The sequence below is a fragment of the Marinomonas foliarum genome (genome assembly GCF_003337275.1).
GTDB lineage: Bacteria > Pseudomonadota > Gammaproteobacteria > Pseudomonadales > Marinomonadaceae > Marinomonas > Marinomonas foliarum.
On the sequence record NZ_QPJQ01000001.1, the window covers coordinates 1 to 57,671 of the forward strand.

52 protein-coding genes (1 of these 52 running past the window's edge) are annotated in these 57,671 nt (G+C 42.3%); 23 read left to right on the top strand and 29 right to left on the bottom strand.

Going from position 1 to position 57,671, the window contains the following annotated elements; all coding sequences use genetic code 11:
* Positions 1-232 precede the first annotated feature (232 nt).
* From DFP77_RS00005 to DFP77_RS00025, 5 genes are all read left to right on the top strand, one after another.
* Positions 233-889: a Bax inhibitor-1/YccA family protein gene (locus DFP77_RS00005; protein ID WP_114410251.1), complete on the top strand. Its 657-nt coding sequence runs from the start codon at positions 233-235 to the stop codon at positions 887-889.
* Between the two features lie 85 nt (positions 890-974).
* Complete coding sequence (gene tusD / locus DFP77_RS00010; protein ID WP_114410252.1) at positions 975-1,367, top strand: sulfurtransferase complex subunit TusD; 393 nt, start codon at positions 975-977, stop codon at positions 1,365-1,367.
* 4 nt (positions 1,368-1,371) lie between these two features.
* On the top strand, positions 1,372-1,719 hold the full coding sequence (locus tag DFP77_RS00015) for a DsrE family protein (protein ID WP_114410253.1): 348 nt from the start codon (positions 1,372-1,374) through the stop codon (positions 1,717-1,719).
* Positions 1,720-1,721: 2 nt separating this feature from the next.
* Complete coding sequence (locus DFP77_RS00020; RefSeq protein WP_114410254.1) at positions 1,722-2,009, top strand: DsrH/TusB family sulfur metabolism protein; 288 nt, start codon at positions 1,722-1,724, stop codon at positions 2,007-2,009.
* Between the two features lie 5 nt (positions 2,010-2,014).
* A complete protein-coding gene (locus DFP77_RS00025; protein WP_114410255.1) occupies positions 2,015-2,335 on the top strand; it encodes a TusE/DsrC/DsvC family sulfur relay protein in 321 nt (106 codons plus the stop codon).
* Positions 2,336-2,412: 77 nt separating this feature from the next.
* On the opposite strand, the gene cobA is transcribed toward DFP77_RS00025, so the two are convergent.
* The 7 genes from cobA to DFP77_RS00060 all read right to left on the bottom strand — a co-directional run bounded on the left by cobA (position 2,413) and on the right by DFP77_RS00060 (position 10,818).
* Positions 2,413-3,156, bottom strand: coding sequence for a uroporphyrinogen-III C-methyltransferase (gene cobA, locus DFP77_RS00030; protein ID WP_114410256.1), 744 nt, complete (start codon positions 3,154-3,156; stop codon positions 2,413-2,415).
* A gap of 64 nt (positions 3,157-3,220) precedes the next feature.
* The gene (gene serS, locus DFP77_RS00035) at positions 3,221-4,522 is read right to left on the bottom strand and encodes a serine--tRNA ligase (RefSeq protein ID WP_114410257.1); all 1,302 of its coding nucleotides are present in this window, start codon (positions 4,520-4,522) and stop codon (positions 3,221-3,223) included.
* A 67-nt stretch (positions 4,523-4,589) separates the two neighbouring features.
* Positions 4,590-4,961 carry a fluoride efflux transporter CrcB gene (crcB, locus tag DFP77_RS00040; protein ID WP_114410258.1) on the bottom strand — a complete coding sequence of 124 codons (372 nt, stop codon included), beginning with the start codon at positions 4,959-4,961 and terminating at the stop codon, positions 4,590-4,592.
* Positions 4,958-6,319: a replication-associated recombination protein A gene (locus DFP77_RS00045; protein ID WP_114410259.1), complete on the bottom strand. Its 1,362-nt coding sequence runs from the start codon at positions 6,317-6,319 to the stop codon at positions 4,958-4,960. Before DFP77_RS00045 ends, crcB begins: the two co-directional genes overlap by 4 nt.
* A complete protein-coding gene (lolA, locus tag DFP77_RS00050) occupies positions 6,319-6,948 on the bottom strand; it encodes an outer membrane lipoprotein periplasmic chaperone LolA (RefSeq protein WP_258860897.1) in 630 nt (209 codons plus the stop codon). The genes DFP77_RS00045 and lolA overlap by 1 nt, the downstream gene beginning before the upstream one ends.
* A gap of 58 nt (positions 6,949-7,006) precedes the next feature.
* The gene (locus DFP77_RS00055) at positions 7,007-9,748 is read right to left on the bottom strand and encodes a DNA translocase FtsK (RefSeq protein ID WP_374058250.1); all 2,742 of its coding nucleotides are present in this window, start codon (positions 9,746-9,748) and stop codon (positions 7,007-7,009) included.
* 164 nt (positions 9,749-9,912) lie between these two features.
* The gene (locus tag DFP77_RS00060; protein ID WP_114410262.1) at positions 9,913-10,818 is read right to left on the bottom strand and encodes a hypothetical protein; all 906 of its coding nucleotides are present in this window, start codon (positions 10,816-10,818) and stop codon (positions 9,913-9,915) included.
* 539 nt (positions 10,819-11,357) lie between these two features.
* Between DFP77_RS00060 and aat the strand changes: the two genes are divergently transcribed.
* Both aat and infA read left to right on the top strand, forming a co-directional pair.
* The gene (gene aat, locus DFP77_RS00065) at positions 11,358-12,101 is read left to right on the top strand and encodes a leucyl/phenylalanyl-tRNA--protein transferase (RefSeq protein ID WP_114410263.1); all 744 of its coding nucleotides are present in this window, start codon (positions 11,358-11,360) and stop codon (positions 12,099-12,101) included.
* A gap of 228 nt (positions 12,102-12,329) precedes the next feature.
* Positions 12,330-12,548 carry a translation initiation factor IF-1 gene (gene infA / locus DFP77_RS00070; RefSeq protein ID WP_110571526.1) on the top strand — a complete coding sequence of 73 codons (219 nt, stop codon included), beginning with the start codon at positions 12,330-12,332 and terminating at the stop codon, positions 12,546-12,548.
* A gap of 133 nt (positions 12,549-12,681) precedes the next feature.
* Here infA and clpA read toward each other — a convergent pair whose 3' ends face one another.
* Positions 12,682-14,937, bottom strand: a complete 2,256-nt coding sequence (clpA, locus tag DFP77_RS00075) for an ATP-dependent Clp protease ATP-binding subunit ClpA (RefSeq protein WP_114410264.1) — start codon at positions 14,935-14,937, stop codon at positions 12,682-12,684.
* 20 nt (positions 14,938-14,957) lie between these two features.
* The gene (gene clpS / locus DFP77_RS00080) at positions 14,958-15,308 is read right to left on the bottom strand and encodes an ATP-dependent Clp protease adapter ClpS (RefSeq protein WP_114410265.1); all 351 of its coding nucleotides are present in this window, start codon (positions 15,306-15,308) and stop codon (positions 14,958-14,960) included.
* Positions 15,309-15,608: 300 nt separating this feature from the next.
* Between clpS and DFP77_RS00085 the strand changes: the two genes are divergently transcribed.
* The 6 genes from DFP77_RS00085 (at position 15,609) to DFP77_RS00110 (ending at position 21,364) form a co-directional block, all read left to right on the top strand.
* The gene (locus tag DFP77_RS00085) at positions 15,609-15,863 is read left to right on the top strand and encodes a cold shock domain-containing protein (protein ID WP_114410266.1); all 255 of its coding nucleotides are present in this window, start codon (positions 15,609-15,611) and stop codon (positions 15,861-15,863) included.
* Positions 15,864-15,984: 121 nt separating this feature from the next.
* Positions 15,985-16,713 carry a pseudouridine synthase gene (locus DFP77_RS00090; protein WP_114410267.1) on the top strand — a complete coding sequence of 243 codons (729 nt, stop codon included), beginning with the start codon at positions 15,985-15,987 and terminating at the stop codon, positions 16,711-16,713.
* Complete coding sequence (locus DFP77_RS00095; RefSeq protein ID WP_239543988.1) at positions 16,607-17,053, top strand: NUDIX hydrolase; 447 nt, start codon at positions 16,607-16,609, stop codon at positions 17,051-17,053. Before DFP77_RS00090 ends, DFP77_RS00095 begins: the two co-directional genes overlap by 107 nt.
* A gap of 77 nt (positions 17,054-17,130) precedes the next feature.
* On the top strand, positions 17,131-18,252 hold the full coding sequence (gene mnmA / locus DFP77_RS00100; RefSeq protein WP_114410443.1) for a tRNA 2-thiouridine(34) synthase MnmA: 1,122 nt from the start codon (positions 17,131-17,133) through the stop codon (positions 18,250-18,252).
* 17 nt (positions 18,253-18,269) lie between these two features.
* The gene (gene hflD / locus DFP77_RS00105) at positions 18,270-18,899 is read left to right on the top strand and encodes a high frequency lysogenization protein HflD (RefSeq protein ID WP_114410269.1); all 630 of its coding nucleotides are present in this window, start codon (positions 18,270-18,272) and stop codon (positions 18,897-18,899) included.
* Positions 18,900-19,141: 242 nt separating this feature from the next.
* Entirely contained in the window at positions 19,142-21,364 is a 2,223-nt protein-coding gene (locus DFP77_RS00110; protein ID WP_114410270.1) for an NADP-dependent isocitrate dehydrogenase, read from the top strand.
* 163 nt (positions 21,365-21,527) lie between these two features.
* Here DFP77_RS00110 and DFP77_RS00115 read toward each other — a convergent pair whose 3' ends face one another.
* A complete protein-coding gene (locus DFP77_RS00115; RefSeq protein ID WP_114410271.1) occupies positions 21,528-23,129 on the bottom strand; it encodes a methyl-accepting chemotaxis protein in 1,602 nt (533 codons plus the stop codon).
* 259 nt (positions 23,130-23,388) lie between these two features.
* Here DFP77_RS00115 and purB point away from each other — a divergent pair, with 259 nt between their 5' ends.
* From purB to DFP77_RS00130, 3 genes are all read left to right on the top strand, one after another.
* A complete protein-coding gene (gene purB / locus DFP77_RS00120; RefSeq protein ID WP_114410272.1) occupies positions 23,389-24,762 on the top strand; it encodes an adenylosuccinate lyase in 1,374 nt (457 codons plus the stop codon).
* Between the two features lie 113 nt (positions 24,763-24,875).
* Positions 24,876-26,078: a cupin domain-containing protein gene (locus DFP77_RS00125; RefSeq protein WP_114410273.1), complete on the top strand. Its 1,203-nt coding sequence runs from the start codon at positions 24,876-24,878 to the stop codon at positions 26,076-26,078.
* 29 nt (positions 26,079-26,107) lie between these two features.
* Positions 26,108-26,524, top strand: coding sequence for a GNAT family N-acetyltransferase (locus DFP77_RS00130; protein WP_114410274.1), 417 nt, complete (start codon positions 26,108-26,110; stop codon positions 26,522-26,524).
* A gap of 116 nt (positions 26,525-26,640) precedes the next feature.
* On the opposite strand, the gene bamJ is transcribed toward DFP77_RS00130, so the two are convergent.
* Positions 26,641-27,261, bottom strand: a complete 621-nt coding sequence (bamJ, locus tag DFP77_RS00135; RefSeq protein ID WP_114410275.1) for a BamJ family beta-barrel-assembly machinery protein — start codon at positions 27,259-27,261, stop codon at positions 26,641-26,643.
* 443 nt (positions 27,262-27,704) lie between these two features.
* Here bamJ and DFP77_RS00140 point away from each other — a divergent pair, with 443 nt between their 5' ends.
* The 3 genes from DFP77_RS00140 (at position 27,705) to DFP77_RS00150 (ending at position 31,326) form a co-directional block, all read left to right on the top strand.
* Positions 27,705-28,187: a universal stress protein gene (locus DFP77_RS00140; protein ID WP_114410276.1), complete on the top strand. Its 483-nt coding sequence runs from the start codon at positions 27,705-27,707 to the stop codon at positions 28,185-28,187.
* A gap of 113 nt (positions 28,188-28,300) precedes the next feature.
* Positions 28,301-29,245: an IS1595 family transposase gene (locus tag DFP77_RS00145; protein WP_114410277.1), complete on the top strand. Its 945-nt coding sequence runs from the start codon at positions 28,301-28,303 to the stop codon at positions 29,243-29,245.
* A gap of 65 nt (positions 29,246-29,310) precedes the next feature.
* Entirely contained in the window at positions 29,311-31,326 is a 2,016-nt protein-coding gene (locus DFP77_RS00150) for a DNA topoisomerase III (RefSeq protein ID WP_114410278.1), read from the top strand.
* Between the two features lie 31 nt (positions 31,327-31,357).
* Here the strand turns inward: DFP77_RS00150 and DFP77_RS00155 are convergent, their stop codons facing one another.
* From DFP77_RS00155 to exaC, 5 genes are all read right to left on the bottom strand, one after another.
* Entirely contained in the window at positions 31,358-31,978 is a 621-nt protein-coding gene (locus tag DFP77_RS00155; protein WP_181858466.1) for a LysE family translocator, read from the bottom strand.
* A 111-nt stretch (positions 31,979-32,089) separates the two neighbouring features.
* On the bottom strand, positions 32,090-32,872 hold the full coding sequence (locus tag DFP77_RS00160) for a hypothetical protein (RefSeq protein WP_114410280.1): 783 nt from the start codon (positions 32,870-32,872) through the stop codon (positions 32,090-32,092).
* 531 nt (positions 32,873-33,403) lie between these two features.
* On the bottom strand, positions 33,404-34,978 hold the full coding sequence (locus DFP77_RS00165; RefSeq protein ID WP_114410281.1) for an inorganic phosphate transporter: 1,575 nt from the start codon (positions 34,976-34,978) through the stop codon (positions 33,404-33,406).
* 303 nt (positions 34,979-35,281) lie between these two features.
* A complete protein-coding gene (locus DFP77_RS00170) occupies positions 35,282-36,664 on the bottom strand; it encodes an L-serine ammonia-lyase (RefSeq protein ID WP_114410282.1) in 1,383 nt (460 codons plus the stop codon).
* A gap of 321 nt (positions 36,665-36,985) precedes the next feature.
* Entirely contained in the window at positions 36,986-38,503 is a 1,518-nt protein-coding gene (gene exaC / locus DFP77_RS00175) for an acetaldehyde dehydrogenase ExaC (RefSeq protein ID WP_114410283.1), read from the bottom strand.
* A gap of 216 nt (positions 38,504-38,719) precedes the next feature.
* On the opposite strand from exaC, the gene DFP77_RS00180 reads away from it, so the two are divergent.
* Positions 38,720-39,643, top strand: coding sequence for an AraC family transcriptional regulator (locus tag DFP77_RS00180; RefSeq protein ID WP_114410284.1), 924 nt, complete (start codon positions 38,720-38,722; stop codon positions 39,641-39,643).
* 9 nt (positions 39,644-39,652) lie between these two features.
* Here the strand turns inward: DFP77_RS00180 and DFP77_RS00185 are convergent, their stop codons facing one another.
* On the bottom strand, positions 39,653-40,870 hold the full coding sequence (locus DFP77_RS00185; RefSeq protein ID WP_114410285.1) for an MFS transporter: 1,218 nt from the start codon (positions 40,868-40,870) through the stop codon (positions 39,653-39,655).
* A 288-nt stretch (positions 40,871-41,158) separates the two neighbouring features.
* Between DFP77_RS00185 and DFP77_RS00190 the strand changes: the two genes are divergently transcribed.
* Positions 41,159-42,370: an MFS transporter gene (locus tag DFP77_RS00190; RefSeq protein ID WP_114410286.1), complete on the top strand. Its 1,212-nt coding sequence runs from the start codon at positions 41,159-41,161 to the stop codon at positions 42,368-42,370.
* 68 nt (positions 42,371-42,438) lie between these two features.
* Here DFP77_RS00190 and DFP77_RS00195 read toward each other — a convergent pair whose 3' ends face one another.
* From DFP77_RS00195 to folM, 3 genes are all read right to left on the bottom strand, one after another.
* Positions 42,439-42,714, bottom strand: a complete 276-nt coding sequence (locus DFP77_RS00195; RefSeq protein ID WP_114410287.1) for a hypothetical protein — start codon at positions 42,712-42,714, stop codon at positions 42,439-42,441.
* Positions 42,715-42,834: 120 nt separating this feature from the next.
* Positions 42,835-43,518 carry a GTP cyclohydrolase I FolE gene (gene folE, locus DFP77_RS00200; RefSeq protein WP_114410288.1) on the bottom strand — a complete coding sequence of 228 codons (684 nt, stop codon included), beginning with the start codon at positions 43,516-43,518 and terminating at the stop codon, positions 42,835-42,837.
* Between the two features lie 73 nt (positions 43,519-43,591).
* Entirely contained in the window at positions 43,592-44,314 is a 723-nt protein-coding gene (folM, locus tag DFP77_RS00205) for a dihydromonapterin reductase (protein WP_114410289.1), read from the bottom strand.
* A gap of 225 nt (positions 44,315-44,539) precedes the next feature.
* On the opposite strand from folM, the gene DFP77_RS00210 reads away from it, so the two are divergent.
* Positions 44,540-45,463: a dienelactone hydrolase family protein gene (locus DFP77_RS00210; RefSeq protein WP_114410290.1), complete on the top strand. Its 924-nt coding sequence runs from the start codon at positions 44,540-44,542 to the stop codon at positions 45,461-45,463.
* Between the two features lie 44 nt (positions 45,464-45,507).
* Here the strand turns inward: DFP77_RS00210 and DFP77_RS00215 are convergent, their stop codons facing one another.
* From DFP77_RS00215 to DFP77_RS00255, 9 genes are all read right to left on the bottom strand, one after another.
* Positions 45,508-46,611 carry an MJ1255/VC2487 family glycosyltransferase gene (locus tag DFP77_RS00215; protein ID WP_114410291.1) on the bottom strand — a complete coding sequence of 368 codons (1,104 nt, stop codon included), beginning with the start codon at positions 46,609-46,611 and terminating at the stop codon, positions 45,508-45,510.
* The gene (locus DFP77_RS00220; protein ID WP_114410292.1) at positions 46,608-47,123 is read right to left on the bottom strand and encodes a phosphatase PAP2 family protein; all 516 of its coding nucleotides are present in this window, start codon (positions 47,121-47,123) and stop codon (positions 46,608-46,610) included. Before DFP77_RS00220 ends, DFP77_RS00215 begins: the two co-directional genes overlap by 4 nt.
* A gap of 270 nt (positions 47,124-47,393) precedes the next feature.
* Positions 47,394-48,380 (bottom strand): phospholipase A, encoded by a 987-nt coding sequence (locus DFP77_RS00225; protein ID WP_114410293.1) that lies wholly within the window; start codon positions 48,378-48,380, stop codon positions 47,394-47,396.
* Positions 48,381-48,414: 34 nt separating this feature from the next.
* Complete coding sequence (locus tag DFP77_RS00230) at positions 48,415-48,765, bottom strand: 5-carboxymethyl-2-hydroxymuconate Delta-isomerase (protein ID WP_114410294.1); 351 nt, start codon at positions 48,763-48,765, stop codon at positions 48,415-48,417.
* Between the two features lie 51 nt (positions 48,766-48,816).
* Positions 48,817-49,752, bottom strand: a complete 936-nt coding sequence (locus DFP77_RS00235; protein WP_114410295.1) for a 2-hydroxyacid dehydrogenase — start codon at positions 49,750-49,752, stop codon at positions 48,817-48,819.
* Positions 49,749-50,162, bottom strand: coding sequence for a VOC family protein (locus tag DFP77_RS00240; protein ID WP_114410296.1), 414 nt, complete (start codon positions 50,160-50,162; stop codon positions 49,749-49,751). The genes DFP77_RS00235 and DFP77_RS00240 overlap by 4 nt, the downstream gene beginning before the upstream one ends.
* 134 nt (positions 50,163-50,296) lie before the next feature.
* On the bottom strand, positions 50,297-51,859 hold the full coding sequence (locus DFP77_RS00245) for an FMN-binding glutamate synthase family protein (RefSeq protein WP_114410297.1): 1,563 nt from the start codon (positions 51,857-51,859) through the stop codon (positions 50,297-50,299).
* A gap of 69 nt (positions 51,860-51,928) precedes the next feature.
* Positions 51,929-54,355, bottom strand: coding sequence for a putative bifunctional diguanylate cyclase/phosphodiesterase (locus DFP77_RS00250; RefSeq protein WP_258860931.1), 2,427 nt, complete (start codon positions 54,353-54,355; stop codon positions 51,929-51,931).
* Positions 54,356-54,630: 275 nt separating this feature from the next.
* Entirely contained in the window at positions 54,631-56,532 is a 1,902-nt protein-coding gene (locus DFP77_RS00255) for a PhoX family protein (protein WP_114410299.1), read from the bottom strand.
* Between the two features lie 255 nt (positions 56,533-56,787).
* Here DFP77_RS00255 and DFP77_RS00260 point away from each other — a divergent pair, with 255 nt between their 5' ends.
* A protein-coding gene (locus tag DFP77_RS00260; protein ID WP_114410300.1) for a methyl-accepting chemotaxis protein crosses the window boundary here: on the top strand, positions 56,788-57,671 show its 5' portion. 754 nt of this gene lie beyond the right edge of the window; only the first 884 of its 1,638 coding nucleotides appear in the window; it begins with the start codon at positions 56,788-56,790; its stop codon lies off the right edge, out of view.

Genomic DNA, 57,671 nt, shown 5'->3' on the forward strand with positions numbered 1-57,671 from the left:
CATTGAATAGTCACGCTGTGTGCGCTTAATACACTTGATACCTGATGTCGCCATAAAGAAGTCCTCTTTATGTCAACGTATTTTAGGATGGGACATTAAATACCAAAAAAGCATCGATAATCTCGATGCTTTTTTGGTATTGTGTACAGAATAAATAATCTAGCTTGAAGTTTGGAACTTTCAGCCGCATATTAAGTCTATTGATTGTCTTAAACCTTAAAGGAGTAATCTCATGCGTTACACAGAAGCCCTTTCGACACATACGTCACAAGCGGCCAACAAAACGCTCCGCAATACATACGGGCTGTTGTCGCTTACCCTTTTGTTCAGCGCCTTCACTGCGGGCATGAGCATGGCATTAAACCTCCCACATCCGGGACTAATTATTACTCTGGTAGGCTTTTATGGCTTACTTTTCCTAACACACAAGTTTAAAAATAGCTCTGCAGGTATTTTGTGTGTATTTGCTCTAACTGGTTTCATGGGTTTGACCCTTGGTCCAATTCTAACGGCTTATATGAGCTTGTCTAATGGCTCTAGCTTGATCATGAGTGCATTAGGCATAACTGGCCTATCATTTCTAGGCTTGTCAGCTTACGCACTTGTTTCAAAGAAAGACTTTAGCTTCCTTAATGGATTCATCACTGTCGGTTTCTTTGTCTTGCTGTTTGCTGTAATCGCCGGATTTTTCGTTCAAATGCCAGCATTGCAAATCTTCATTTCTGCTGGTTTTGCTTTGTTCTCTGCAGCAGTCATTTTACTGCAGACAAGCCAAATTGTACGCGGTGGTGAAACTAACTACATAATGGCGACAGTGAACTTGTATGTTTCTCTATACAACATGTTCCTTAGCGTATTGTCGTTGCTTGGTATGGCTAACGACGATTAATCCTACTTAGCACTGTAAAAAGGCCGCTGACTGCGGCCTTTTTTGTGTGTAAAATTTACCGTATCTCATGCCAAGGTTATTTTTAATGCAATACACTCTGCTCATTACGGGCTCGCCTTATCACAGCAAAGCCTGCCACACTGCACTGCGCTTCATACGAGCGGCACTTAATAAATCCCCCGATAGCATCAAAGGCGTGTTCTTTTATGAAGATGCTGTATTGATAGGCAGCCAAGTAGCGCAGCCGCCTAGAGATGAAATTAACCTCACCCAAGCATGGCAAGAAATAGCAGAACAACACAATATCCCACTGTATTTGTGCATTGCAGCTGCGGTAAGACGTGGCATTATCAATGAAGGTGAAAGCCGTCGCTATGAGCTAGAACAACATACCCTTGCAGAATATTTTCAGCTTGAAGGCTTGGGGACTCTTGTTGATCTAATGAACACAACCAACAAAATCATTCAGTTTAGGTAGCCCCATGAAACACACTTTGATCCACCTAAATACCAGCCCCTATTCGAGCTTGGCTTGTAAAGAAGGACTAGACCTAGCTCTCGTATTGGCCACATTCGAGCAACCTGTTGATTTATGCTTATCTGGCGCAGCTTTAGCGCTTTTATCCGACACTCAACAACCCACAGCGGAACATGGCAAAAACCTACACAAGCTGCTCGCTGGACTCGAGTTTTATGACATTGAAAACGTCTATATAGAAAAAAACCATTCATGGCTGGATAGCACCACTTCATGGCAAGGGGTCACACCACTGGATAGTACCGAGTGGCAGACAATGTTTTCACAATACCAACAGGTTTTTCGGTTTTAATTATGCGACTCCACCAAATAAATCAACTCGATTACCCTGCCTCACTAGAAACAACTTGGCAAAATAGCCTGCAAGCAGGTGACCAAGTCCTACTGATTGAAGACGGTTTTCTAAAAAGCATTCAGTACGCTGAGAAGATGCAAACTCTTATAAAAGAGAAAGAGATCACACTTTATTATTTGCAAAGTGATGCTGCTGCCTATGGTTTATCGCCAACATTCGGAATCGCACTTACAGACGAAGAATGGGTAGAGTTAACCTTTGCTGCTGAAGCAAACATTAGTTGGTAATTACAATGACAAACAAAACTATAGTTCTCGATGAAGAAGGTTATTTGCTAAACCTGCAAGACTGGACACCAGAACTTGCCAATCAACTGGCGCAAGAGGTTGAAGTCGAGCTTACGGAGGCGCACTGGGAAATTATTCACTTGTTGCGAGATTTTTATCAAGAATTTGAAGTGTCTCCCGCTATGCGCCCACTAGTAAAAGCGGTATCGAAAAAGCTAGGCGCAGAAAAAGGCCGTAGTATTTATTTAATGATGCTTTTCCCCGGCAGCCCACCTAAGCTAGCGGCAAAAATTGCCGGTCTTCCAAAACCTGCGAACTGCCTGTAATAACCTAACCTATCGATACAAAAACGGAGCCTATATGAGGCTCCGTTTTTGCTTGTACACATTAAATACCAAAAAACTCAGTACTTGCCGTACCACTCTAATTTCTTCTGCAAGGTCACAACCTCACCAATGATCAGTAACGCTGGCGATTTAGCCTCGTTCACCACAGACACTTCATAGACATCTTGAATAGTTGACGTGAAAACGCGCTGCTCACGAGTGGTACCTTTCTCGACGATTGCCACTGGCATAGATGGACTCATACCAAAACGGATCAACGATTGAGTGATATCTTTTAGACCCGTTAAGCCCATATAAATAACCAAGGTTTGCGCTGGGTGAACTAATTCCTCCCAAGGTAACTCTGTTGTGCCGTCTTTTAAATGGCCCGTTAGGAAACGAACCGACTGGGCATAATCACGGTGGGTTAAAGGAATCCCCGCATACGCAGCACAGCCTGCTGCTGCCGTGACACCTGGAACCACTTCAAAAGGCACACCTTCTTCAATTAATTCTTCAAGCTCTTCACCACCACGACCAAAGATAAAAGGATCTCCACCTTTTAGACGCACCACCATGTGGCCTTCTTTTGCTTTGGCAGCAAGCAAACTATTAATCTCTTCTTGTGGAAGACTATGCAAAGACTTGGCTTTGCCCACGTACATTTTCTCTGCTGACTCAGGAATTAGCTCAATAATTTCTTTGCCAACCAAGCGGTCGTACAAAACCACATCCGCCATTTTTAGCAATCGATGTGCTTTTAACGTCAATAACTCTGGATCACCTGGACCCGCACCAATCAAATAGACCTTGCCCGTCATAATTCCCAATATCCACTCATACAAAAAAAGCCTCCGTTGAGGCTTTTTTATTAGAAAATTTAGCTTACGCTTTTTTCAATACCGTCTTACCGCCCATATAAGGCACTAACACATCAGGAACACGTACATTACCCTCTGCATCTTGATAGTTTTCAAGGACAGCAACCAATGTACGACCCACAGCCAAACCAGAACCATTCAAGGTATGTGCCAATTCTGGACGACCTGTTTCTGGGTTGCGCCAGCGTGCTTGCATACGACGGGCTTGGAAGTCCCACATGTTAGAGCAAGAAGAGATCTCACGGTATTTACCCTGACCAGGCAACCATACTTCAATGTCATACGTTTTGTGCGCAGAGAAACCAAGATCGCCGCCACATAGAATCACGGTACGGTAAGGAAGCTCTAGTTTTTGTAGGATCACTTCTGCGTGACCTACCAACTCTTCCAGTACTTGTTCTGAAATATCTGGACGGCAAACATGAACCAACTCAACTTTTTCAAACTGATGCTGACGAATCATGCCGCGAGTATCACGACCATAGCTGCCTGCTTCGCTGCGGAAGCAAGGCGTATGAGCGACAAACTTCTTGTGCAAATCTGCGTCATTTAAAATTTCATCACGTACCAAGTTTGTCACTGGCACTTCTGCTGTTGGGATCAAATACAGGTCATTATTACCACTGTCTTTGTCCACTGGCACTTTAAACAAATCCGCTTCGAACTTAGGTAGCTGTCCTGTTCCTTTTAAGGAATGAGAGTTTACTAAGTAAGGCACATACACTTCAGTATAACCATGTAAGTCTGCATGAGTATTGATCATGAATTGCGTTAGAGCACGATGTAGGCGTGCTAAGTCAGAATGCATAACGGCAAAGCGAGAGCCAGTAATTTTAACTGCCGCTTCGAAATCCAGCATTTCCATCGCTTCACCAAGATCAACGTGATCTTTTGGCTCAAAGTCGAATTGCTTAGGCGTTCCCCAACGACGAACTTCAACGTTATCGTCTTCAGTTTTACCTTCTGGAACTGATTCATGCGGAAGATTTGGAATGCCTTCCAACAAGTTTTCCATTTCGTCTTGAACTTGTGTCAGCTGTGTTTTTGCCGCTTCAAGGTCATCACCTAGCGTTGCTGTTTGTGCTTTTAGCTCAGCCGCTTTGTCTTTATCGCCAGACTTCATCGCCTGACCAATTTCTTTGGATACTGAATTTCGGGCTTGTTGCAGCTGCTCCGTTTCTACTTGAATGGCTTTACGACGCTCTTCTAAGGAAGAAAAAGTCGCCACATCCAACTCATAGCCTTTCTTTTTAAGTTGAGCCGCAATGGCTTCTGGGTCAGCGCGTAATGCTTTAATGTCTAACATCTCTGCAACAATATCCTTCAAACAGTGTATAAAAATAAATTAAGGTACTTTCAAATAGTCTAAGGAATCAGAACAAACGCGCTAGCGTCATTCCAATCGCCAAACCAACAATACCTAAAATGCAGCTTAATAATAAATAGCTTACCGCAGTTAGCCAAGCCTGCATGTTAATAAGGGAGACAATTTCCAGTGAAAAAGTGGAAAAAGTAGTAAATGCTCCTAAAAAACCGACCATAACCAAAGGACGGTATGGTTCAAGTGACGGCATGCGCTCACTAATGAGCACAAATGCAACGCCCATCAACACACAACCCAAAACATTCACTACCATAGTGGCGAAGGGAAAATGGTACTGCCAGTGCGCATTAACCCACTTAGACATACCATACCGACTCAATGCGCCAAGCGCACCACCAACGGCGATCATTAGATACATCATAGATTGTCCTCTTCAGACAAGCCTTTAGTTCGGTAAAAAGAGTTGTAACGCTGTAACGGGCTTTGATCATCTAAATCTGACAACCAAGCCAGTTTATCATTGATCTTTTTCTCTAAGCCTCGATCCGTCGGCTGATAATAACGCATATCAGCTATCTCTTCTGGCATATAGTTTTCACCAGCAGCGTAAGCATGCTCTTCATTATGCGCGTAACGGTATTCATCACCGTGTCCCATGCTTTTTGCCAAAGACGTTGGCGCATTACGCAAATGCACTGGCACCTCATAACTTGGTTGCGCTGCGACATCCGACATTGCCTGCCCAAACGCTTTATAAACAGCATTACTTTTGGGTGCACATGCCATATAGACAGCAGCTTGCGCAATCGCACGATTGCCCTCACCTGGACCAACACGTTCAAATACATCCCAAGCATTTAAACCAATTTGCAACGCTCGCGGGTCGGCATTACCAATGTCTTCTGATGCAATAGCCAATAAACGACGCGCTATATATAAAGGATCACAGCCACCATCAAGCATTCTAGCCATCCAGTACAAAGCACCATCAGGTGAAGATCCGCGAACGGATTTATGAAAGGCGGAAATTTGATCGTAAAATACATCACCCTTACGGTCAAAGCGACGAAGACTTCCTCCCAGAACATCTTCAAGCTGCTCTTGAGTCACTTTATAGCCAGGCTCAACAAGGTCAGATAAAATTTCTAAAAAGTTAAGACCGCGTCGAATGTCACCATCTGCAGCTTGAGCCAATACCGATAAAAAATACTCATCTATCTGAAAGTCATTTTCGAGACTTTTCATGGCACGAGACAAAACAAGTTCCACCTCATCTACGCTCGGCGTTTTTAAACGATACACGCGAGCACGAGACAGCAAGGCGGAGTTTAATTCAAAGGCAGGATTTTCCGTGGTAGCACCAATAAACAAAAAAGTGCCGTCTTCAATAAAAGGCAAAAAGGCGTCTTGTTGTGACTTATTAAAACGGTGTACTTCATCGACAAATAAAACCGTCTGCGTACCGTTCATCATACGCAATTGTTTGGCTTGATCTACCGCAGCTCGAATCTCTTTAACACCAGACATAACCGCTGATATTTCAATAAATTGCGCATCAAGGGCGTGAGATAAAAGCTGAGCAAAGGTGGTTTTACCCACTCCGGGAGGACCCCAAAGAATAAAGGAATGACAGTGACCTGTTTCTACCATTCTGCGTAGTGGCTTCCCCGGACCCACCAAATGCGACTGGCCAATATAATCATCTAGGTTTGCTGGTCGCATTCTTGCCGCCAAAGGCTGATAGGCCTCTGGCGGCACATCCGAAAAAAGATCCTTCATTACTGACCTTCTACAATAACGTCCACGTTAGCCGGCAAATCCAACACAAAGTTTTCTTTTGCTACGCCTTCATGTGTTTCGACATTTTTAAATTCGATAACCGTGGTTTGCCCAAGCGTATCTAAAATACTCATGGCACTGATCACCTTGTCTCTAAAAGACAGGGTCAATGCCTGAAAGAGGTCTTGGTCGTCTTTTGGCGCTAAACGAAATTTTTCTGCACCCAATGTACTCACATCGTAATGAGGGAGCACATCGGCTGATGGCTGCCCTAAAAGAGCCGCTGGCGAATTGCCAACCGCACCAGACAATGGCTTCTTAGTCGCTTGTTCTAAATCCACATCCCAGACGGTAATGTTTTTACCATCAGAGATAATACGTTGTGCAAAAGGCGTCACACTATCCCAAACAAATTGATTAGGCTTCGCAAGAAGAAAAACACCTTCGCTTACTTGTAACTGCTTACCTTTTTCATCGTACGTAACTTGCCGAAACTCACCTTCGATGTTTCGATTCATCTCCAGCAAGCTTTCTATAGAAGCTGTCGCATTGTCATCCGCCTGCACTAACATCGATTGAAAAATAGCTAAAAAGCCCAAAAGCGCGAAGGTGACTAATTTATTTACCAAAATATATCTCCACTCATATAAACATAAAGCCCTAAAATGAAATTAGGGCCATCGACTATTACTCTGGAATTAAGATATCTCTTTGTCCATTGGTTCCCATTGGGCCAACTAAGCCAGCGGCTTCCATTGCTTCAACCAAGTTAGCCGCTCTGTTGTAACCTATTTTCAATCGACGTTGAATAGAAGATATCGAAGCTTTACGCGTTTCAATGACAATTTTCACAGCTTCATCATAAAGTGCATCTTTGTCCTCACCACCACCGTCGGTCATTAAGTCTTCAGGATTCACAACAACATCCTGAATATACTCTGGCTCCCCACGCTGTTTCCACTCTTCTACTACTGCATGCACTTCCTCATCTGACACAAATGCGCCGTGTACGCGAATTGGGGTTGGCAATCCTGCTGGAAGATACAGCATGTCGCCCATCCCCAACAGCTGATCCGCTCCACCCTGATCAAGTATGGTTCTTGAGTCAATTTTTGACGACACTTGAAACGCCATCCGCGTCGGTATATTCGCTTTAATCAAACCAGTAATGACATCCACCGATGGACGTTGTGTCGCCAAGATTAGGTGAATCCCCGCTGCCCTTGCCTTCTGAGCAATACGAGCAATGAGTTCTTCTACTTTTTTACCCACGATCATCATCATATCGGCGAACTCATCGACTATAATAACGATATAAGGCAAAGGCTCTAAATGTGGCACTGTACGTGCTACACCATCTTCTGAGAACATCGCCATCTCGGGCTGCCACAATGGGTCTTCAATTGGCTTACCGGCTTCAATGGCATCACGAACCTTTTTGTTATAACCGGCAATATTTCGTACACCAAGTTTCGACATGAGCTTGTAGCGACGCTCCATTTCATCTACCGACCAACGCAAGCCATTGGCCGCATCTTTCATGTCAGTAATAACAGGTGTTAATAGATGTGGAATGCCTTCATATATCGATAACTCGAGCATTTTCGGGTCAACCATGATCATACGCACTTCATCAGGTGTCGATTTCAGAAGCATACTTAAGATCATGGCGTTAACGCCCACAGATTTACCTGAGCCTGTTGTACCAGCCACCAACACATGAGGCATTTTAGCGAGATCAACAACAACAGGTTCACCAGAAATGTCATGACCCAGAGACAAGGTCAATGGTGAAGATAATCGCTCATACGCATCGCAATTGATCACTTCAGAAAAGTAAACGGTATCACGAACCTGATTGGGAATCTCAATCCCAATCGTCGACTTGCCAGCAATCACTTCGACCACACGGACACTCATTACACTTAAAGAGCGCGCAAGGTCTTTGGCTAAATTGGTAATTCGAGATACCTTCACACCTGGCGCTGGTTGAATTTCAAACCGTGTAATTACCGGACCTGGATTAACTTCAACCACTTCCGCTTTTACACCGAAATCCTGCAAGCGCTGTTCTAACAATTCAGACAAAGCTAACAACTCATCTTCAGAGTAACCGCCCTGCTTAGGTTTTGGCTTAGTCAGCACCGAACGATCTGGTAAAGAGTAAGCCTCTATTTTTTTATTACTATCTGCTTCATCAGCATAAGGGCCACCTAAAGAGTCTAACTGCTTTGCCTCAGACAAAGTACGAAAAGCGGGTTTATGGGCTGGCGGAATGTCAGCAGGAGTAGATTTATCAGAATTAAACAGCATCGCATCGGCTTGTTCTTTAGAAATACCAGATGAAACAATTTCCGGCTCGGCTTGAACTGATTGCTCTTTCACTGGCTGCTTATATTGTTGCATGTTCGCATCTTTTGCAGCGTCATCACTATTTGCTGACCAGGACTCTTCTATATAAAGGGTGTCACCAAAGTTAACGTCTTTATCATCAAAAGATAACCCATCCGATGCTAAATCATCAAAGCCACCCAGCTCTGGCTCCGTATGATTAACGGGCTCTTTATCAGATCTTTCACTCTTCTCCTTTGAAGATCGAGCTTTTGAAAACAGACCTGACAAGCTAAATTTAGATTTTTTACTACCATTCGGATGTGACTCTTCATCTACCGGAATAGAATCTTCGAGTAAGATGTCTTCTGCAGATTGTACATTCTGTTCTTTTCTTCTTTTTCTGACAATTGCTGGCTCTTCCGCTTCATCAGAAACAGCTTCTAGATCAATAAGCTCATTCCTCTTATTGGCCTTTAGCTCTCGTCTGCTAATCCATTTTTGACGAACAAACATAGCAAAGTTGTACGCTTTTTCGCCTAAGCGGTCCATCAAACTCAACCAATGCACCTGAGAAAGCAGAGTGAATGACAAAATCACTAAAGCCAAGCTAACTAGGGTCGCACCATCATAACCAATGAAGCCATACATCAAAATGCCAAGTGCGCGACCTAGAATACCACCAGTACCATACTGTAAAGACGTCTCACCAACGGTATGCAAAAAGCAAAGTACAGAACCAAAAGATAAATATAAAATGCTGCCAATTGTACAGAGCAAAGCATTATTGAGGGGCAATAAGGAGTGTGGGTTACGCCATATAATCACAGCTACCCAAAAAAACAATGGCGGTAAAGAATAAAACAAAGACCCGAAAAAGCCAGACGATAAGTCTGCGATAATGGCACCAATAGGCCCCATTGAGTTTTGAATCGCTGCACCACTACCAGAATAAAACCAACCTGCATCTGCCGGATTATAAGTATAGGTCGCTAAACCAAAAAAGAATAAAAATAACAAAGCTGCAATAAACGCTGCTTGTTTAGCGAACATATCCCAAATTGGTGATCGTACCGACTCACTCATCTTTTCTGACAAAACGTACTTCCTATTTTATGCTAATCAAAACAAAACCCACTCCATGTAGCGGAGCCATAAGTTTGCTAAGCTTACCATAAAAAAAGCCAACCCAAAGGGTTGGCTTTCGCTTTAACTCGTAAAGGTGTTCCCATTTTCAGAGAAGACCTTTAGGGGAAAATTTCTTAGAAAGAAACTTTAGCGCCAACTACAGAGTAGTCAGATTTATCAGCTTCATAAGCTAGGTAAGAAGCGTAGAATGTTACGTCGCCTGGAGTGTAGTAAGCTGTAAATTCAGTGCGACCTTGATCTTTTTCATCAACACCTTTAGATGACTCACCACCTTTAGTGTAATACTGAGCAGCAAGAACAAGCTCTTCAGAAACTGGCAAATCAAGACCAATACCTGTGTTCATAACGTCGGCATCATTTACAGAACCAACACGAACGAATGAAGACAATGTAGCCATACCAAGAGGTGCTTTAACACCAACAGTTAAAAGCTGGTTGTCAACGTCGTCAGACATTTTGTAGCCTGCAGATACACCCAAAGTTACACCACTAAATTCTGTTGTGTATGCTGCATTCAAAGAACCTACGTTATCGCCTTCTTCAATTTCGAATGCAACAGTAAGGTTGTCGTTAACCATGTAACGAACACCTAGGTCATTACCGAAATCATCTTTGGCATGGTCATTATCTTCTTCTACACCAGCGTTGTAGGCTACGTTGTCAAGGATAGTTCCATCGAAGTCACCAAACTGAACAGCGCCAGTTTTAACATAGATTTCGTCTAGACTAAAAGTAGTGTCTTGGCCTGGATCATTTTCAACAGACTCACCTAATTTTTTGACTTTAGAGTTCTTCTTAACTGAAGAACCTTCCATATCTAGGTCAAAGTAAACTAGGCCAGTATCACCGATGATGTTCACTTCACCACGTGAAACAGCAGAATCACTACCAGATTCTTGAGATTTATACTCAAGACCCGCTGTACCTTTAAATACTGGCTCAGCAGCAAAAGTAGTAGTAGAAACAGCAGCCGCTACAGCAGATACTGCAAACACAGAAGCAAGTTTAATCGCTTTCATTCAAGATTCCCCTTTATATTATATTGTGTGGTCTTGTAGACCTTTTGATAGATTTTCGTCTAACCAAGAAACGTTGCTAAATCAACGACTCATGTATCTTAAAACCGATCAGTTTCACTTTTGTGACAATTGCCAAAAAAGCAAAGCATTCTATCCCCCAACACTGCATTCGATTATGTTTTCGAATTACCGTTTGGAACTGCATCGATTAAAACCAAGTTTTCCATTACTGGTCAAGCTTTCCTTGCACTTTTTTTCTTTTTTTTTTCATTTTGCCCCCTTTATTGAGTAAAAAACACCCAATAAAGGCAACAAAGGTCAAAACACTCTAATTATTCATGCACATTCTTACGCTTTAAGCATAACATTGTGTCAACAAGTCGCAAGTAGAATGTTTTTTCCTCCTCAGTTCAAATATCGGAGTTAGATTGTTTTTCTTTAGTTTTTTTTGCCATTTCTTTCTTCACGATAGTTTTTCACACTAAAAAAACTATAATTGGCACCTTAAAGTCACATTGATAATTAGGTTAGCCAGATAAATGTCAGATTCCGAAAATAACGACTTACATGAACTCTTGTTACTTTCAGAGTCTCCATATGACACACCTAACCCAAATAAAGCGCTACAAGACCCCGAAGGCCTCTCTGCAATTGGTGGCGACTTAACCACAACACGCTTGCTTCACCTTTACAGCAAAGGTTTTTTTCCATGGTTTAGCGACCCAGATCCTATATTATGGTGGCATCCAGAGCAGAGATGCGTGTTAACTCCCGAACATTTCCATGCATCCAAGTCGCTCAAAAAAGCATCTAAAAGAGAAAACTGGATGTATTCGATCAATCAAGATTTTGAGTCAGTTATTGGCTACTGCTCTACCCTGAGGGCGGATAAGGAAGGAACTTGGATATCCAATGACATCAAAACGGCCTACACAGAATTACATAAACTAGGCTACGCCCATTCAGTTGAAATTTGGCTTGATGACAAGTTGGTTGGTGGCTTTTATGGCGTGGCTATGGGTAACATGTTTTTTGGCGAATCCATGTTTTCTCTGCACCCCAATGCATCAAAAGTCGCATTAAAATCATTTTGTGATGTCGCTAAAGATTGCCAAATTGGACTCATAGATTGCCAAGTTGAATCAGCGCATTTACTTTCGCTAGGGGCGAAACAATTACCTCGCAACGATTTTTGCGCAGTACTTACTAAACTCATACCCAAGATAGAAAAGAATTCAAAACTCATTAACATCGGAAAAAATTCAGGGAAATGCCCCCTTTGAAACAAAAATAGACATCATCAGAATGCATCTAGGTTTGCCTTACGCTGCATTTTTAGGCAAAATACGCTCGATCAAAATTCAGACGTGGCTAAATACGCAATCATGATTTAGATATTTAGCGCTCAACCGACCAAGAGAAACATCTTTTTTCTTCGTCTGCAGACCTTGGCGCTCACAAGGTCGGCGTCTACTAAACAAATAGTAAGTTAACACCATAGGACACATATTGTGGCAAAAGAAGAAGGCTTAGAAATGGAGGGCACTATCATTGATACGTTGCCTAATACCATGTTCCGTGTTGAATTAGAAAACGGACACATCGTAATTGCACATATCTCTGGAAAAATGCGCAAAAACTACATTCGTATTTTGACTGGCGATAAAGTAAAAGTGGAACTGACACCTTACGACCTATCTAAAGGCCGTATCGTATATCGCGCACGTTAATTTAAGCTGCTCTCAAAAAGTATCTTAAAATAAACGACATAAAAAAACCGGACATTGTCCGGTTTTTTTATGTTTACTCTTGATCACTCCCTCCCCCTTATTTAAGAGAAAGGGTATGAGAGCTGCCATCCGACTAATGAACAACCGCCTCTTTTATCACTTCAAACTGAAGCTCATCGCTTTTTTCATCCAACGCCACTTTGACATGACCACCATCATGCAGATCTCCAAAAAGGATATGATCCGCCAGAGGCTTCTTCAGATGCTCCTGAATCACCCTCGCCATTGGCCGAGCCCCCATTTGACGATCATAGCCCTTATTCGCTAACCAGCCTCTTGCGGTGTCTGAGACCTCCAACAGAACCCCTTTCGGATCAAGTTGAGCCTGCAACTCCACCAAGAACTTATCAACAACATTGAAGATAATACGCTCATCAAGCTGCTGGAATTGAATAACAGCATCAAGACGGTTTCTAAATTCTGGCGTGAAAGTGCGATTAATCACCTCCATGCCGTCAGTTGAGTTGTCTTGACTAGAGAAACCAATCGAACGACGAGCCAACTCTTCAGCCCCCGCATTCGAAGTCATCACTAAAATGACATTACGGAAATCCGCCTTGCGTCCGTTGTTATCCGTCAAGGTACCGTGATCCATTACTTGCAGAAGCAAGTTAAAGACCTCTGGGTGAGCTTTTTCAATCTCATCCAATAGCACAACACTGTGTGGATTCTTCGTCACCGCTTCTGTTAGCAAGCCACCTTGATCAAAACCAACATAGCCTGGTGGCGCACCAATCAATCGAGACACAGCATGACGTTCCATGTATTCCGACATATCGAAACGAATAAGTTCAAGCCCTAATTGTTTAGCTAGCTGTTTGGTAACTTCTGTTTTACCAACCCCTGTCGGACCAGCCATCAAGAAAGAACCAATAGGCTTTTGTTCAGCCTTCAAGCCAGCACGAGATAATTTGATCGCCGCTGATAATGAATCAATCGCGTTATCCTGACCAAACACCACCATTTTCAGGTTGCGCTCTAGGTTAGATAGCACTTGCCTGTCGTCTGAGTTAACCGCTCTAACTGGTACTCTGGCAATTTTAGAAACAATGTCTTCAATATCGGCAACAGTAATAACTGTTTTACGTTTGTCTTCCGGCTGAAGGCGCTGATAAGCACCAGCTTCATCCACAACATCAATCGCTTTATCAGGCATATGACGATCTGTCACATAGCGCTGAGCAAGCTCGGCTGCTGCCAATAAGGCTGGCTCTTCGTACTTAACCTTATGATGTTCTTCAAATGCACCAATGATGCCTTTCAGAATTTGATAAGTATCATCAACACTTGGCTCATTTACATCAATTTTCTGGAAGCGACGTGCCAACGCGTGGTCTTTTTCAAACACACCACGAAACTCTTGGAATGTTGTTGAACCAATACAGCGCAAACCACCCGAACTCAATACAGGCTTGAGCAAGTTGGAAGCATCCATGACACCACCAGAAGCCGCACCCGCACCAATGATGGTATGAATTTCATCAATAAACAGAATAGCATTCGGTAACTTTTTCAGTTCGCCGAGCAATTGTTTAAGACGTTTTTCAAAATCTCCGCGGTATTTAGTACCTGCGAGCAAAGCCCCCAAATCCAAGGAATAAACCACACCGTCCGCAATAACATCAGGCACCTGCCCATCAACAATACGTTTTGCTAAGCCTTCAGCAATGGCTGTTTTACCAACGCCAGACTCACCAACCAAGAGAGGGTTGTTTTTACGGCGACGAGAAAGTGTTTGTATTACTCGCTCAACTTCGTATTCACGGCCAATCAGCTTGTCTATTTTTCCTGCTTTAGCTTCTTCATTTAAATTAGTAGCAAATTTTTGCAACGGCGCAGTATTCGTATCTTCCGCCTCGTCATCATGATCCATGTCCTGAGAAGATGCTTCTCCTGTTTTAGATATTCCATGAGCCACATAATTGACTACATCAATTCGTGCTACGCCATGACGTTTTAGAAGATAAACTGTTTGGCTTTCTTGCTCACTAAAAATAGCCACCAGCACATTCGCGCCTGTGACTTCGCGTTTACCAGAAGATTGAACATGGAAAACCGCACGTTGTAACACGCGCTGAAAACCTAACGTAGGTTGAACTTCGCGCTCTTCGTCGTCTTCAGGAATTAGAGGTGTAGTGCTATCTACAAATTCCTCAAGTTCCTTACTTAAGATGTCTAAATTCACACCACATGCTTTTAGGACGCTTGAAGCAGCGCCATTTTCAATAAGAGCTAATAATAAATGCTCAACCGTCATGAATTCATGGCGCTTGTCGCGCGCCGCTTTGAAAGCTGTGTTCAGGGTTTGCTCTAGTTCTTTATCTAACATTGCTATTCCCTCACTCTGAATCAGTCGACCTTTTGTAGGTCACACATTAAGGGGTGCTCATTTTGTTCCACGAACTGTTGTACCATTGCCACTTTAGTTTCAGCAATATCAAAGGGATAAATTCCACAAACACCTTTCCCTTTTTGATGCACTTCTAACATTACCTGATTAGCCTTCTCCCCATCCATAGAAAAAAACCGTTGTAACACAAATACGACAAAATCCATTGGCGTAAAGTCATCATTGAACAGTACCACCTGATACATAGAGGGTGGTTTTAATTCAGTTTCCTCTGGGGCAATCGCAATACTCGAATGCCCGTGTTGTTCATCATCTTCTGATACTAGTCTAATTTCTTGATCTACAATCATTCCACGCCTCTGAGGCTACAATTTTTCACATAATATGCCACATATGACACATTACTACTCATATACGGTCATTTCTTAAAAACAGATTACCACTTGGGTTTTACAAATACCAAAAGGGCTTCTACGCTTTTATTGGGGTGACCAAATGTGCAATCAATGTTTGTTAATAAAATTCTAGCATTGATTGCTCAAAAACAATTCGCACCTATTTAGCAATCTAGGCTATCCGGACTATATTTTAAAATTTGAACAGCCCGCTATGACAGGCTAACTATGTTCTGAGTGGATAAGGAGTGGCTCATGCATCACGGATCAGTGAAGTGGTTTAACAATGCAAAAGGATATGGGTTCATTGTGTCGGAAGACTTTAATGAAGATTTATTTATTCATTATTCTGCGATCAATGTAGAAGGATACAAAACCCTAAAAGCAGGACAAGCAGTGACATTTGATGTCGAACCAGGAGAAAGAGGGTTACACGCTATTGAAATAAACCCAACCATATCAAATCAAGAGGATGCAACAAAAAGCGACTCAAAAACACAGCCTGCATAGCACCAAGCTTCATCGCTATCCAAAGACGAATTTGTTATCTTACTCCCTTCATGGGGAGTGAGATGATATTATTCGGCTCTTCTTTAGATTTAAAACACCTCCTAAAGCACCTATTACCTTGATGCCTTCAAACTTAATTTTATTCAACAAACCCTTTCGAGTACTAAGCCAATTTTCTGCCGAAGGAGACAAAGCCACACTTGCAAAGTACATTGATGCACCGGATTTTTACCCTGCGGGGCGACTAGACTTTGACTCAGAAGGCCTATTGCTACTTACCAACCAAGGGGCTCTGCAACATATTATCGCCTCTCCAGACTTTAAAATGCCAAAGACTTATTGGGTTCAAGTAGAAGGTGATATTTCAGACGAGGCGCTAGAAAAACTAAGACGAGGTGTTGAACTAAAAGATGGGCTAACTAAACCCGCCCAAGCAGAACGCATGGCAGAACCCGCCATTTGGGACAGAACGCCACCCGTTCGCTATCGTGAAGCCATCCCGACCAGCTGGTTATCACTACAAATTCGCGAAGGTAAAAATCGACAAGTTCGTCGAATGACGGCTGCCGTTGGTTTTCCAACACTCAGGTTAATTCGCTATGCCATTGGTCCTTATACTTTAGAAAATACAGGAATTGGCCAATGGAACTATATAGAGCCAACTGACCATTTACTAAAAGAGGTTAATCAGTTTGAAGAGCAAAGAAAGAGAAAAGCTGCCTCACCTAACCGTCGCCGCCCTAGTGAGAAAGGACAACAAAGATCCCAAGGCAACAAAGTTTCTCATGGTGAAGGAATGGCAAGACGGAAACCTAGTACTAAACCAACCAGCCGGCCACGTCGAAAATAACGAAAGCGTCACTCAAGCCGTTATTCGCGAAACAAGAGAAGAATCAGGCTGGCTAGTAGAACCTATCGGCCTGCTTGGCATGTATGCATTTACACCTTACGAAGGCGCTGACACCTATCATCGGCTCTGCTTCTTGTGCGAGGCGGTGAATGAAACTCATGAACCGCTCGATAACGACATTGTTTCTAGCCATTGGCTAACGTATGAAGAAATCATGGCTCTGCCTCATCGCAGCCCATTAATTAAAGCCTGCATTGAAGATTCATTTAATAACCCCATTATCTCCTTATCTTTTGTATCGAATCAATTTCTTCGGCCTATGCCAATAATCAGAAAGTGATACAATAACCTACATTACATTCATCTGAGGCAATGCCTCTTCGCTTTGCGAAAATAACAGTCGAGAAATCACAGCACATGAAAGACAGCCCTATTGCGAACAACGCAAACAGCTCAAAAAAAGTCATTGTCGGCATGTCCGGCGGTGTCGACTCCTCTGTATCAGCCCTTATTCTGATGCAACAGGGTTATCAGGTTGAAGGTCTTTTCATGAAAAACTGGGACGAAGATGATGGTACAGAATATTGCACCGCCAAAGACGACCTAGCGGATGCGCAAGCTGTGTCCAATAAATTAGGTATTAAGCTGCATACAGCTAACTTTGCCTCAGAATATTGGGACAACGTTTTCGAACACTTCCTTGCCGAATACAAAGCTGGACGCACACCAAACCCAGACATTCTGTGCAACAAAGAAATCAAATTCAAAGCATTTTTAGAATACGCGATGGCGTTAAACGCGGATTATATAGCCACTGGACATTATGTTCGGCGTGGTGAAAAAAACGGTGAGCCATTACTGCTAAAAGGCTTAGACGGTAATAAAGACCAAAGTTACTTTTTGTATGCGGTTGGCAAAGACGAAATCGCCAAAACACTTTTCCCTGTTGGTGAACTGGAAAAGCCAGAAGTACGTCGCTTGGCTGAAGAGTTTGGTCTAGTCACTCACAACAAAAAAGACAGTACCGGTATTTGCTTCATCGGAGAACGACGTTTCAAAGACTTTCTCGAACAATATTTACCTGCTCAACCAGGTGATATCGAAACCCTTGAGGGTGACAAAATTGCTCGCCACCATGGTTTGATGTATCACACCATTGGCCAACGACAAGGCTTGGGGATTGGTGGCCTCGCTAAATATTCAGACGATCCATGGTATGTGGTTGAGAAAGACCTAGAACGTAATGTTCTGATCGTTACGCAAGGCGGCCAACATGAGTCCTTGTTTAAAACGCATTTGATTGCCGACAACTTCGATTGGGTTGCGAGAGAAAAACCAAGCTTTCCATTAACATGTAAAGCAAAATGCCGTTACCGCCAAGCAGACCAAGACTGCACTATTAACGAGTTGGCCGATGGCCGTGTTGAAGTCTCCTTTTTGGAACCGCAACGAGCAATCACACCAGGCCAATCAGTGGTATTTTATGTAGACGAAGTGTGTCTTGGTGGTGGCATTATTAATGTCGCTTTTAACAAGTAGCTATTAAGAGAGAAAACGTGAGTAGCAGAGAAAAAGAGCAAACTATCGCCCTATCCGCTGTTTTCCAAGCAGCAGAGTTGGTGTCTATTTTAGCCAAAACGGGGAAAGTAGATAACGCCAGTTTACAGCCGCTTTTAGACAGTATTTTAATGCTGAACGCAGGCTCTACAGAAGACATCTATGGTGGGCAATGGGATTGCCAAAGCAATCTTGCGCTGGGGCGACGCATCACTCGACAGGCACTTGGCAAAGAGCGAAGCAGCGTCAACCCAGACACACTTAGATATGCGTTAAGTCTAATTCACTTGGAAAACAAATTATCTAAAACACCTGAAATGCTGTCTCAGATTGGCCAAAAAATCACCCATATTGAACAGAAAAAAGCCCATTATGAAAGTGTATTACATGAAAATATGCTGGCGTCTATTTCGGGCATGTATCAAGACACGCTGAGCAAATTACCCTTTCGTATTCAGGTTCACGGGGACAGCCGTTTTTTACAGCAACCACAGATATCAAACCAAGTCAGAGCCATCCTAATGGCCGGCATTCGTGCTGCTATGTTATGGCGACAACTTGGTGGTAAACGCTGGCATTTAATTTTTAAACGCAAAGCATTATTAAATGCCTTGGAATCTCGTAATTAATTTAAAAAGGTCTTATAGGCCTTTTTTTAGCGCTAAAAAAATCCATTAAGACAGTGAAATAATTGAAATCAATTTCCAGTATATCCTAGGGTCGATATCTCTAACTTAGTTTTTTAGGTAGTATATCGTACAAATTTTTAACCTGTACCAGTTAGCTTGTACGAACAGTTTAAATTAGGGAATGGCGGCTAAAAGTCATCTTCGATTCAATAGGCTAATGCCTGAAATGTTAGGGGAATTACATGTCAACGAAACAAACTATCTACTATACATTTACGGATGAGGCGCCAGCTCTGGCAACCGCGTCTCTACTTCCTATCTTTGGCGCTTTCGCAAAAGAAGCAGACATCGAACTAAAACTGACAGACATCTCTTTAGCAAGTCGTGTTATCGCTGCTTTTTCAGACTTACTTCCTGCAGACAAACAAGCGGAAGATGGCCTCAAATTCCTAGGTGACCTAACAGCAACACCTGAAGCAAACATTGTTAAGCTTCCTAACATCAGTGCTTCGTTACCACAGCTTTATGCAACAATTAAAGAGTTAAACGCTGAAGGTTACGACCTTCCTGAATACCCTGAAAACCCACAAACTGACGAAGAAAAAGACGTTCAAGCACGCTACTCTAAAGTGCTAGGTAGTGCAGTAAACCCTGTTCTTCGTCAAGGCAACTCGGACCGTCGCGCGCCAGCAGCTGTTAAAGGCTTCGCTCGTAAAAACCCTCACTCAATGGGCAAATGGAGCAAAACGTCTGTTTCACACGTTGACTACATGCGTGATGGCGATTTTTACTCTTCTGAACAGTCCACTACGATGGATTCTGCTCAAACCGTTAAGATCGAATTCGTTGCAAAAGACGGTTCTGTCGAAGTGAAAAAGTCACTTCCTCTACTTGCTGGCGAAATCATTGACAGCATGAACATCAGCACTCAAAAGCTTCGCGCTTTTTTTGAAGCATCACTACAAGAAGCGAAAGAAGACAACATCATGTGGTCTGTGCACTTAAAAGCCACCATGATGAAAGTGTCTCACCCAATTGTATTTGGTCATGCAGTCACTGTTTTCTACAAAGACGTTTTCGAAAAATACGGCGAGCTTTTCAAAGAAATCGGCGTTAACCCAAACAATGGCTTAGGTAGCGTTTACGATAAAATTCAAAGCCTTCCAGAAGCGAAGCAAGAAGAAATCAAACAAGCCATTCAAGACGTTTACAAAACACGTCCTGAACTAGCGATGGTAGACTCAGACAAAGGCATCACTAACCTTCACGTACCAAGCGATGTAATCGTTGATGCGTCTATGCCTGCAATGATCCGCAACTCTGGTAAAATGTGGGGCCGTGATGGTAAAGCACATGACGCTAAAGCCGTTATTCCAGACAGCACTTACGCTCGCATCTACCAAGAAACTATTAATTTCTGTAAAACTAATGGCGCATTTGACCCAGTCACCATGGGTACCGTGCCAAACGTTGGCCTAATGGCGCAAAAAGCAGAAGAATACGGCTCTCATGATAAAACCTATGAAATGAAAGCTGACGGCGTGATGCGCGTTGTGGATGCAAACGGCAATGTCCTAATGCAGCACAATGTTGAGAAAGGCGATATCTGGCGTGCTTGCCAAACCAAAGACGCTGCTATTCGCGACTGGGTAAAACTAGGTGTTACTCGTGCCCGTCAATCTGACACACCTGCTGTTTTCTGGTTAGAAGACGTTCGTGCACACGATAACGAGCTACGTAAAAAAGTAGAAACTTACCTAAAAGATCACGATACAAGCGGACTAGACATTCGCATCATGTCTTACAACGAAGCAATCCGTTTCTCTATGGAACGCATTATTCGCGGTAAAGACACAATCTCAGTAACAGGTAACATCCTACGTGACTACCTAACTGACCTGTTCCCAATCTTAGAATTGGGCACGTCTGCGAAAATGTTGTCTATCGTACCAATGCTTAATGGCGGCGGCATGTATGAAACAGGCGCAGGCGGTTCTGCTCCTAAGCACGTTCAACAGCTTGTTAACGAAAACTACCTTCGTTGGGACTCTCTAGGTGAATTCCTTGCCGTAGCAGTATCTTTCGAAGAACTTGGTATCAAGCACAACAACGAGAAAGCAAAAATTCTTGCTAAGTGCTTAGATAAAGCAACAGGCAAATTACTAGACACTAACAAGTCTCCTTCTCGTAAAGTTGGCGAAATCGATAACCGTGGTAGCCATTTCTACCTAGCGCTTTACTGGTCTCAAGAACTTGCTGCACAAACTGAAGATGCAACATTAGCGGCGAAATTCGCGCCTCTTGCAAAACAGTTAGCAGACAACGAAGACAAGATTGTTGCTGAACTAGCAGCGGTACAAGGCAAACCTTCTGGCCTATCTGGTTACTACCACATGGACCTAACTGAAGTCGCTAAGATCATGCGTCCTAGCACAACCTTCAATACAGCATTAGCAACGCTTTAAGTCTATTTATTAAAGCCAAGTAAATGACATAAAAAAGCCCGAGTAACTCAGTTACTCGGGCTTTTCTTTGTCTATTTGATCTGTTTTTTTATGCTCTATTGCGATTTACCAGTTAATTAACAAACCGCCATACTTCATTGCTAAATCACACCTAACCTTAAAGTTAGACCTTAAAACTAGAGATAAGATCAGATAAAGCTTTAGATTGCCCCAACACTTGCTTAGCCGCCACGTTTGACTGCTCAGCGTTTTCACTTGTTAGTTCCGCTTCATCACGAATAGAACGAATTCGTCCATCAATATTTTCTGAAGCAGCTGCCTGTTGTTCCATAGCCGATGCAATCTCAATAGCCATGGCGGAAATATTCCCCATAGAAGACGTAATCGTATGCAAGGCTTCTTTTGCCTTTAATGACTGAGCAACACTTTGCTCTGCTTGTTGCTTACTTTCGCCCATTACAAGTACTGCATCTTGCGAGCCTTTTTGTAATTGAGTAATCATTATCTGAATTTGTTCTGTGGAATCCTGAGTGCGCTTAGCAAGCGTTCGAACTTCATCAGCAACGACAGCAAAACCACGTCCCTGCTCACCGGCACGAGCCGCTTCAATCGCAGCATTCAATGCGAGCAAGTTAGTTTGATCGGCAATGCCTCGAATCGAATCTAAGATACTACCAACATCAGAGGTTTCTTTTTCCAAGGCCTGAAGCACTCGTGATGCTTTTTCAACACCTTCAGATAATTGTTGAATTGATAAAACACTGTTATTCACAACCGACTCTACTTCTTTTGCTATGTAATCGGATTCTTTCGCAGCTGTCGCCGCTGCATCAGCACTGTTAGCAACATGACGCACTGTGGTTTGCATCTCTGCAACAACACTAGCAATACCCGATGTTTCTTTTTGCAACCCCTGCATACCAATACGCGTTTTATTTGAGGCAACCAGCATTTGCTCGCCGGCTACCGACAACTGAGCTGATTGACCCTGCTGAGTCACAACAAGAGAATGGATACCCTTAATAAACACGTTAAAACTGTGTGCGACGGAGGACAACTCATCATTGCCCTTATCATCAAGGCGAACCGTTAAATCACGAGCACCAACAGAAATATTACGCAGAGAAGATTCAAGTGAGTTTAAATCAGGAAGCACGCGACGACGTAAGATAATAATCACACCAACAATTACAACACCTGAGATCAAACTACTGATCAAAGATAAAAGCTTAGAATCATCGAGAGTCTCAATCGAAGCTGCAGCGCTCTTATCAAGTAACTCCGATAACTCGTTAGCGATTTTTTCTAACGATTCAGCCAAACGCGCCGATTCTTGATCTAGACCACCAGCGCCTTTCATTAAACTATTACCAGCATCAGTGCCATTATTAATATAAGCAGAGGCCATTTCTCGACCTACTTTGTAAACCTGTTTCAATTGCTGCTCTAACTCATTTACGCGAGAGCGGTAACTAGGCATGATTCGAGTCAGTTCTTGTAAGCTCTTCATAGCACTTTTCATGCTCGCATCAACTTCGGGTAACGCCTCACCACTGCGCGTTGCGCCCATATCCGTCAAAAACTGTTGCACTTGCACAACGTAATAACGAGCATCCTTCATAGCAGATACAGCATCAGAGATAACTACTTGCTGACGAATGGCAGCTTCGTTACGAGTTAAGCCCTGCTTGCTAAGTAAATAAAGCGCAGACAAGGCTACCAATACAATAACAATGACCAAATTCATGATACGGCTGATCTTCATGTTCAATACTTTCCTAAATAACTTCTAAAAGGGCGTTAATTTGGCAGCATTATACAAGTGAGAAGAGTTTAAAACACCTTGATTTAACAAAAATATACTCAAAAAAACGAGTAATTAATAAACAGAACAAAAGACCAACTGTTTATAAGCTCATTAAAACTAAACCGCCTTCTGCAAATATACAGTCTGGCGTAGCGGTAGGCCGCGCTTTTGCCTATAATAGCGGCTCCCTGAAAACCATGTTCGAGGCGTTATCTCAATGGAATTAACTAGCTTAAATGCAATTTCCCCTATCGACGGTCGTTACGGATCGAAAACAAACGTACTACGTCGCTCCGTGAGCGAGTATGGTTTGCTGCGTATGCGAGTCATAGTCGAAGTTCGCTGGCTACAGGCTCTTGCCAAACACCCACAAATTGTTGAAGTTCCAGCATTGAGCAATGAAGCCAGCGCTTTATTAGATCAATTGGCTGAAAACTTCAGTGAAGCTGATGCACAAGCCATTAAAGACATTGAGAAAACCACGAACCACGATGTCAAAGCAGTGGAATATTTCATTAAGAACAAAATGGCTGATAACGCAGAGTTAGCAGCGATTTCTGAATTTGTTCACTTCGCTTGTACATCAGAAGACATCAACAACTTATCTCATGCATTAATGTTGCGTGAAGCATTGGAAGAAGGCATTACTCCAGAGCTTAAAAACGTCATCAAAGCAGTTCAAGATCTAGCAATCGAGCACGCTGAACAATCTATGTTGTCTCGTACGCATGGCCAAACTGCCTCACCAACCACAGTTGGTAAAGAAATGGCTAACGTTGCTGCGCGCCTTAGCCGCCAACTTAAGCAAATCGAAAACGTTGAATTTTTAGGCAAAATCAACGGCGCTGTGGGCAACTACAACGCTCACCTTTCGGCTTACCCTGATGTGGATTGGCAAGCTCACGCAGAAGCCTTTGTTACTTCTTTAGGTTTGACTTGGAATCCTTACACGACTCAAATCGAGCCACACGATTACATCGCAGAGCTATACGACGCCATTTGCCGCTTCAACACCATCTTGATCGATTTCGACCGCGATGTGTGGGGCTACATTTCTATGGGCTTCTTCAAGCAAAAAACCATTGCTGACGAAATTGGTTCTTCTACCATGCCGCATAAAGTTAACCCAATCGACTTCGAAAACTCCGAAGGCAACTTGGGTATTGCGAACGCAATCATGGGCCACTTGAGCGCTAAACTGCCAATCTCACGCTGGCAGCGCGACCTAACTGACTCTACGGTTCTTCGTAACCTTGGCGTTGGTTTAGCTCACAGCTTGATAGCTTACCAAGCAACTCTAAAAGGCATCAGCAAGTTGGAAATCAACGCTGCACGTCTTGAAGCAGATTTAAATAATGCATGGGAAGTATTGGCTGAGCCAATTCAAACCGTTATGCGTCGCTACGGCATCGAATCTCCATACGAGAAACTAAAAGAGCTAACTCGTGGCCGCACTATCGACCAAGCGACTATCGAAGCTTTTGTCGATACGCTAGAAATGCCTGAGCAAGCCAAAGCCGAATTGAAAGCGCTAACACCAAGCACTTACATCGGTAACGCTGTTGCACAAGCGAAAGCGATTCGTGACTAAGTCTTACTTTAACAAGTAAATAAAAGAGCCGATTTATCGGCTCTTTTTGCCTTCAAGGCTGCTAATCTTTAGCAATATCACTACTTTCTTTGTTCTTTTTTAATGAGCGATTTATGACAGACCTAAATACACCGTTGACTATTCTTGGTGGCATCACTGCCCAAACCTTTATCGACGAATATTGGCAGAAAAAGCCTTTGTTGATCCGCGGTGGTCTTGTCGATTTCACTCTGCCCCTAGAAGCCGATGAGCTTGCTGGCATGGCAATGGAAGAAGAAATTGAATCTCGTATTGTGATCGAGAACGGCTTAAGTCCATGGGAAATACGCCAAGGCCCATTTAACGAAGATACTTTTGCAACCTTGCCAGAGAAAGAATGGACTCTATTAGTTCAAGCCGTTGATCATTGGGTACCAGAAATTCAAAATTTAAAAGAACAATTTGAATTCTTACCAAGCTGGCGCTTAGACGATGTGATGGTCAGCTATGCGACAGAAGGTGGCAGCGTTGGTCCACATTACGATCAATACGATGTGTTCCTAGTGCAAGTATCTGGCAAACGCCGCTGGCAAGTTCTCGCTCCAGATGAATACCAAGATTCAGCAATTGCAAATATCCAGCTGCATATTCTAGACAACTTCCCTGTCAATTCAGAAATGGATTGGGAAGTGGAAGCTGGCGATATTCTATATTTGCCGCCTAACTTTGCACACAATGGCCGATCATTAGACGACGAGTGCATGACTTATTCCATCGGTTTTCGTGCGCCAAGTATGCAAGATGTCTTAACAGGTATTCGCGATAAACTTTGCGAAGCTGACAATGTTAAAGATCGCTTTGCCGCACCTGAAACAGCAAATCGTCAACACAGTGCGCACATCAGCAAAGACGATATTCAATACCTACAAACACAACTGGCTCGCCTTATTAATCAGCCCGACCTACTGGCTGAATGGTTAGGGGAAACGATGAGCGAGAGCAAGTATCCTGAATACCTCGTACCACTGAATCATGAAGAATTAAACGAAGCATTTAGCAGTGCGACACAAGGTCAAACTTTTATTCGCCCTGGCGATGCGCGTATTTGTTACTATGTTCAACAGAACACTGAGAACAAAGGTAAGATTAGCGTGTTTTGTAACGGTGAACACTTACTTGTGGATGCAGAACTAACGAGCTTTGTTGAAGCCGTTTGCCATCAAGTTGAGTTTGATTTTTCTGGGCTAGATTTGAAACAAAATACAGATCTAGAACCTCTTGTGCGCTTTCTCATTCGCCAGCAAGGGCTGATCGAATTGGTTGCACCAGAAGAATAAAAGAACGCAATATTAAGTAAGGTATTCACATGAAGGTTTTAACGTCAGACTGGAACAGCAGCAAAGATCAGCTTACCTTTGTGCGCAAACAAGTCTTTATCATTGAGCAAGGTATCGACCCAAAAGACGAATGGGACGAGCTAGATGAAGACGCCGTACACTTTGTATCCTTTGGTACGACAGCGGTTCCTACAGGAACCTGTCGTTTAACAGACAATGGCCAAATCGGCCGTTTGGCAGTTCTACCCGCATATCGACATCAGGGCTATGGCGAAATGCTGTTAATTCGTGCAGTGAAAGTCGCCAGAGAAATGGGCATTCGCAAAGTGTTTTTACACGCCCAAGTTGACGTACAAACCTTCTATGAAAAGCAAAACTTTCATACTGATGGCAAGGTTTTTTTAGAAGCCGGAAAAATGCATATTCGTATGGAAAGAGATATCTAGCAGCACTATTCAGCATACAACTCAAACAAAAAAGCGAGCTAGCCCATTTCGGTTAGCTCGCTTTTTACGTATCGCTTGTTGTGCTTTACTTTCAAACAGTTAACTAAATAACAGCTTTAGATAACAGCAATCAGTTCAACATCAAATTGCAATACAGAGAAAGGTTGAATCAATGCGCCAGCGCCTTGAGCACCGTATGCCAATTCAGCAGGAATAGTAAGACGGTATTTCGCGCCTTCTTTCATCAATTGAAGACCTTCAGTCCAACCAGCAATAACGCCAGTTAAAGGAAATTCAATTGGCTCGCCACGAGCAATAGAGCTATCGAATACTTGACCGTCAATCAAACGGCCTTCGTAATGTACACGAACAGTCGCTTCACGGTTTGGAGTTGCACCCGTACCTTCTTCAAGAACTTCGAACTGCAAACCACTTTCTGTCGTTTGAACGCCATCTTTAGCTTTGTTTTCTGCTAGGAATGCTTCGCCTGCTTTAACTGTCTCTTCAGACGCTGCACGGCTTTTCTCTTCCATTTTTTGCTGTAGTTCAGCAAAAGCAGCTTCTAGCTCTTCACCAGGAACGCGCATTTCTGCACCATTCACAGCATCTTCAATCGCAGCAAAAAGATGCGTTAGAGACAATTCACCAAGATCACTACCACGCAGCTGATCACCAATTTGACGACCAATGCCGTATGCGATTTTTGCTTCGTTAGAGTCGAACGACAGTTCAGACATGATTACACTCACTTATTCGTTAACTAAAAAATTGAGCGCATATCATAACATAGGCAGCCCTCATGGGCTTCTCCTCAAACGCCACAATTCCTAAAATTCCTTTGGTAAAAATATATTTATCAGCGCCATAGATTTATTAAATGATATTCATTATCATTAATAACAACCGTTATTCATTCTGGAGTGCGCCATGAAAACCAAAATATTTATCCCATCTCCAAAGAGTTGCACAAACAATAAACAACCAACAGATTACTGGGGGATATTGTTTATTAGCTTTATTTTTCTTTCATCAATAAGCTGTTTTTTATTCGCTAATCACAGTGATCGACAAGTATCCAACAATCTATCGTTTTCAAACTACTCGACAATAATTGACACAGATCAGAGCAGTCAAAGCTAAAAGGATTAAGCTTCTAGGTACATTGAAAGAGGATCTTGCCATGTTACCTAAAATAAACACAATTGTTTATGCCTGTGATCTAGATACAAAAACCCATGCGGCCATGGAACTTGTCTTAAGCTTAGCGAGTACACATAAGGCAAAAGTCATTATCATGCACGCTATAGAGCCACTAAATGCTCAAGCATCTAACATGATCAACAATTACATTACTGAAGACGTGAGAAGCGAAATGCGCAAAGAAGCACTCACAGAAATTGATGGTCGTATGCAAAGGTTACTTTCTGAGTTTATGGACAAATATTCAGCAGAACTTTCAAATCTAGAAACACCACCAGAAACCGTTATTGTTAACGGCGTTCCATCTGAATCAATCCAACGCTTAGCAGCAGAAAAAAAGGCGGATTTAATAGTGATGAATAGCAGAACACACGGACGCCTAAGCCAAATGATCATTGGCTCAACCGCAAACAAAGTCATTCATACCAGCTCAATTCCTGTGTTAGTTGTGCCAATAAAATAGCCGTCATTTAATTAAATAACACATCACTCTAGTCACACTTCTCTGCGTCCGATACACTTACTGTATATATAAAAGGGCTATCCATTTAGAGCAACCAATGTCAATATGTAGTGATGAACAAAAAATCTTCTTCACTCAAGGCGGGTATTGATTACCCTAAAAATTGGAGTCAATTTGTTGACTGGTTCCACGATGAGCAAGCTTGTCGTGATTATCTGTACACGCTTCGCTGGCCTAATGGCTTCATATGCCCAAATTGTTTGGCCCACAAGGTACCTTATAGCCTTGCTAAAAATAAACTTAAATGTACTCAGTGTCGAAAGCAAACGTCTGTCACGGCAGGCACTATTTTTGATAAAACGAGAACACCACTTAAAGACTGGTTTGCTGCGATTTGGTATCTTACAAATCAAAAAAATGGAGTAAGTGCGCTTGGTATACAGCGCTTACTTGGACTTGGAAGCTATCAAACAGCTTGGTCGATATTGCATCGATTACGCTATGCAATGATCAATCCTGAAAGAGATAAGTTATCAGGAATTATTGAGGTAGATGAAACCTTCGTAGGTGGCTTAGTTAATATAAATCAACAAGATAAGAAGAAGTTTGTTGTGTTGATCGCAATAGAATTAATTGAGCCAAAAGGGTTTGGTCGTATCAGATTACGACAGGTAGATAGAGCGACGAAAAGCAACATAGAGCAATTCATAGTCGATGTTATTGAACCAGGTAGTCAAATTCATACAGACGGATCTGCGGCTTATGGTTCCATTGATAGCATGGGATACTCAAGAAAAAAGACCGTACATCTTGGTTCAAATATACCTGCTCACGAAACCATGCCAGGGGTTCACAGAGTAGCCTCTTTACTAAAGCGTTGGTTGTTAGGGACCTATCAAGGTGCTGTTCAATCTAAACAGCTCGACTACTATTTAGATGAATATACCTTTAGATTTAACAGAAGAAAATCGCGGTCTAGAGGGCTATTATTTTATCGATTACTTGAGCAATCTGTGACAACAAAACCCCTAACCTATAAAGGCATTAGAGCTAGATAAACACTATATATAGTGTCTGGTCGCTCTAAATGGATAGCCCTTATATATAAACAGTAAGTGTATTTATGATTCTTTATATCGCCGAAAAACCCAGCCTTGCCCGAGCCATTGCTGCTGCCCTACCCTCGCCTCAAAAAAAGGAAGAAGGTTGTATCTGGCTGCCTAACGGTGACTGCATCAGTTGGTGTATCGGTCACTTGCTAGAGCAAGCGGAACCCCACCAATATAATCCGGCCTTCAAATCTTGGAATTTAGACCACTTACCTATTATTCCAAATGACTGGCAATGGCAAGAAAAAGCCAACACCAAAAAGCAGCTGGGTATTTTAAAAAAACTTATAAAAAAAGCGACAACATTGGTTCATGCAGGCGACCCGGACCGAGAAGGGCAACTTTTAGTCGATGAGGTTTTACACTACACAAAAACACCAGTTCAAAAGCTAAAAAACACTCAGCGACTGCTAGTAAATGACTTAACTCCGTCCGCCATCAAAAAAGCATTAAACAATTTACGCTCCAACAATGAGTTCGCAGCTCTTTCTCGTTCAGCCTTAGGGCGGGCTCGTGCGGACTGGTTGTTTGGACTGAACCTAACTCGGGCTTATACCATCAGAGGCCGCCAAGCCGGCTATCAGGGCGTTTTATCTATTGGGCGAGTGCAAACCCCAGTATTGGGTTTAGTCGCAGCGAGGGACAAAGAAAGGGAAGCCTTTGTTCCGAAAGATTTTTATCAAGTTTGGGCAAGTATTCAGACACCACAAGGCGCTTTGTTTCAAGCCAAGTGGTTACCCAGCGAAGCTTGCCAACCCTACATGGATGACGAAAATCGAGTAATCAGCTTACTGCTGGCAAAAAACGTTGCCAACCGTATTACCAATAAGCCAGCGATTGTCATGGAAGCAAATTACAAACAAAAAAAGCAGCCAGCCCCCCTACCCTATAGCTTGTCAGCCCTACAAATCGATGCAGCAAAGGCTTTTTCTCTATCGGCACAACAAGTATTGGATACTTGCCAAGCGCTTTATGAACGCCATCAAATGATCACCTACCCAAGATCCGATTGCCGTTATTTGCCAACTCAACAACATAAAGATGCGCCTGCTATTATAGCGGCTCTCGCACGATCCAGCGGGGAAACCCAGCAAGGCGCCCTGAACGCAGACGCATCAAGAAAAAGTAAAGCGTGGAACGATAAACAAGTCACTGCTCACCATGCCATTATCCCAACCACGCAAGCCCACAAAGTGGTATCTCTTTCTAAGACAGAAGCTCTAGTCTTTAACTTAATTGCTAGACAATATCTCATGCAGTTTTATCCTGAGTACGACTATCTAGCGTCTTATATTAAACTGGAAATTGAAGGTGGGTTGTTTGAAGCCAAAGGCAACACACCTATTTCACTAGGTTGGAAACGTCTTTTACCGAATAAGAGCAAAGCAAAAGACCCAGATGACGAAAGTCAAAATGAACTCCCAAAACTGAATAAAAACGAAGAGCTATGGTGTACACAAGGCCAAGTTCAAGAAAAGGTCACTACGCCGCCAGCTGCTTTCACTGATGCAACTTTACTTGCCGCTATGACAGGCATCAGCCGGTTTGTCACAGATAAAGATATTAGAGCCATCTTAAAAGAAACCGATGGACTTGGCACTGAAGCGACACGAGCCAGCATTATAGAGTTACTTTTCAAACGCGGCTTTTTGATGAGACAGGGAAAACAAATTCACGCCAGCCAAACAGGCCGCGCCTTTATTGACTGCTTACCAACACAATTAGTCACCCCAGATATGACGGCAAAATGGGAATCAGCCCTGAACAGCATCAGTCTTGGCGAAGCCAGCTATCAAACCTTCATGACGAGCCTAGAAGTCAATTTGAATCAGCTACTCAGCGCTTCCCGAGAAATGCCTACCTCTGCCTTGCAAAACTTACCACCGCCAGCTAAAAACCCTTTTGCCAAGCGTAAAGGCACAACAAGTAAAAGAACATCGAGCACAAGGAAAACATCGAGCACAAGGAAAACATCGGGAGCAAAAACCGATGCCACAAAAACAAGAAGACGCGCAAAAGCGTCTTCTTAATAAAAATGGCATGTTTTAAGCTGGCTTGCTATCAACCAATAGCAAGCCATAAACCAACACCAATCATCAATGTGCCAGCAATACGGTTCATTATGCGCACATTACCACTCTGCATAAGAAGAGACTTTAACGTTCTTCCGCCTGCTGCGTAAATCAGCAAGCAAGTAAATTCTAAAGTAAGAATGATTGCAATCAGTACTATCAGCTGGCTTGCCAAAGAATGGCTCGCATCCAAAAATGGCGGCAATAAGGCGACAAAAAAAGCCCAACCTTTCGGGTTAGCAATAGCAGTTACAAAGCCTTGGGAAATCAAATCAAACCGAGATGCTGGTTTACTGTCTGTCGAATCCGCTTTAATCGCCATTTTGCCTTTAGACAGCCACATTTGCAGGCCAATATAAGCAAGGTAAGCACCGCCAAGGTATTTTAATACGATAAATACACTAGGGTAATTTAATAACAAAGCAGCGACACCAATAGCCGATAAAATAGCCACCATGGCAACACCAACTAACTCTCCTAACATCATCCATAGAGCGCGTTTGACTCCAATCGTCATACCTAACGTCATCGCTAATGTCATACACATGCCTGGTGTAACAGACACAAAAAAGAAGGTCGGAATAAAAGCCGACAAAAGCGCTAAATTCACAGAAGGTCCTTTATAAATAATGAGGGGTTAAAATGCAAAATTGTCATGGCTGCACTCAACTAGCAAGTACTAAATATAAATAGACAATAAGATTATTTGATAAGAGTTCGCTTAAAAACGTTTCTTTTCCTGGAACGTCGAATCTTCGATGAATTTGTTCCACTCATCGTCCAGTTCTTCTTCACCTTGGTTATCCATATCACGGCTAATTTCATCTTCCGCTTTTTGCAAGACAAGATCTTCTTCTATTTCCTGAATCAACTCTTTTAACTTCAGAATAGTAGCCTGAGCCTCAACAGACTCTTTAATAGGATTCAATTGCGAAAGCGATTCTTTATACATTTCCAGAGCAGAACTCATCTGACCGCTTAAAAATGCCTTCCTAGCAAGATGAGAGTGGTAATCTGAATTAACTTTGTAATGGAAAAAATTAAGTAACTTGTTATAACGATTAACAACATCAGAATCGATGGTTTTTTCTTTTTGCGAAAGAATTAAGTAAGACTTAAAAGACTCAAATAAGCGTCTAACTTCGATAATTAGCAGCTCATCATTCATAGGCTTAGCACGTCTCTTCTGTTTACTTCCTTGAAACTCTTTCATTTCTGCGGCTATGTTTTGTCGACGACGACTCAAAGTCGCATCAGGCTGTAAGGCAATAAGCTGGTCATAAAGAGAAACCATCCTAGAAAAAAGCCACAGTTTCATATCCTTAGGTTGATACTGAGGAGGCATTTCATCAAGATAGCGACGCACTTGGCGCAATTGATTATTTAGAGCAGCCACTTTACGCAACTTTTCTAATCTTGCTTGCTCTTTAAGCTGTAGAAAAATCGCAAAAGCAATAAATCCACCGATAACCAGCAAAAGTACAGTGATGGTAACAGCAGTCATATCGTAGGTTTTTTACCTTAATATTGTTTATGGAATAATTTCATTCCGCTACTTTTGTCAAAATAGATTACTCCAAATCATTTCTGCTCGAGCTTTGCCCCATCCTTTTTAAAAACAAACTTCTTCAACATCCTGTTTCAGTTTTTGGAGGCGTGCCGTCTCTTTTTAGAGGTATTCACGGAACCATTTTTTAATAGCCGACAAGAGCACACAAAATTCATGCAATCACCGCTCTTTACCATCGTCTAAATTTTATCAAGTCTATCAAACCAACGCGTCTCGGTAACAAAACACGCATCACATTATAGCAATCTGGCGACTTCTAGCCACACCATGCTACTGAGTTCTTTAAGTACAGACTGAAGTACATCGTGTATTTGCATTAATTTAGACCTGATTTTTATCAGATCCAAACCATGACATTATTAAATAATTCGACAAGCAATACTATTTTATATAACACCATGCCTCTCTTGAAAACAAAAAAAGACCAGAAATACTGATCTTTTTTTGTTTGTACATAATGCTCTTCTATCGAGAAACTGAAAAACCAAGCAACATATAGAAGATTGCTGCAGACAATATTGCGGAAGCAGGTACTGTAATTACCCACGCGGCAGCAATACGCAATAACGCAGAGCGTTTCACTAACTCTTTCTTGGTTGCTTTTTTCAAGCCTTTACGCTCAGCAGATGAGATAGGAGATGAAGCCTGTGCCGCCTTCAATTCTTTCAATATCGCACGCTTTTCTTCCACATCAGCCAGCTTGAAACGTTTCACAAACTCTTGTGTTTGCTCACCGTCATGACCAGCAGATTCAGAATGAGAAATAATAGAAGCCAGCTTTTTCTCATAAGATTGTTTCAAATACTCACGTAAGAAGCCAACACCAAAGATACCACCAACCGCAATGTGAGTAGAACTAACTGGTAAGCCAAGTTGAGAAGCGACAATCACAGTAATCGCAGCTGCCATAGCCACGCAAAAAGCACGAGTTTTATCAAGCTCTGTTATCTCTGAGCCCACTGTTTTGATCAGCTTTGGACCAAATAGAGCAAGACCAACAGCAATACCAATCCCGCCTACCATCATGATCCAAATAGGAATAGATGCTTTACTAGAAACAGCACCCGTCATTAGTGCATCATTAATTGCAGCAAGAGGCCCAATCGCATTGGCAACATCGTTTGCACCATGAGCAAAACTTAGCAATGCCGCAGACACTATAAGAGGCAGCGTAAATAAGCTATTAACTGCATCTTTGTCGTTCTTCAATGCGGATGCAGCTTTGTCAACCATAGGGCGAACAAGGAAATAAACAGTTAGCGCAATGGCAAAAGCAATCAGCGCAGCCGTAATAAAGTCTAGTTTCCAAAGGTGCTTAAGCCCCTTTAGAATAAGGTAAGTAGAAAACGCCCAAACCATCAATCCAACCAATAAAGGCACAACCTTCTTCGCGGAGTCAATCATGTCGCTTTTATAAGTAATGGCACGCTTAATGTACATTAAGAATAACGCCGCAATCACGCCGCCCATTACAGGGGATATTACCCAGCTAGCAACAATCGCAATTAATTTATCCCAATTTGCGATATCCCAACCGCCAGCAGCAATACCTGCGCCCAGTACACCACCAACAATGGAGTGCGTCGTCGATACAGGAGCACCAAGGTAAGTCGCTAAGTTTAGCCATATTGCGCCCGCCAATAAGGCCGCCATCATAACCCAAATAAAGGTCTCTGCGTCGCCAATTGAGTTAGGATTGATGATGCCATTCTTGATCGTACCAACAACGTTACCACCAGCAATCAAAGCACCTGCAGCTTCAAAAATCGCCGCTATCAAAATCGCCCCTGTCATCGACAAGGCTTTTGAGCCAACAGCAGGCCCAACGTTATTAGCTACATCGTTAGCACCGATATTGACAGCCATGTAGGCACCAATGGCAGCAGCGATCGCTAAAATAGATAAATTAGAAACCCCAACACCATTTGATGAAGCATAAAAACCAGATGCCAAAACAAAAGCCAAGGCAATTAATACACGAACAAATTCATGACCACTCAGTAAAGTGGAATCTTCTTTTGGGTTATTTGTAAGATCCATACGGGCTCTTCTTTCTATAATTAATCTATGCCAAACCGCTGATCATTCAGGCTAAACTAAAACCATCAACGACATGCTTATCCTAGCATCCAAAATAAATTTGGCTCTCAATTCATCCCGTCACATTTCTGTAAAATGTAAATTCGGCGTCATTCTACACTGGGAGTCTTTAGATAAAAACCCCTAAGCCTATTGATAATAACGACTCGAAAAAGGACAAAAAAAAGTGCCCGCCAAAGGCACTTATTGCAAAGATACTACAGAAATATGACCGATTTGTTACAGATTGAATTTTATAAAAAATTAACACTCAATCACATTCACGGCTAAACCACCACGTGAGGTTTCTTTGTATTTATCATTCATGTCTCTGCCCGTATCTCGCATCGTACGAATGACCTTATCAAGAGACACATAATGTGTGCCATCGCCACGCAGCGCCATACTTGCCGAGTTGATTGCTTTTATCGACCCCATTGCATTTCGCTCTATACATGGCACTTGCACTAATCCACCAATAGGATCGCATGTCAGTCCAAGATTGTGCTCCATACCGATTTCGGCAGCATTCTCTATTTGCTCTGGTGTGCCACCTGTTGCCGCGGCTAACCCTGCCGCAGCCATAGCACAAGCAGAGCCGACTTCTCCCTGACAGCCTACTTCAGCACCAGAAATAGACGCATTCTCTTTAAATAACAAACCTATCGCCGCTGCAGTAAGGAAGAAGTCTATAACGCCTTCTTCACAAGAGCGTGGACAAAACTCCCAGTAATAATGTAAAACCGCAGGAATAATACCAGCAGCACCGTTTGTTGGTGCAGTAACCACACGCCCACCAGCCGCATTCTCCTCATTCACTGCCAGTGCATAAAGGTTGACCCAATCCATAGCCCCTAAAGAAGGGGTTATCATATCCATACGTGTTTTACTGGTTAAATCTCTATGAAGGCTTGCGGCTCTGCGCTTAACTTTTAAACCGCCAGGTAAAATACCTTCATTACGAATGCCTTCTTGAACGCAGGCTTTCATTACAGACCAGATCGAGAGAATACCCTGTTTTATTTCTTCTTCTGTTCTCCAGTGTTGCTCATTCTCCATCATAATCTGAGAAATAGTTTTGTCATTGTCTCGACAAAGCTTTATGAGCTCCTCTGCACTATGAAACTCATGAGGAAGTTTTGTTGTGTCTTCAACCAATGCCACATTTCCATGTTCGTCTTCTTGAACAATGAAACCACCACCAACAGAGTAAAAAGTCGCCTGATGAAGCGTGTTGCCATCAGCATCAAATGCAACCAACACCATACCATTTGCATGAAAATCTAGACGATCAACTCGATGATAAATAAGGTCTGTAGAAACATTAATCGAGATAGAATGTCGTGCCAATAACTTAAGTTGCGATGTGGCTTCAATAACCTCAACACGCTCACTAACTCCGCTCGGGTCAATCAGATCAGGCAGTTCACCTTCCAGCCCCATCAATACAGCTACGCCTGTTCCATGCCCCTTACCTGTTGCACCAAGTGAGCCGTATAAATCTATTTTCAAACGACTGACTTTTGATTCTAGATTAAGGCTTTGTATTTGATGAGCAAACTGGTTCGCCGCAATCATAGGGCCAACAGTATGGGAACTAGAGGGACCAATCCCTACTTTAAAAAGGTCAAATAAACTGATTGCCATGGCTTTTTCCTCTGCCGTCCAATGTTTCTTGTGCGACATTTAAGTTGTATAACAGGAACTACTAATAAGGCGAAATTATCACTTCTTAGATAAAGTTTCCAATCGGAAACTCCGTTTTTTCCTCTATATAGCGATAGATCCAGTAAAGAGGCAAATTTATGACGCTTCAAGGCTAGTTGTACGAATACAGGAAAAATAAAAACATGTGCGGAAACAAAAAAAGCCAGTGTGAGATATACACACTGGCTTAGCTCAAAACTGTCAACAAACAGAAATGCAGACTATTTGTATCCCGCCACCAGAACTTAAACGTTTGCTAGGTTAGAAAAAACCTAACGGGTTAACATCGTAGCTAACCAACATATTTTTCGTTTGTTGATAATGCTCTAGAGCGATTTTATGAGTTTCACGGCCAACACCCGATTTTTTATACCCACCAAAAGCGGAATGAGCCGGATACTGGTGATAACAATTCATCCAAACACGACCCGCTTCAAGGTTACGCCCCATACGATAAGCAAGGTTAGTATCTCTTGTCCAAACCCCTGCCCCTAAACCAAACTCACTGTCATTAGCAATAGCAAGCGCTTCCGCTTCATCTTTAAAGGTTGTCACACTGACCACTGGTCCAAAAATCTCTTCTTGGAAGATGCGCATGTCGTTAGAGCCTTTAAATAAGGTTGGCTGAACATAAAAGCCTTTATCTAAACCATCTACCGCTTCAATGTCACCACCAATCAGCAATTGCGCGCCTTCAGCTTTACCAATGTCGATATAGCTCATTATTTTATCAAACTGCTGTTTGGATGCCTGAGCGCCCACTTGCACATCGGTATCCAATGGATTACCACGTTTAATCGTTTTTGTACGCTCAATGACAAGCGCCATAAACTCGTCATAAATCGATTCATGGACCAAAGCGCGAGATGGGCAGGTACACACTTCCCCTTGGTTAAAGAAAGCTAACACCAAACCTTCCACACACTTACTAATAAAAGCTTCTTCATGTTGCATGACGTCAGCAAAGTAGATGTTTGGCGATTTGCCGCCCAACTCAACCGTAGACGGAATGATATTTTCAGCTGCACATTTCAGAATATGAGAGCCGACTGGCGTCGAACCGGTAAAGGCAATTTTGGCAATACGCTTGCTAGTCGCTAATGCTTCGCCCGCTTCTTTACCGTAACCATTAACGATATTGAGTACTCCTGGTGGCAATAGATCTTGAATAACCTTGATCAACTCTAAAATAGACGCTGGCGTTTGCTCTGCTGGTTTAAGTACCACACAGTTACCCGCCGCAAGCGCTGGAGCCAGTTTCCATGCCGCCATCAAGATTGGAAAGTTCCAAGGAATAATTTGACCAACAACGCCTAATGGCTCGTGAAAATGATACGCCACAGTGTGTTCATCTAGTTCAGCCGTACTACCTTCTTGCGCACGTAAACAACCAGCAAAATAACGAAAGTGGTCAGCGGCTAGAGGAATATCGGCGTTCAGAGTTTCACGAACCGCTTTACCGTTATCCCATGTTTCGGCAACCGCCAGCGCTTCTAGATTTTGTTCAATACGATCGGCAATTTTCAATAATATATTAGAGCGGTTAGTGACGGACGTTTTTCCCCAAGCCGCTCGGGCAGCATGGGCCGCATCTAGAGCTAGATTAATATCTTCTTCAGTAGAACGAGGAATTCGACAAAATACTTCACCATTAACAGGACTGATATTATCGAAATATTGGCCTTTCACAGGAGCAACCCATTCACCGCCAATAAAATTACCGTACTGGGCTTCAAATGTAATAAGGCTACCGTTAGTACCAGGTTGTGCGTAGATCATAAAGTATCTCCATTGTTATTGTTTTTAACCTTGTGACTAAGAGTAGGAAGAAAGAAACAAGAAAACTTGCCTGTGAGTCCATGAAGCTTGTCTGGCAATCCATTTCTGCTCTGCTTTTGTATTGACCCCTGAGTAAGCAAGAGCGATGATGAGGAAAAGAGAATTCACCATGCCACACTATTAAAATAACAATATGAAGATAAAAGAGGTGTGTTAATGAGTCGTTCTATCTCGACAGAGAAAACATTACTGCAACATAAACGCGCACCGATTCAGCTGGTCGAAAACCGTGTGTGTTTTGCTGGGCCGCACTCTGAATTGAGTATCTACGATACCTATGAGCAAGCACAAAAAGTCGGTTTAAAAGCCGACTCCTTGCTTTATTGTGGAATGGTAACAGGCGCAAAGGTCATGCACACAAATGATCATGACAATATACCTTTCCTGCCCCATGAATCTTTCATCTTGGCACCTAAGGAGGAAGTCTTTATCGACTTCCCCGAAGCCGAGTTTCATAACCCAACCACTTGTCTCACCATCGCTATTTCGCAAGAGCGAGTCGCGCAAATTTGCGATCGCATGAATGACATTATGGTAGAATCTTTACCGTCTGACGTGGTATTGGACCCTAACCAACATCTACATACTTTGCACACTCAAGCCACTCAGCAAGTCATCGATCGTCTTACCAGTCATTTTTTGCGCAATGATCCAGACCGAGATTTACTCGTTGATTTTGGTGTCAGTGAGTTAGTGACTCGCATTATTAGGCACCATGGTAGAGATGCCCTATTGCGGTTTACGCAGCATTCGCCAGATGCAACAGGCCTAACCTGCGTAATCCAATGGATTGAACAAAACCTCGCCCAACAAATGAATATTAATTTGCTGGCTAAGATGGCGTGCATGAGTCGCAGTCGCTTCTACGAAAGCTTTAAACGTCAACTTGGTTGTACACCATTAGAATATCAGCACCAGCGTAGAATGAGCCGCGCCTATGAACGGTTACAAGAAAGATGCTCCGTGACAGAGGTGAGTTATGAGGTTGGTTATTTAAGCTTGAGTCACTTTAGTCGACGCTTTCATCAACACTTTGGGATATCCCCAAGACAAGTCACTCAAGCCAAACTAAATTCCTAAAAAAAGTGGCTAAAAAACATGTTTCAGTTTCTTTTTACAATATACAAAAACTGCCAACATAAAGATTAAAGCAAACATCAAACCAAAAAATGGCACCAACTGTCCTAGCTGATACAGTGAAGCCAAAATAACCGGACCTAGTGCAGCACCCAACCCTTGCATTGATGCATTCATGCTCGCCAACCGACTTTGTTGCTCATCTTTTACCAAAAGAGTTTGCGCGGTTACTATTCCTGGGAATAAGAAGCCAAAGCCCGCACCAAATAACCCCATCGCGATCAGAACACCGGTATACGAATCCAAATAAATAAACGCCAGTTGCGCTAGTACTCCCACACCTACACCAGAAAACATAAGAGTGACAACACCAAGCTGGAATCGTGGAACCAAGATCATTTGCACCAGAATACTAAAACAAGACATAGTCATCATCGCAAACCCCAGTTGATGGGTAGTTTGTGCAACATCCAACTGAAATCTATCCTGAATTAAAAAGCTCATGATTTGCTGCACGCCTGTCATTGACAGAATAGATAATGATGACATAAACAAAAATGGCATTACTGGCTGAGTAAACCAATTTATTTTCGGTGGCTTTTCTCGTTGTCGAACATGTTTAGAATCTCTTACAAACAGCACCACTAACAAAGCGGCACTGCCAGCCAATAGAGCAATGATATAAAAGGGTGCCGTTAAACCTAAGCTACTCAATAAAGACGCAAACGCAGGACCTAAAATCATTCCAATGCTAAAAGACGCCCCGATCATAGCGATTGTTGAGCTACGGTGTTTGATATCAGTATGCGCAATCAAATAGGTTTGAATTGAAGGCAGTACACCCGCTATACCAAGAGAAAAAACAATACGTAAGATAAAAACAAAATAATATGTTTGCTCTGCTGACAAGTTTCTAGCGAGTGCTTCTTGAAGAACAAAACCTGTTAAAGCAATAGTCACCGCGTAGCTGCTCATCCCAATAATGACAGAACGCATTCGACCAATTCTATTAATGATACCGCCCCATAAAAAAGCAGCCACCACAAATGTAGCCGCACCCGCAGTGATGAGCGTGCTAATTCGAACATCAGCTAAACCAATTTCACGGCCAATTGGTGGTAACGAGGTAAAAATAAACGACTGTCCTATTCCAACCGCCATCAAACAAGACAGCAATAGCCAGCGAGACAATTTTTCATTAAAAGCATTATGATTTTTGGAAGTAGCCAATGTGATTCCTTATTATCAAACTGGGCGATTAATCGACAAGTAGAGTCGATTAACTTAAAACAAGCCTAGGGTAGAAGCTTGTTAGTTTCTTAAGGGCAATTTATCATCCTGATAAAGCAGACGGCTAAATTACCATATTCTTGGTAATATTTCCGGCCAAATTTCAGCAAGCATCAGCGAAAAGAACAGGTAAAATAACACTCTGTTATCGTTAACGTATGGCGGTTTAAAGCAAAACCAAAACGTGCTCGCCTCTCTAAAACAACCAAATAAGGCAATCAAACTTCCATGCCACCATTGTTTAAGCAACCTAATTTTGTTCACTTCTGGATTGGACAAATTGCCTCATCATTTGCCTTTCAAATGCTAAGTGTTGGCATTGGGTGGCAAATGTACGATTTAACCAACAGTCCAATGGCATTAGGACTCGTGGGGCTTTGCCAATTTCTCCCTCAATTATTACTAACACTGATTGTTGGTCATGTAGCAGATCGTTATAACCGTCGCCTTATTTGTGTTTGTACACGCTTTACTATGGCAATGACAGTTGGAATACTGGCGTATGGAAATATGACTGAAAGCATTTCAGCCAATATGATTTACCTTTGCGCAGCCCTATTAGGTACTGCCAGAGCCTTTGAAATGCCAGCAAATCAAGCCATTCTCCCGAACCTTATACCGAACGAGTTACTGTCGCGTGCCGTTAGCGCTATCGCCTCCGCGAGGGAGATTTCTGTCATTGCAGGACCAGCACTTGGTGGCTTGATTTACCTAATTGGTCCCACCACGCTTTACCTTTCCAGCATGAGTTGTTTTTTAGTCTCTTGCGTCATCATGTTTTTCTTACATTACAACTTCACAGTGAAAAGTAAGTCTCCTATAAGCATGGATCATTTGTTTGGTGGGCTGCGATTCATTCGTGGCAATAAAGTCATTTTAGGTTCAGTGTCGCTGGATATGTTTGCAGTGTTATTAGGTGGTGCCACCGCATTACTTCCTATTGTGGCAAAAGATATCTTGCACACTGAAGCATGGGGACTTGGCTTGCTACGTTGCTCACCAGCGGTTGGTGCTTTACTTATGTCGATTTATTTGGCTCGTAGACCTTTAACTCATAGCGTGGGCAAAATCATGTTTGCTGCCGTCGCCGTTTTCGGTGTTGCCACCATTCTATTTGGGCTATCTGAAAACCTTCTTTTATCGATGATCGCTCTCGTTTTGCTTGGATCATCCGACATGATAAGCGTGGTCATTCGCTCGACATTGGTTCAATTAGAAACACCTGACGACATGCGTGGACGAGTCAGCGCTGCCAACTCTGTCTTTATTGGAAGCTCGAATCAACTTGGGGAGTTTGAATCTGGGGTCACTGCGGCATGGTTCGGAGTTGTTCCCGCGATTATAGTGGGTGGCGTTGGCACTATTGCAGTCGTTGGGTTATGGATGTACCTATTCCCAAATTTATTAAAACGAGACTCACTGGAACAACAGACACCTTAGAAATTTTAACTCTTTCTCTTACTGATTACTGTAGACATACCGAGCCTATAGTAATCAGTAAGACGCGTTTACTTAAACCATTTGCGCTTGTCTTTTTCGATTGTCTTCCATTTCCAATTTGGCGCTTCCCCCTTCCAGACATACATCCCAATTAAGAAAATCGTACAGGCAACAACAGATATTGCCCAATTGAGTAACTCAATTTTTGGATCAAACCTAAAACTCACAACTACCACAGCTAAGAAATAAGCGACCAATACAATCCAGCCTTGCCATGTCGTTGGCTTGCCCCAGCCCCAGCCATTGTCTTTTGCTGGAAACCAGACGGTTTTTTTATCGGTCATACCCACCTCTAAATATCATTCTTATTATCTATTAATACATACATTCTAACGTCAATGCATAAAAAAAGAGCCATTGTATCGGCTCTTTTTAACATCATGGTCACGATTCAAGTTTATCGTTTATCGAGCTAGAAACTCACCGCGTGTTTTGTCACTGCGTTTAAACAAACCGCCTAAGGCTGTCGTCTGGGTGGATGAACTTGCGTCCATTACACCGCGTGCTTTCACACAATAATGCACTGCATTTATGCTGACTGCCACATTATCTGTTTCAAGCAATGCCTGTAATGTTACCAAGATTTGCTGAGTCAAGCGCTCTTGAACTTGTGGACGTTGTGCAAAAAAACGAACAATACGGTTTATCTTAGACAAGCCGATGATCTTATTTTTAGGCAAATACGCCACTTTCGCTAAACCATCTATGGTAACAAAATGATGCTCACAAGTACTGGTAAAGCTGATATCGCTCACTTTAACCATCTCATCCACTTTCATTTTATTTTCAATCACAGTGATTTTTGGAAACAAGCCGTAGTCCAAACCTGAGAAAATCTCTTTTACATACATTTTAGCAATACGATGAGGTGTTTCTGCCAAACTGTCATCGGTTAAATCCAGCCCAAGAGTCGTTACTACATCTTCGAACGCACTTTTAATTCGCTGATATTTTTCTTCGCTTGTTAAGCCGTTATCAATCATAGGGGTTTCTAAACCACTTTTGATTAGGGCATCGCGCACTTTGGTTGCCTCACTAGACAACTCAAGGCGATTAAAATTAGTTTGCTCAGCTAGATTAGCTTCCATCTTTTTGTCCTACGTTTCTTAACCCTGTCTCATGACATGAAGGCATTCAAAATAAAGAAGTCTTATTTGGCGATTAAACCAAATGTCGTCCTCCGTCTAGTGACAAGGTTCGACCTGTCATATAAAGACTGTCTAATATGTACTGTACGGCTAGCACACCTTCTTGCTCACCCGGCTCTTTGCGAAGCAAAGATTTACTCAATGCTTTAATTCGATAGTCATCGTCATCACTGTTATTAAACATTAGCAATGATGGAGCAATAGCATTCACTTTAATACATGGTGCAAATCGCTTAGCGAATGAGCATGTTAAATTAGCTAAGCCAGCCTTACTTGCCGCATAAGCAATATGCTTATCACTGCCTTTTTCAGCCACATAATCGGTCATATGGATAATATCCGCTTGCCCATCTTGCTCAGCACCCGCACATAATAATGCTTCAAAGGCGAGATTTATACGATAAGGTGCAAATACATGCACTTGCCACATAGTTTCCATTAATAGTGCAGTATTCGAACACTCTTCCTCCGAGTCCCACTCAGACGCATTATGGATAATGCCACCAAGTGCCGAGTATTGCTCTAATATGTGAGTCGTAAACAAATCAACCCCTGACGAAGTTGAAAAATCGGCTTGAATACAAGTAATTCCCTGTTCTTCTAGAGCTGCAATGTCTTTGCGCACTTTTCGGTAAGTAATAATGACGCTATAGCCTTTAGTCACTAATGCCTTAGCACAAGCAAGACCTAAGCGTTGTCCACCACCAGTAATAATGATCGGCATTTTACGTATCATTCACATCCATTCCTACAAAGTTTTCTGTGTCGATCACATCAAATTATATTCATTAGCCCAGTCTAATATTTTCTTTCTGCTAATCTCAATACGTAGTTACCTTAAAAAAAGATCAATTTGTGTCATCTAAGCGCGTTTTATCTACGTATTTATTGAACCACTTTTAAGAAATTAGTTCTAAAAAATGCGTTACGAACTTTTATCAGCTGAAAAGAAGGAATTGTAATGACTTTATCGACAGAAAAATCGACTATTAGCCCCTTAACAACCGATAGCATTCCACAAGAAGCCTTCGACTGGTATGACGAATACGCACATGGAGATATTGATCGCCGTACATTCTTGTCTCGGCTTGGTACGTTAAGTGTTACAGGATTAACACTGTCTGTCGTGGCAGGGGCACTCACACCTAACTACGCGTTAGCCGAGCAAGTGTCATTTAACGATCCTGACATAGTGGCAAGCTACGTTGAGTATGACTCGCCTAATGGCCATGGTAGAGCTCGAGGCTATCTAGTCATTCCAAAAAGTGTCAACGCAGACAACAAAACCGCGGCAATTTTAGTAGCTCATGAAAACCGCGGTCTCAACCCTTATATTGAAGACGTGGCACGTCGCCTAGCAAAAGCAGGTTTTATTGCTTTTGCACCAGACGCACTGTTTCCTTTAGGTGGTTACCCTGGTAATGATGATGAAGGCCGTGCTATGCAAAAAACCATGGATGGCAACAAAATTGAAGGCGACTTTATGGACGCTGCAAGTCTGCTAAAAAATCATTCATTTAGCACAGGCAAAGTCGGTATGGTGGGTTTCTGTTATGGTGGGTATTTAACAAACACATTAGCGGCAATCATGCCGGATACTATTCATGCTGGTGCACCTTATTATGGAACCCCGGCAAAATCCCAAATAGACAACATAAAAGCCCCCCTACAATTGCATTTTGCAGAGCTAGACAAACGCGTTAACGATACTTGGCCTGACTACGAAAAAACGCTAAAAGCAAATAAAGTGGATTACACTGCATACGTCTACCCTAAAACCAATCATGGCTTTCATAATGACTCAACCGCACGTTATGATGAAAAAAATGCCGAATTGGCTTGGGATCGCACGGTGAAATTCTTCAAGCAAACACTTAAGAGCTAAATGCTAAATACAACGTAAAGTAAAACACAAGGTTACAGCCTATATCAGGCAGTAACCTTGTTTGCTCTAGGCATTACTCCTATTGTGCTTTTACTTAGTTGCAACGAAAAATCAATACCGCGAACATTGGGAGTTTGTCGCCACAAAGACTCACATAAGTCTGACAAACTAATATCATTGCCAGACTGCAACCAATCCACGACGGCACGGGCCACATTAGGATAGGATATTTGAATCACTCTGCTCATCTCGAGCCATTCTTGGATAATATGCGAATTCAGCACATCGCTCGTTTTAGCAACACCTAATAAATCTAGTGCGATCGCATTCGAGTGTTGCTCAATTTGCCCTTTTAATGGCTTAGCCAAAATACGACGACCCAGTTGCAAAGCTTCTGAATTCAATTCAAACCCCGCATTGCAGAGTACAGACTCACATTCACTGAGGTTTTTCTGAAACAAATCTCGGCCAAATGGAAACACTTCCACATTACCATACACACCTGGATCAATATCTTTGCAGTGCAATCGAAAACGATAATTAGGCACACCTTCTAACCACTCAAGTACAGCTTCACTGTTTTCAAAAGGAAGATAAACCAACACAGAGTCAGAATCTGGCATATTGCTCATTGTTTGAGCGTGAATAAGTGGTGGCAAAATAGGGTAGCCAAAGTGATGCCAATGGGCGCCTAACTGAGTTGTCGTTGGTGCAAAATTTGCCATGACCCACTGAGCCACCCTGTTTTTCTTATAGCGAGGTATATCATGTTTAAACGCATACTGATGACCAAACCCAATACAAGGAACCCCTTGTCGTTTAGACGCCCAAGCAACTATTGGCTCGAAATCAGTAATCACCAGATCATAACCACGCGTATCTAACGAACGAATGTCTCGATACAATTTTAAAAAATTTGCACTCTTACATGTTGCATACAAATCCAATTGTCCATTTCGGGCGACAAAGCTTAACCCTTGGAATGTTCTGTAATTACCAAACACCGCCATATCAAAATAGTCTTCTGGTGGTCGGCCTGAAAATACAAAGTCGACTTCGATACCAGCTAATTGCATTTCTGCCGCCATCGCCCGAGCACGAGTAATATGCCCATTGCCGGTCCCCTGAACGCCATACAGAATTTTCATACCAAAATCCCTATCGCAATAGCCGCACAAATGGTTCCTAGCAGGGCGCCAATGACTGTATCTGTTGGAAAATGCACACCAAGAAAAATACGTGATAAGCCGACATTGGCAGCCCAAAAGTACAATATAACATTCATACTCGGGAACCATTCGGACAGGCAATAGGCCATAAAAAATGCCCCCGATGTATGTCCGGATGGAAAAGAGAATTGGTCGGAGGGAATAATAAAACTGCTAAAATTATCCAGTGCATCAGCAGGTCGATTGCGCTTAAAACCTTTTTTCAATACAAGATACACAATGCGCTCGAGCAAAAAGCCCAGAACCATTACCAGTACTAACACCTTGTAGCCAGTAAGCCACAATAAAAGTGCTGCCACGGCATAAAGAGGGCCATCGGCAGAAAATGAAATAGCACGGCCTAAACGTGTCAAAACAGCCCTATGCTTGCGAGCCATACACCAAGAAAAAGTTAGTACATCAACTGCGTGGATATTCTGAAGTAGGTTCATACTTGTCACCTCACTGGTTTTTGTCTTGTTTTCAACATAAACCAATAAAATGTCCGTTCCATGGCATTCTGATGACAACTTAATGACAGCAAAACTCAGCTATCGACACTGCTATACTAGCGTTTTCAACACTCGTTTAGTGTTGTTTAAATATTTTCATTTAAACAACACTAAAAAAGCAACTTGGATTATATGACTCAATAGCAGTAAGAAATGAACGGTACTTTAAAATCCAGTTTCATCATTTGATAGGAAGTGAGGGGCATCAATTTATAGCCAGTTGGTGAGCATAATCCCGATCCCCAAAGACTGAGTCTGATGGTTGTAATCCAGTAAGGATTGTCCATAACCATTAAAATATTGCACATAACCACGAGTTTTCCCCCACAAAGGGAAAGTAAAACCAACCTGAATAGCCCCCCGATTATCTGATGATTTTAGATTGTTTCTAAACATCAAATCGATAGTGTAATCATCAATAACATGAATGAGATTAAATTCACCGTAGCCGTAATAGTCTTCGATGTTTGGATTATCATCTAGTTTCGAACTTTCGGGGATTCGATACCAAGGCTTGAATGAAAAAGCGGTATTATCTTGCTCAAACATAAAGTCTACATAAAACCGATTCCAAGAACGAGACAAGTCACCTGATTGACCATTAGACTGGTGATTGAAACCATACGATACATAACTTGGCTTAATTCCTAAGAAGTCATGTTTGGGCTTAGTTACAATAAAAACCTCTGGCTCGTGATTGGTATCTCTAAATGGGGCAGAAATACCACTGTTATACGCTTGCCAATAGGCTTGTTGCGAATATGCAAACCACAAACTGGTATCACGCCCAACAATGTCATAAGCAACAGGAAACTTCACACTTAACTGAAATTTAAACTCTACGGAGTCTAACTTTTCAGAGTCCGCTTGATCTCCTAAAAAAGCACGGTCATTCGGATTAGAAGTGTAGGCAATTGGCAAAAAATAATTCGGTTTATGGGGAGTTAATACAAATGGGTTGCTGGCTGTCGCTGTTTCTCTGTTTTCTCTCTGCTCATAAAGTCCATTGGCGTCTCTTGCTCGCTTAGTAATAGATTCTGGCACTTCTGGCTCTTCTGGTGAATAAGGCTCATCCACCTCTTCCAGGGAATCACTGACTTCTGGCGCGACGACTGACTTTTCATCAAGATGAACCCTGTTGGAATCTGCCCAAAGCAAACTAGGAACAAGCATTACTGAGCACACAATGGCTTTCATCAATATATCCTTACTAGCGTCAAATATGTCATTGTTATTGAGATAGAACGACCCTTTTAACATAAGTATCCCTTTCCATTTCACACACTTCTACAGAGAAGCTAACATCCTTTAATGGAAATTGTGTTAACCCTTCTAGAACTAAATCAGAAAGTTGTTTTCTTTGCTCTACAGTTCTCCCAGATAACACCCTCAATGTCACATGAATAAAAGCGTCTTCCTTCCCGCCAGTCAGAAAACTTTTATAAGGTAAACTGCGCAACTTGATATCTTCAACAGAGAAAAGTGTAGATGCAATACACGCCTCTTTGACGGCTTCTAAAAGATCAGCAGGCGGCACTTCTTGCTCTAAATTTTGGCTGTACTCAACAACACAATGCGGCATAGCAGACTCCATTTTTAGATTTATTTGATAGTTAAAGGTTGGCTTTCTAAATTAGTACCCCAAAACAGGGTCCACCGCTGAAGGTATTTCAGCAGTCAGTCGATAGTGACTAATATTTTTAGCAACAATGCTACTCGCACTTGCAGGACTAGTTGGAGCAGAAATATGTGGTAATACGGTCACTGAAGAATGTTCCCAATAACGATGCTCTTCCGGCAATGGCTCATGCATAAAGACATCCAATACCACATGAGATAGCGCATCGGAATCTAGCCTTTCTAATAACGCGTCATCATTGATAATCGGTCCTCGAGCAAAATTAATAATACTTGCCCCAACAGGTAAATGCGCCAATGTCTCGCTATTCAATATTCCCTTTGTTTGCGCCGTTAAAGGCAACAGACAAACAATAATATCACTTTGACTTAACAATGAAATCAGCCCATTTTCACCATGGAAACATGAAATGCCATCCATCACCTTCTCACTTCGACTCCACCCCGCAACCGAAAATCCATTATTAGCCAACCGCAGAGCGCTCAGTTTACCTAATTCACCTAGACCAAGTATGCCAATTCGCCTATCTTGGGGAAAGACCATCGGCTGCCCATGCCATTGTTTTTTCCTCTGCTGTTGCGCGTAAGTTGGCATGTCTCGATGTAGAAATAATGTCCACGCTAACACCGCCTCGGACATAGTTGCCGCCAAATTAGGATCAACTAATCTAACAATCGAAAACGTAGGAGAAGACAGCTCCTGAACCATGCGTTCAACACCCGCCCATACGCTGTGTACCCAACGTAAAGCTGGAAGTGCTAGTAAATCTTGAGGGTCTGGATTAGCAACAATCGCAACATCGCATTCTTGCTTTTGCTCTTCGGTTAACTCAGATAACAAGGCAATCTCTTCATTCGGCATTGCTTTCGACAACGCCTCAACCCAAGCTACTTGCTCAGCTAAACCACTTCGACTGATAAAAGGAATCATTTTGCGTATACCTGTGTCATATCTTTAAAGCCTTTTAGCTCAATGGCATTACCACTCGGGTCTTTAAAAAACAGTGTCCACTGCTCTCCTGGCATGCCTTCGAACCGGACACTGGGAGCGAGATCAAATACGACATTTGCTTCAGTTAATCGCTTTGCTACTTTTTGCCATTCCTCTAACGGTAGAATCAAACCAAAGTGCGGCATGGGAACAAAATGCTCTCCCACACGCCCAGTATTTGTCGTTGGGCTTGGCTCACCAAGATGCAAAGACAATTGATGCCCATAAAAATCAAAATCAATCCATGTCTCTGTACTTCTTCCTTCTTTACAGCCTAAAACCTGAGTATAAAAAAGTCGTGTTTCTTCCAAGGAGGTAACATGAAAAGCATAGTGAAAAAAAGCAGACATATTATGCCCCTAACAAAAAAGTTGAGACTAAAACATACAGCACGAAGGGAAAAAGTAAATATGAGACCCTAAAGAGGCCTCATATACTTAGCATTAAAATAAAAAATAGCAGTTCCAACGACCAAGACTACAGACTATTGCAGGCGCTCTTCGTTGGAAATAGTTTGTTCCTGAAATGCTGTCATATTAATGTATTCAGGGCGAACATTAGGGATCGGATTCGCTTGTGAAAATAACTGTGAATGACTTTGGTTTTCAATAATTCGAACATGGGAACGCATCAACTCTCTTGGCTCTTTCACGCCACAAGAATGGGCAATCATGCCGATGCCATGCAAGAGCTCAGCAGCGTAATTTGCCACTCGCTCCGATTTTTCGGCTGCGACTAAACCCTGTTGTAAATCAGGATTGTGCGTCGTAATGCCTGTAGGGCAGGTATTTTTATTACACTGTAATGCCTGAATACAGCCAAGAGAAAATAGAAAACCTCGCGCTGTCACAACAAAATCGGCGCCTGCGCTTAAAGCCCACGCCGCCTTACCAGGAACGATCAACTTGCCTGATGCAATAATTTTGATATATCGACGTAAACCATATGAGGTCACAATATTCACCACCGTAGGTAAACTCTCACGCAAATGCATACCCACATAGTCCATTAAAGGTTGTGGAGCCGCTCCCGTACCACCATCAGAACTATCAATTGTGATAAAATCAGGACAATAGTCGATGCCTTTTTTATGTACTAGTTCACACAATGTTTCGAAGAATGAGAGATCACCAACCACCATTTTGAAACCAACTGGCTTAGAGGTTACTTTACGAACATGATGAACCATATTAAGTAAGTCATCGATGGATTTTATGTCGATATGGCCATTGGGGCTGTTGGAATCCTGACCAACAGGAATACCACGAGTATGGGCAATTTCTTCTGTCACTTTCGTACCTGGCAACATACCGCCCTTACCTGGTTTCGCGCCTTGACTCATTTTGATTTCAAACATACGCACATTTTCATGCTCTGCCAAGCTCGCCAATTTCGTATCATCTAAATGACCTTCATGATTACGCACGCCATATTTTGCCGTACCAATCTGGAAGACCAAATCACAGCCACCTTCAAGATGATAAGGAGATAACCCACCCTCCCCTGTATTCATCCAAATACCAGCCTTACGTGCACCTTTTGATAAAGCTTGTACAGCAGGCTTCGACAAGGCGCCAAAACTCATCCCAGAAATATTTACCACGGAACGAGTTCTATAGGGCTTTTTGGCAGTGTATTCACCAATACAAATCTCTTTCGGTTGTGCCGCATCTTCGTCTAAAGTTGGAAAGGCGCAATTCAAAAAGAAGATATCACCGGGGGTTTCAAGAGAGCGAGTCGACCCAAAGGCAATGGTGCTATCAACATTTTTCGCGGCACGATATGCCCAAGAGCGTTCTGCTCGATCGAACGGACGCTCTTCACGATCCATGGCAAAAAAGTATTGTCGAAAAAATTCACCCATATGCTCAAAAATATAGCGAAAACGCCCAACAACAGGGTAATTTCGTCTAATGGTATGAGACGTTTGATGTGTATCAACCCAATACATTACAGCTACAGAAACCGCAGCAACGAAAAGCAAAAAAACAAACAGCAGTGCTCCCCAATGAATGGTCATCGTTGCTAATGAAGATAAGAAATCCATACCAAGCCCTTAATATTAACAATAAGTTTATTTGGTTATATTACGCTATAAAGAAGGGCCCTGTGTGCGTCAATCATGGACAAACTCAGCAATAAAGTCTTCTGGAGGGACTGGATGGCCAAAGTAATAACCCTGATAAAAGAAGCAACCTATTTCACGCAATCGATCGTAATGCACAAAGGTCTCTACACCTTCAGCCAAAACATTAATATTGAGTGCTTGTGCCATCGCGATAACCGCATGAACAATTGCCTCATCACTTTTATCAGTCAATAAGTCTCTAACAAAGGATTGATCTATTTTCAGGCGGTCAATTGGCAAAGATTTCAGGTACTTCAAAGAAGAGTAACCTGTACCAAAATCATCAATGGAAAGATGAACACCTAAACACTTTATAGCGTGCATTTTTTCTAAAGATGAAGTCAGATCATTAAGAAGCATATTCTCTGTGATTTCTAGATCAACACAGCTTGCAGGAACCTCATGCTTCTCTAGCTGCTCCTTCAGCATGGGTAAAAAACCCGCCTGTTGAAACTGAATTGGACTGACGTTTATAGACATGCGCCAAGATGGATCCCATTTACCTTCTTTTAACCATATCGCGACTTGGGACAATGACTCATTTAAAACCCACTGGCCAATTTCAACAATCAAACCAATTTCTTCAGCGACAGGTATAAATACGGCAGGAGAAATGAAGCCTTTCTGCTCATCTTTCCATCTAATCAACGCTTCCGCCCCAATTAACTGATTTTTATCATTCGTCTGTGGCTGATAATATAACTTAAACAATTTGGATTCGGTGGCATGATGAAGGGCTTTTTCCATTTCGAGTCGAGCATCTGATACTGCTTGCATTTCTGTTTTATACAGCGCAAAAGTATTCCGTCCAGACTCTTTCGCTCGATATAACGCTGTATCAGCCTGCTTCAAAATAGCCTCTACTGAAGCACCATCACCATTAAAAATAGTCGCACCTAAACTTGCTGTAATATGCACTTCATGATGGCCAGCTTTCTTAACCTGCTGGCATGCATACATTATGCTTCTAACAAATTTATTAACGGCTTTTTCTACCTGTACTTCATTGTCACCGAGATGCACCAACAAGAAAGCAAATTCATCCCCACCCATGCGGACAAATACAATATTATCGTCAATAAGAGAATCCAGTTGCGACGCCACACAACAAAGTAATTGATCACCAACATTGTGGCCAAGAGAGTCATTAATAGTCTTGAATCTATCGAGGTCCATAAAAACAACAGCTGAATGACTGCTTGAATTTGTTCCTCGCGAGCTTTTTAACACGTCACAAAGTTTGTCTGATAAATATTGGCGATTAGGCAAACTCGTTACTGAATCATAATAAGCCAGTCGATGGATATGGGCCTCTGCATCTTTCCGCTCAGAAACATCACGTACCAAGAGTATTGTCTCGACCTTACTTTGAACTCGATATTTCGCCATACGTATTTCTACAGGTAATTCAACACCTTGGATTTGATATCTAGCCTCTACCGTTAGAGGGGTATCAAGGTTTAAATTCTGTAGAACGTCAAGAAACTCTACCCATGACGATGGGGTGTGCAATGCCTCCAACGAGTGTGATTTAAGCTCGATAGCACTCTTTTTAAGCATAAGTTCTGCCGTTAGATTAACTAAAGTAATCTTGTTGCTGTCATCTAGTAACAGAATACCATCGGCGGCGTGCTCAATCATGGCTTTGGTATGACTATCACTGCGCTCTAAATCACTCAAGGCTGTATTAAGTTTTTTCCATAGGGATGCAAAAGTAGCGTGTAAATTGCCTAACTCATCTAACTTATGGTGTCGGTGAAAGGATTTTGGCAACGGAATATCGTCATTATGGCCAACATGCGATAAGGATTCTGTTAAACGCATAAGAGGATAAGTGACTAGAAAATAAAACACTAAAGAAAGCAGAGAGGCTAATAACAAATCTTTGAACAGATTGTAGACTAAAATAGAAAGTTGTTCTTTGAAAATTCTATCTAATAAATAACGTTTTTCTGGCCAGAGATATAAATATCCAGCATCAAAATCAGGCGTTTCTAAATGCAGCTTTCGCTCGTAATTTTGTAGATCGAGTAAGAAAAAATCAGTGAAAAATTTCGGCACCGAAAAATCACGTTTGGCACCAGTGGCTTCAACAAAAATATTCCCTGATTCATCTCTGACTTCTAAATGAGAAATAGTAGGACTAAACAGCAAACCATCAACCTGTTGTTGAGCAAAATCAACATCTAAACGAAAAACCGCTTCAGATAGTGGCTTTTCAACAACAGCGAGTAATTCTTCGAAGTCTTGATTTATCTCGGCCTTTTGGTCGCTAATTCCTTCAAAGAACTGAAAACCACTGCTGACTAAGCTTAGAACAATTGCGAGAACTAACGTTAAAAACGCTTGTTTAATAAATAGAGATCTCGAAAAAACAACTCCCATCTTCACTCGCTTATATTCTTCGGAATTCATTATTATGCTACTTGCACAATCCCCACATCCATAAACTTAAGCACAAACTAGGCCAGTGCGACACGCAAGACTCGTAAGATAAAGACCTACAACTTACTCTTTTATAAGACTGACATTTTCTGAGCAATGACACAAGAACCTATAAAAAACTCTTATGAGGGCTATGATCTAAGTCATAACTTACTAACAAAGACTCCAAAGAACCTCATAAAAAAAGCCAGTATGTTTATCACACTGGCTTTTAAAATAGCGAAACTTACTTATAAAGCAAAAACTTAACCTATAACAGCACCGTCTTCACGTGATATAGCAATCACACTAGAGCGTGGAACTGAGCGCCCACCGTCAGGCCAATGTGAATTACCACCTTCACCCGGATGCTGAATACTAATAAACATAGTTGTCTTAGCTGCATTCCAAGCTAAGCCGGTAATCTCTGATTCCTTTGGCCCAACTAGAAAACGACGAATTTCTCCCGTATCAGGATCTCCAACCAACATCTGATTATTGCCTTGCCCTTGGAAATCTTTTTCGTTTGAGTAGTTACCGTCTGTCTGGATCCACAAAAGACCTTTAGAATCAAACTTCAGACCATCTGGTGAGTTAAACATATTGTCTTGATTAATGTTCTGAGATCCGGCATTGGCATCATCAAAAACTGCTGGATTACCCGCCAAAACAAACAAGTCCCACTTAAACTCAGTGTGAGTATGATCAGAGTCCATTGGCATCCAACGAACAATCTGACCAAAATTGTTTTTTACTCTTGGGTTTGGGCCACCAGCAGGCGTTTCATCACCACCTGCATTAGGCTTAACACCACGGTTTTTGTTATTCGTCAATGAGCAGTAAACTTCTGCTTTATGTGGATGAGCCGCAACCCACTCTGGACGGTCCATCGTTGTAGCACCTACTTTCGAAGCCGCCATACGAGTGTGAATGGAGATTTCTGCCTCTGTCATACCTGTAGTTTTAGGTGTCAACGCTAACCACTCACCGCGATTATTATCATGAAATTTGGCAACATATAACGTACCTTCTTCAAGCAAATCACGGTTATTACCACCAGCCAAATATTTATGCTTCGAGATAAAACGATATAAAAATTCGCCACGCTCGTCATCGCCAAGGTAGACAACAACATGGCCATTCGGCGCAATAGTTAACTCTGCGTTTTCGTGTTTAAAACGACCAAGTGCCGTACGTTTTTTCGGGCGAGAAGTCGGATCCAGCGGATCGATTTCAACAATATAACCAAAGCGGTTTGGCTCGTTTGGTTCTTTAACAAGATCAAAACGATCATCAGCCATCGCCCAATTATAACGGCCTTCCGTACTCATGCCATAACGTTTAAATGCTTCTGACATTTTGTAATCTTTATCATTGGCTGTGAAGTAGCCATTAAAATTCTCTTCACATGTCAAATAAGTACCCCATGGTGTTTGTCCATTACCACAGTTATTCCAAGTTCCTTTTGCGACTAAGCCTTTCGGGTCTTCTGATGTCTGCATCCATTTGTGACCACGAGCAGGGCCTGTGATATCCATTTCTGTATCCGCTGTAATACGGCGATTATAAGGAGAGTCCTGAACAATCCCCCATTTTCCGCCACGCTCTGCAACTTCTATTATGGACACACCATGAGCAGCTTTGTTTTTACGTACGTCATCAGCATTGGCAGGCATACCATCGGTACGATTAGCATGAAGAGTATCGCCATTCGTGTATTCATTGTTGATGGCCATGATCTGCTTACCATCCTTAGAGAAAAACGCCATGCCATCATTATGATCGCCAAACGCTAACTCTTGAGAAGCACCAGTACCACCCGTCGTCGCGTTAAACGCTGGAGCATTGCTGAATAATGGATCTCCCCAAGAAGCCAAAACTTCCCACTTATAACCTTCAGGTACCGTTACAGTATCCAATGTATTAGCGCCAACCATACTAAACGCTAGACGTGATTCTTTACTTCCTGCGGCAAGCGCTTTACTGGCTGAGAATGCAGTTGATCCCATTACAAATGCGCCAGCACCGACCGCAGCACCACCACCTAAAAAGCCACGGCGTGACACCATTTTATTGGCTACTTCCTCAAACTCAACGACCTCAGGAGCTGGACGTACCAATTCATCTAACTCATCAAAACCTAGCTTCACATTATTTTTAGTCTTCATAACACTGCCCTATTAATTATTAAAAATTAGCCATTATTGAGATTGCACCAAGGCAAAATTTTTTATGAGTTTCAAATGCTGACCTTCCCTCTGGCAGGGAGATTAGAAAGTAACTTACCGAGAAAAGATGACATGAAAATGACAGTGACGAGACATTGTGCTTATATTAATCAGTACGATGAGTAAAACATGTGCTATACAAGAAATATTGCGACTCCCCAAATAACAAAAACAACATGAATAAAGGGTGAAGTTATGATTAATACTCTGCGAAACATACCAATCCGCTTAAGACTAACTAGCTTGGTCATTTTCTTTTCATTAGGTCTTTTGTTTGTGATTTATTTGTCCCTTACGGTCAACAAACAATCATTACTCGATGAAAAATATGCACAAACCAAACATGTTGTCGAAACTGCCACTGGCGTATTTAGTTATTTTCATAAGCTAGAGCAATCCGGAGATCTTAGCCGTTCTGACGCACAGCACTATGCTATGGAAATAATCAAAAATACTCGTTATGCGACGTCCGAATACTTCTGGATCAACGATTACGATGCAAAAATGGTTATGCACTCCGTAAATTCGGCATTGGATGGGAAGGATTTGTCAAACCTTGAAGACCCTAATGGCAAAAAACTTTTTTCCGAATTTACAAAAATAGTAAAAGCCCAAGAAGCCGGGTTCGTTGACTACCTCTGGCCTAAACCAGGTAGCGAGCTTCCTGTTGAAAAAATATCATATGTTCAGGGCTTCAAGCCTTGGGGTTGGATTATTGGATCTGGTATCTATCTTGATGAAGTCAACTCTCAGTATCTAAAAGAAGTCATGCGTCTTGGTATTATCAGCATAAGCATTATTCTTACCGCCTTGTTCTTATCCTTTTTAATCGTACGTTCAATCCTACAACCTATAGGGCAAATTCAAGCTGTTTTACACAACATATCAGATGGCGATGGTGACTTGAAAACACGTTTACCTGAATCGGGAAAGGACCAGCTGACTTTGATTGCCACTCACTACAATAGCTTTGTGGATCGTCTCTCCGAGACTTTAGGTAAGGCAGTTTCACTCAACCAAGAAGTAGAGCAAAAAAGCCAAGAACTGAAAAATGTTGCAGCCAAAACACAAGCAATTAC

Excerpts from the sequence above, each read along its gene's own strand:
- exaC (WP_114410283.1), bottom strand. The coding sequence starts at position 38,503 with ATGATCTACGCACAACCTGGTACTAACGGTAGCCTTATTACATTTGAA.
- serS (WP_114410257.1), bottom strand. The coding sequence starts at position 4,522 with ATGTTAGACATTAAAGCATTACGCGCTGACCCAGAAGCCATTGCGGCT.
- DFP77_RS00025 (WP_114410255.1), top strand. The coding sequence starts at position 2,015 with ATGACAAACAAAACTATAGTTCTCGATGAAGAAGGTTATTTGCTAAAC.
- cobA (WP_114410256.1), bottom strand. The coding sequence starts at position 3,156 with ATGACGGGCAAGGTCTATTTGATTGGTGCGGGTCCAGGTGATCCAGAG.
- DFP77_RS00190 (WP_114410286.1), top strand. The coding sequence starts at position 41,159 with ATGCCACCATTGTTTAAGCAACCTAATTTTGTTCACTTCTGGATTGGA.
- DFP77_RS00170 (WP_114410282.1), bottom strand. The coding sequence starts at position 36,664 with ATGGCAATCAGTTTATTTGACCTTTTTAAAGTAGGGATTGGTCCCTCT.
- clpA (WP_114410264.1), bottom strand. The coding sequence starts at position 14,937 with ATGTTAGATAAAGAACTAGAGCAAACCCTGAACACAGCTTTCAAAGCG.
- DFP77_RS00225 (WP_114410293.1), bottom strand. The coding sequence starts at position 48,380 with ATGAAAGCCATTGTGTGCTCAGTAATGCTTGTTCCTAGTTTGCTTTGG.
- DFP77_RS00245 (WP_114410297.1), bottom strand. The coding sequence starts at position 51,859 with ATGGATTTCTTATCTTCATTAGCAACGATGACCATTCATTGGGGAGCA.
- folE (WP_114410288.1), bottom strand. The coding sequence starts at position 43,518 with ATGGAAGCTAATCTAGCTGAGCAAACTAATTTTAATCGCCTTGAGTTG.
- DFP77_RS00240 (WP_114410296.1), bottom strand. The coding sequence starts at position 50,162 with ATGTCTGCTTTTTTTCACTATGCTTTTCATGTTACCTCCTTGGAAGAA.
- DFP77_RS00140 (WP_114410276.1), top strand. The coding sequence starts at position 27,705 with ATGTTACCTAAAATAAACACAATTGTTTATGCCTGTGATCTAGATACA.
- purB (WP_114410272.1), top strand. The coding sequence starts at position 23,389 with ATGGAATTAACTAGCTTAAATGCAATTTCCCCTATCGACGGTCGTTAC.
- DFP77_RS00150 (WP_114410278.1), top strand. The coding sequence starts at position 29,311 with ATGATTCTTTATATCGCCGAAAAACCCAGCCTTGCCCGAGCCATTGCT.
- DFP77_RS00125 (WP_114410273.1), top strand. The coding sequence starts at position 24,876 with ATGACAGACCTAAATACACCGTTGACTATTCTTGGTGGCATCACTGCC.
- DFP77_RS00210 (WP_114410290.1), top strand. The coding sequence starts at position 44,540 with ATGACTTTATCGACAGAAAAATCGACTATTAGCCCCTTAACAACCGAT.
- DFP77_RS00005 (WP_114410251.1), top strand. The coding sequence starts at position 233 with ATGCGTTACACAGAAGCCCTTTCGACACATACGTCACAAGCGGCCAAC.
- DFP77_RS00110 (WP_114410270.1), top strand. The coding sequence starts at position 19,142 with ATGTCAACGAAACAAACTATCTACTATACATTTACGGATGAGGCGCCA.
- DFP77_RS00180 (WP_114410284.1), top strand. The coding sequence starts at position 38,720 with ATGAGTCGTTCTATCTCGACAGAGAAAACATTACTGCAACATAAACGC.
- clpS (WP_114410265.1), bottom strand. The coding sequence starts at position 15,308 with ATGATTGTAGATCAAGAAATTAGACTAGTATCAGAAGATGATGAACAA.
- DFP77_RS00130 (WP_114410274.1), top strand. The coding sequence starts at position 26,108 with ATGAAGGTTTTAACGTCAGACTGGAACAGCAGCAAAGATCAGCTTACC.
- aat (WP_114410263.1), top strand. The coding sequence starts at position 11,358 with ATGTCAGATTCCGAAAATAACGACTTACATGAACTCTTGTTACTTTCA.
- DFP77_RS00195 (WP_114410287.1), bottom strand. The coding sequence starts at position 42,714 with ATGACCGATAAAAAAACCGTCTGGTTTCCAGCAAAAGACAATGGCTGG.
- DFP77_RS00045 (WP_114410259.1), bottom strand. The coding sequence starts at position 6,319 with ATGAAGGATCTTTTTTCGGATGTGCCGCCAGAGGCCTATCAGCCTTTG.
- DFP77_RS00160 (WP_114410280.1), bottom strand. The coding sequence starts at position 32,872 with ATGACTGCTGTTACCATCACTGTACTTTTGCTGGTTATCGGTGGATTT.
- DFP77_RS00255 (WP_114410299.1), bottom strand. The coding sequence starts at position 56,532 with ATGAAGACTAAAAATAATGTGAAGCTAGGTTTTGATGAGTTAGATGAA.
- mnmA (WP_114410443.1), top strand. The coding sequence starts at position 17,131 with ATGAAAGACAGCCCTATTGCGAACAACGCAAACAGCTCAAAAAAAGTC.
- DFP77_RS00060 (WP_114410262.1), bottom strand. The coding sequence starts at position 10,818 with ATGAAAGCGATTAAACTTGCTTCTGTGTTTGCAGTATCTGCTGTAGCG.
- DFP77_RS00085 (WP_114410266.1), top strand. The coding sequence starts at position 15,609 with ATGCATCACGGATCAGTGAAGTGGTTTAACAATGCAAAAGGATATGGG.
- DFP77_RS00015 (WP_114410253.1), top strand. The coding sequence starts at position 1,372 with ATGAAACACACTTTGATCCACCTAAATACCAGCCCCTATTCGAGCTTG.
- DFP77_RS00250 (WP_258860931.1), bottom strand. The coding sequence starts at position 54,355 with ATGAATTCCGAAGAATATAAGCGAGTGAAGATGGGAGTTGTTTTTTCG.
- DFP77_RS00145 (WP_114410277.1), top strand. The coding sequence starts at position 28,301 with ATGAACAAAAAATCTTCTTCACTCAAGGCGGGTATTGATTACCCTAAA.
- DFP77_RS00220 (WP_114410292.1), bottom strand. The coding sequence starts at position 47,123 with ATGAACCTACTTCAGAATATCCACGCAGTTGATGTACTAACTTTTTCT.
- tusD (WP_114410252.1), top strand. The coding sequence starts at position 975 with ATGCAATACACTCTGCTCATTACGGGCTCGCCTTATCACAGCAAAGCC.
- DFP77_RS00090 (WP_114410267.1), top strand. The coding sequence starts at position 15,985 with ATGCCTTCAAACTTAATTTTATTCAACAAACCCTTTCGAGTACTAAGC.
- DFP77_RS00165 (WP_114410281.1), bottom strand. The coding sequence starts at position 34,978 with ATGGATCTTACAAATAACCCAAAAGAAGATTCCACTTTACTGAGTGGT.
- DFP77_RS00115 (WP_114410271.1), bottom strand. The coding sequence starts at position 23,129 with ATGAAGATCAGCCGTATCATGAATTTGGTCATTGTTATTGTATTGGTA.
- DFP77_RS00235 (WP_114410295.1), bottom strand. The coding sequence starts at position 49,752 with ATGATTCCTTTTATCAGTCGAAGTGGTTTAGCTGAGCAAGTAGCTTGG.
- DFP77_RS00230 (WP_114410294.1), bottom strand. The coding sequence starts at position 48,765 with ATGCCGCATTGTGTTGTTGAGTACAGCCAAAATTTAGAGCAAGAAGTG.
- bamJ (WP_114410275.1), bottom strand. The coding sequence starts at position 27,261 with ATGTCTGAACTGTCGTTCGACTCTAACGAAGCAAAAATCGCATACGGC.
- folM (WP_114410289.1), bottom strand. The coding sequence starts at position 44,314 with ATGATACGTAAAATGCCGATCATTATTACTGGTGGTGGACAACGCTTA.
- DFP77_RS00020 (WP_114410254.1), top strand. The coding sequence starts at position 1,722 with ATGCGACTCCACCAAATAAATCAACTCGATTACCCTGCCTCACTAGAA.
- crcB (WP_114410258.1), bottom strand. The coding sequence starts at position 4,961 with ATGATGTATCTAATGATCGCCGTTGGTGGTGCGCTTGGCGCATTGAGT.
- DFP77_RS00215 (WP_114410291.1), bottom strand. The coding sequence starts at position 46,611 with ATGAAAATTCTGTATGGCGTTCAGGGGACCGGCAATGGGCATATTACT.